Annotated in this window: 45 protein-coding genes (2 of these 45 only partly in view); 24 read left to right on the top strand and 21 right to left on the bottom strand. The window is 67.6% G+C overall.

The genetic code is table 11. The features are described from left to right. From AC07M9_RS17025 to epsC, 12 genes are all read left to right on the top strand, one after another. A protein-coding gene (locus AC07M9_RS17025; protein WP_494885307.1) for an alkaline phosphatase D family protein crosses the window boundary here: on the top strand, positions 1-1249 show its 3' portion. Its footprint begins 482 nt before the window's first position; the window shows 1249 of its 1731 coding nt (coding positions 483-1731); the start codon falls outside the window, past its left edge; the stop codon is at positions 1247-1249. Between the two features lie 226 nt (positions 1250-1475). Then, complete coding sequence (locus AC07M9_RS17030) at positions 1476-2000, top strand: 2Fe-2S iron-sulfur cluster-binding protein (protein ID WP_494885308.1); 525 nt, start codon at positions 1476-1478, stop codon at positions 1998-2000. Next, on the top strand, positions 1997-2983 hold the full coding sequence (locus AC07M9_RS17035; protein WP_494885309.1) for an FAD binding domain-containing protein: 987 nt from the start codon (positions 1997-1999) through the stop codon (positions 2981-2983). Before AC07M9_RS17030 ends, AC07M9_RS17035 begins: the two co-directional genes overlap by 4 nt. Further along, entirely contained in the window at positions 2980-5313 is a 2334-nt protein-coding gene (locus AC07M9_RS17040; RefSeq protein WP_494885311.1) for a xanthine dehydrogenase family protein molybdopterin-binding subunit, read from the top strand. The genes AC07M9_RS17035 and AC07M9_RS17040 overlap by 4 nt, the downstream gene beginning before the upstream one ends. Before the next feature lie 175 nt (positions 5314-5488). Then, positions 5489-6460 carry a DUF6607 family protein gene (locus AC07M9_RS17045; RefSeq protein WP_494885312.1) on the top strand — a complete coding sequence of 324 codons (972 nt, stop codon included), beginning with the start codon at positions 5489-5491 and terminating at the stop codon, positions 6458-6460. A 15-nt stretch (positions 6461-6475) separates the two neighbouring features. Continuing rightward, positions 6476-6919, top strand: coding sequence for a hypothetical protein (locus tag AC07M9_RS17050; RefSeq protein ID WP_494885313.1), 444 nt, complete (start codon positions 6476-6478; stop codon positions 6917-6919). A 6-nt stretch (positions 6920-6925) separates the two neighbouring features. Further along, positions 6926-7741, top strand: a complete 816-nt coding sequence (locus AC07M9_RS17055; RefSeq protein ID WP_494885314.1) for a ferredoxin--NADP reductase — start codon at positions 6926-6928, stop codon at positions 7739-7741. A gap of 174 nt (positions 7742-7915) precedes the next feature. After that, the gene (glgX, locus tag AC07M9_RS17060; RefSeq protein ID WP_494885315.1) at positions 7916-10030 is read left to right on the top strand and encodes a glycogen debranching protein GlgX; all 2115 of its coding nucleotides are present in this window, start codon (positions 7916-7918) and stop codon (positions 10028-10030) included. An 8-nt stretch (positions 10031-10038) separates the two neighbouring features. Beyond that, positions 10039-11754 (top strand): malto-oligosyltrehalose trehalohydrolase, encoded by a 1716-nt coding sequence (gene treZ, locus AC07M9_RS17065; protein ID WP_494885316.1) that lies wholly within the window; start codon positions 10039-10041, stop codon positions 11752-11754. A gap of 5 nt (positions 11755-11759) precedes the next feature. Then, the gene (gene treY, locus AC07M9_RS17070) at positions 11760-13964 is read left to right on the top strand and encodes a malto-oligosyltrehalose synthase (RefSeq protein WP_494885318.1); all 2205 of its coding nucleotides are present in this window, start codon (positions 11760-11762) and stop codon (positions 13962-13964) included. Positions 13965-14162: 198 nt separating this feature from the next. Further along, on the top strand, positions 14163-16460 hold the full coding sequence (locus tag AC07M9_RS17075; protein WP_494885320.1) for an NADP-dependent malic enzyme: 2298 nt from the start codon (positions 14163-14165) through the stop codon (positions 16458-16460). A gap of 455 nt (positions 16461-16915) precedes the next feature. Next, on the top strand, positions 16916-17896 hold the full coding sequence (gene epsC, locus AC07M9_RS17080; protein WP_494885321.1) for a serine O-acetyltransferase EpsC: 981 nt from the start codon (positions 16916-16918) through the stop codon (positions 17894-17896). 65 nt (positions 17897-17961) lie between these two features. Here epsC and AC07M9_RS17085 read toward each other — a convergent pair whose 3' ends face one another. Beyond that, positions 17962-19674 (bottom strand): arylsulfatase, encoded by a 1713-nt coding sequence (locus AC07M9_RS17085; protein ID WP_494885474.1) that lies wholly within the window; start codon positions 19672-19674, stop codon positions 17962-17964. A 224-nt stretch (positions 19675-19898) separates the two neighbouring features. Between AC07M9_RS17085 and AC07M9_RS17090 the strand changes: the two genes are divergently transcribed. Beyond that, positions 19899-22277 carry a TonB-dependent receptor gene (locus AC07M9_RS17090; RefSeq protein ID WP_494885322.1) on the top strand — a complete coding sequence of 793 codons (2379 nt, stop codon included), beginning with the start codon at positions 19899-19901 and terminating at the stop codon, positions 22275-22277. 52 nt (positions 22278-22329) lie between these two features. On the opposite strand, the gene AC07M9_RS17095 is transcribed toward AC07M9_RS17090, so the two are convergent. Next, on the bottom strand, positions 22330-22797 hold the full coding sequence (locus AC07M9_RS17095; RefSeq protein WP_494885324.1) for an Lrp/AsnC family transcriptional regulator: 468 nt from the start codon (positions 22795-22797) through the stop codon (positions 22330-22332). Positions 22798-22950: 153 nt separating this feature from the next. On the opposite strand from AC07M9_RS17095, the gene alr reads away from it, so the two are divergent. From alr to AC07M9_RS17110, 3 genes are read left to right on the top strand one after another with little or no spacing between them, the layout of a single operon-like run. Next, positions 22951-24069: an alanine racemase gene (gene alr, locus AC07M9_RS17100; RefSeq protein WP_494885325.1), complete on the top strand. Its 1119-nt coding sequence runs from the start codon at positions 22951-22953 to the stop codon at positions 24067-24069. After that, positions 24066-25316 carry a D-amino acid dehydrogenase gene (locus tag AC07M9_RS17105; protein ID WP_494885327.1) on the top strand — a complete coding sequence of 417 codons (1251 nt, stop codon included), beginning with the start codon at positions 24066-24068 and terminating at the stop codon, positions 25314-25316. The genes alr and AC07M9_RS17105 overlap by 4 nt, the downstream gene beginning before the upstream one ends. 29 nt (positions 25317-25345) lie before the next feature. Further along, on the top strand, positions 25346-25693 hold the full coding sequence (locus AC07M9_RS17110) for a RidA family protein (protein WP_494885328.1): 348 nt from the start codon (positions 25346-25348) through the stop codon (positions 25691-25693). A gap of 46 nt (positions 25694-25739) precedes the next feature. Here AC07M9_RS17110 and AC07M9_RS17115 read toward each other — a convergent pair whose 3' ends face one another. The 13 genes from AC07M9_RS17115 to AC07M9_RS17175 all read right to left on the bottom strand — a co-directional run bounded on the left by AC07M9_RS17115 (position 25740) and on the right by AC07M9_RS17175 (position 39122). After that, positions 25740-27800 (bottom strand): TonB-dependent receptor domain-containing protein, encoded by a 2061-nt coding sequence (locus AC07M9_RS17115; RefSeq protein WP_494885329.1) that lies wholly within the window; start codon positions 27798-27800, stop codon positions 25740-25742. After that, positions 27797-28141, bottom strand: coding sequence for a hypothetical protein (locus AC07M9_RS17120; RefSeq protein ID WP_494885330.1), 345 nt, complete (start codon positions 28139-28141; stop codon positions 27797-27799). Before AC07M9_RS17120 ends, AC07M9_RS17115 begins: the two co-directional genes overlap by 4 nt. Positions 28142-28152: 11 nt before the next feature. Further along, positions 28153-28440, bottom strand: coding sequence for a DUF3325 family protein (locus AC07M9_RS17125; RefSeq protein ID WP_494885331.1), 288 nt, complete (start codon positions 28438-28440; stop codon positions 28153-28155). After that, positions 28437-30014 carry a PepSY-associated TM helix domain-containing protein gene (locus AC07M9_RS17130; RefSeq protein WP_494885333.1) on the bottom strand — a complete coding sequence of 526 codons (1578 nt, stop codon included), beginning with the start codon at positions 30012-30014 and terminating at the stop codon, positions 28437-28439. Before AC07M9_RS17130 ends, AC07M9_RS17125 begins: the two co-directional genes overlap by 4 nt. A gap of 26 nt (positions 30015-30040) precedes the next feature. Next, positions 30041-32539 (bottom strand): TonB-dependent siderophore receptor, encoded by a 2499-nt coding sequence (locus AC07M9_RS17135; RefSeq protein WP_494885335.1) that lies wholly within the window; start codon positions 32537-32539, stop codon positions 30041-30043. Positions 32540-32648: 109 nt separating this feature from the next. Beyond that, the gene (locus AC07M9_RS17140) at positions 32649-33638 is read right to left on the bottom strand and encodes a FecR family protein (protein WP_494885336.1); all 990 of its coding nucleotides are present in this window, start codon (positions 33636-33638) and stop codon (positions 32649-32651) included. 121 nt (positions 33639-33759) lie between these two features. Further along, positions 33760-34269 (bottom strand): RNA polymerase sigma factor, encoded by a 510-nt coding sequence (locus tag AC07M9_RS17145; RefSeq protein WP_494885337.1) that lies wholly within the window; start codon positions 34267-34269, stop codon positions 33760-33762. Then, complete coding sequence (locus tag AC07M9_RS17150; RefSeq protein WP_494885338.1) at positions 34266-35009, bottom strand: energy transducer TonB family protein; 744 nt, start codon at positions 35007-35009, stop codon at positions 34266-34268. Before AC07M9_RS17150 ends, AC07M9_RS17145 begins: the two co-directional genes overlap by 4 nt. A gap of 123 nt (positions 35010-35132) precedes the next feature. Further along, positions 35133-36017, bottom strand: a complete 885-nt coding sequence (locus AC07M9_RS17155) for a copper resistance protein B (protein WP_494885339.1) — start codon at positions 36015-36017, stop codon at positions 35133-35135. Next, positions 36014-37795: a copper resistance system multicopper oxidase gene (locus tag AC07M9_RS17160; RefSeq protein WP_494885340.1), complete on the bottom strand. Its 1782-nt coding sequence runs from the start codon at positions 37793-37795 to the stop codon at positions 36014-36016. Before AC07M9_RS17160 ends, AC07M9_RS17155 begins: the two co-directional genes overlap by 4 nt. A gap of 36 nt (positions 37796-37831) precedes the next feature. After that, positions 37832-38413 (bottom strand): RNA polymerase sigma factor, encoded by a 582-nt coding sequence (locus AC07M9_RS17165; protein ID WP_494885341.1) that lies wholly within the window; start codon positions 38411-38413, stop codon positions 37832-37834. Then, positions 38410-38859, bottom strand: coding sequence for a periplasmic heavy metal sensor (locus tag AC07M9_RS17170; protein WP_494885342.1), 450 nt, complete (start codon positions 38857-38859; stop codon positions 38410-38412). Before AC07M9_RS17170 ends, AC07M9_RS17165 begins: the two co-directional genes overlap by 4 nt. Then, complete coding sequence (locus AC07M9_RS17175; protein WP_494885343.1) at positions 38859-39122, bottom strand: hypothetical protein; 264 nt, start codon at positions 39120-39122, stop codon at positions 38859-38861. The genes AC07M9_RS17170 and AC07M9_RS17175 overlap by 1 nt, the downstream gene beginning before the upstream one ends. A gap of 149 nt (positions 39123-39271) precedes the next feature. Here AC07M9_RS17175 and copC point away from each other — a divergent pair, with 149 nt between their 5' ends. Then, positions 39272-39649, top strand: coding sequence for a copper homeostasis periplasmic binding protein CopC (copC, locus tag AC07M9_RS17180; protein ID WP_494885345.1), 378 nt, complete (start codon positions 39272-39274; stop codon positions 39647-39649). A gap of 78 nt (positions 39650-39727) precedes the next feature. Here the strand turns inward: copC and AC07M9_RS17185 are convergent, their stop codons facing one another. The 3 genes from AC07M9_RS17185 to AC07M9_RS17195 all read right to left on the bottom strand — a co-directional run bounded on the left by AC07M9_RS17185 (position 39728) and on the right by AC07M9_RS17195 (position 41738). Next, entirely contained in the window at positions 39728-40177 is a 450-nt protein-coding gene (locus AC07M9_RS17185; RefSeq protein WP_494885347.1) for a HAMP domain-containing protein, read from the bottom strand. Positions 40178-40200: 23 nt separating this feature from the next. Continuing rightward, positions 40201-40743, bottom strand: a complete 543-nt coding sequence (locus tag AC07M9_RS17190; RefSeq protein WP_494885349.1) for a hypothetical protein — start codon at positions 40741-40743, stop codon at positions 40201-40203. Between the two features lie 245 nt (positions 40744-40988). Continuing rightward, a complete protein-coding gene (locus AC07M9_RS17195) occupies positions 40989-41738 on the bottom strand; it encodes an alpha/beta fold hydrolase (protein ID WP_494885351.1) in 750 nt (249 codons plus the stop codon). A gap of 163 nt (positions 41739-41901) precedes the next feature. On the opposite strand from AC07M9_RS17195, the gene AC07M9_RS17200 reads away from it, so the two are divergent. From AC07M9_RS17200 to AC07M9_RS17215, 4 genes are all read left to right on the top strand, one after another. Continuing rightward, positions 41902-42504 carry a TetR/AcrR family transcriptional regulator gene (locus AC07M9_RS17200; RefSeq protein ID WP_494885353.1) on the top strand — a complete coding sequence of 201 codons (603 nt, stop codon included), beginning with the start codon at positions 41902-41904 and terminating at the stop codon, positions 42502-42504. A 253-nt stretch (positions 42505-42757) separates the two neighbouring features. Further along, positions 42758-45019 (top strand): TonB-dependent siderophore receptor, encoded by a 2262-nt coding sequence (locus AC07M9_RS17205; RefSeq protein ID WP_494885355.1) that lies wholly within the window; start codon positions 42758-42760, stop codon positions 45017-45019. A gap of 229 nt (positions 45020-45248) precedes the next feature. Continuing rightward, the gene (locus AC07M9_RS17210) at positions 45249-45893 is read left to right on the top strand and encodes an alpha/beta hydrolase (protein WP_494885475.1); all 645 of its coding nucleotides are present in this window, start codon (positions 45249-45251) and stop codon (positions 45891-45893) included. Between the two features lie 192 nt (positions 45894-46085). Next, the gene (locus tag AC07M9_RS17215; protein WP_494885356.1) at positions 46086-48773 is read left to right on the top strand and encodes a TonB-dependent receptor domain-containing protein; all 2688 of its coding nucleotides are present in this window, start codon (positions 46086-46088) and stop codon (positions 48771-48773) included. Positions 48774-48856: 83 nt separating this feature from the next. On the opposite strand, the gene AC07M9_RS17220 is transcribed toward AC07M9_RS17215, so the two are convergent. The 3 genes from AC07M9_RS17220 to AC07M9_RS17230 form a co-directional block, all read right to left on the bottom strand. Further along, the gene (locus tag AC07M9_RS17220) at positions 48857-49453 is read right to left on the bottom strand and encodes an FMN-binding negative transcriptional regulator (protein ID WP_494885357.1); all 597 of its coding nucleotides are present in this window, start codon (positions 49451-49453) and stop codon (positions 48857-48859) included. A gap of 179 nt (positions 49454-49632) precedes the next feature. Next, complete coding sequence (locus tag AC07M9_RS17225) at positions 49633-52926, bottom strand: amidohydrolase family protein (RefSeq protein WP_494885358.1); 3294 nt, start codon at positions 52924-52926, stop codon at positions 49633-49635. Between the two features lie 120 nt (positions 52927-53046). Beyond that, entirely contained in the window at positions 53047-53487 is a 441-nt protein-coding gene (locus tag AC07M9_RS17230; protein ID WP_494885360.1) for an Lrp/AsnC family transcriptional regulator, read from the bottom strand. 148 nt (positions 53488-53635) lie between these two features. Between AC07M9_RS17230 and ocd the strand changes: the two genes are divergently transcribed. The 3 genes from ocd to AC07M9_RS17245 all read left to right on the top strand — a co-directional run. After that, the gene (ocd, locus tag AC07M9_RS17235) at positions 53636-54685 is read left to right on the top strand and encodes an ornithine cyclodeaminase (protein WP_494885361.1); all 1050 of its coding nucleotides are present in this window, start codon (positions 53636-53638) and stop codon (positions 54683-54685) included. Between the two features lie 103 nt (positions 54686-54788). Beyond that, entirely contained in the window at positions 54789-56360 is a 1572-nt protein-coding gene (locus AC07M9_RS17240; RefSeq protein ID WP_494885363.1) for an amidase, read from the top strand. A gap of 240 nt (positions 56361-56600) precedes the next feature. Further along, on the top strand, positions 56601-57671 hold the 5' portion of the coding sequence (locus tag AC07M9_RS17245) for an L-serine ammonia-lyase (RefSeq protein WP_494885364.1). Its footprint extends 306 nt past the window's final position; the window shows 1071 of its 1377 coding nt (coding positions 1-1071); it begins with the start codon at positions 56601-56603; its stop codon lies beyond the right edge, outside the window.

Raw genomic sequence — 57671 nt, forward strand, 5'->3', positions numbered from 1 at the left:
GCAGGACCCCGCGATCGACTTCGTGCTCCACACCGGCGACTACATCTACGAATATGGCGGCAAGGACGGCTGGGGCGAGACCGTCGCGGCCAAGATCGGCCGCGCCCATTCCCCCGCGCACGAGATCGTCACGCTCTCGGACTACAGAATCCGCCATGCCCAGTACAAGACCGACGCCGGCTCGCAGGCGATGCACGCGCATCACACCCTGCTCGCCTGCTGGGACGACCACGAGAGCGCCAACAACCCCTGGACCGGCGGCGCGCAGAACCACCAGCCCGATACCGAGGGCGACTGGCAGGCCCGCCGCGCCGCCTCGATCCGCGCCTACTACGAGTGGATGCCGGTGCGCGAGCCCGAGTGGCTGGCCGTCAAGGGCCGCACCCGCGCGCAGTTCTGGCGCGCCTACAGCTTCGGCGACCTCGCCCTGCTGCATACGCTGGAAACCCGCCACACGGCCCGCGCGCAGCAGATCGAATACATGGATTACGCGGGGCAGATCGTCGACGACGCCTCGGCCGAACACTTCCGCAAGGACGTGCTGGGGGCGCCGAACCGCCCGATCATCTCGCCCGAGCTGGAAGCCGACCTCGAAACCGCGCTGGCCCGGTCGGTCAAGGACGGCCAGCCCTGGCGCGTGATCGGCTGTCCGATGGTGATCGGCCGCCTCGACGTGCCCGACCTCGCCAGGCTCGGCATCCTGCCCGACCCCTTCCCCAAGCTCGCCGCCGCCAAGACCAAGGAGGAGATGTTCAAGCTCGCCATGGACCCCCACGTCTCGCTGGCCTGGCGCGGCCGCTGGGGCCTGCCCGACTACACCGACGCCTGGGGCGGCTACCCCTGGGCGCGCGAGCAATTCTACGACCTCTCGCGCCGCGCCGGGGCCGGCGACCTCGTGTTCCTCTCGGGCGACAGCCACAGCTTCTGGACCAACGACCTCGCTGATGCGAAGGGCCGCCCGGCCGGCATCGAGTTCGGCACCGCGGGCATCTCCTCGCCCGGCGACTTCATCGAAAGCGGCTTCGGCCCCGAGATGTCGGTGACGCTCGACAAGGCCTATGCCGATCACATGCCCGAGGTGGTCTGGACCGACAACATGCACCAGGGCTATGTGCGCGTGCAGTTCGGCCGGGAGCGGGGCACCGCCAGCTTCGTCGCGGTGAGCACGATCCTGTCGCGCAGCTACACCGCTAGGGTGATCCGCGAGGACAGGTTCGAGCGCGCGGGGAAACAGGTCCGCCTCGCCTGAGGTTGCGGGCGGCCCCGGGGCTTGTGCTGCCCCCCGATCGCTTCACCCCCGCCGATCCGTCGTCCCTGCCTTCGCGGGAACGACGAGGTTTGGGCGACAGACACGATCAATCCGCCGCTTGGCGGTACAAGTGAACGGATGTCCCGGCACTAAATCAATGGTATGGCGTTGAACATCTCGAGCGGGCCATGGCGCGTCGGAAGCCCGCCGACTGCAAGGCTGATCCATGACCATCACCGTGAACGGCAATGCCGTGCCACTTCCGCTCGATCCGCGCGTGTCGCTGCTGGACCTTCTGCGCGAGGACCTGCACCTGCCCGGGACCAAGAAGGGCTGTAACCAGGGGGCGTGCGGGGCCTGCACGGTACTGGCGGACGGTGAGCGCATCCTTTCCTGCCTTGCCCTTGCGGTGCAGTTCGAGGGGCGCTCGATCACCACGATCGAGGGGATCGGCACGCCCGGCGCGCTCCATCCGCTGCAGGTCGCCTTCATCGAGCACGACGGATTCCAATGCGGCTACTGCACGCCAGGCCAGATCTGCTCGGCGATCGGCATGGCAGAGGAAATCGCGCGCGGCGTCCCCAGCCACGTCACCGGCGACCTCATGGCCGGAACCATCGCGCTCAGCCACGACGAACTGCGCGAACGCATGAGCGGCAACCTGTGCCGCTGCGGCGCGCACAACGGCATCGTCGATGCCATCGCCGAAACCTTCGCCTCTGCCGAAATGCAGGCGGAGGCCGCCGAATGACCCCATTCACCTATTCCCGCCCCGCCGACCTCGCCGACGCCCTGCGCGAGGGTTCGGTGCCCTGCGCGCGCTATCTTGGTGGCGGCACCAATCTCGTCGACCTGATGCGCGAGACGATCGAGCGGCCCAGCGCGCTCGTCGACGTCACCGGCCTTTCGCGCGCCATCGAGGAACTGCCCGGCGGCGGGCTCCTGATCGGCGCCGGCGTGCGCAATACCGCGCTGGCCGAGCACCGCGCGGTCCGCAGCCGCTACCCCGCGCTGTCCCGCGCCATCGTTGCCGGGGCCAGCGCGCAGATCCGCAACATGGCGACGGTGGGCGGCAACCTGCTCCAGCGCACCCGCTGCGCCTATTTCTACGACAGCGAGGTATCGCGCTGCAACAAGCGCCTGCCCGGTCAGGGATGCGACGCGCTGGAAGGCTTCAACCGCAACCATGCGATCCTCGGCGCATCGCCGTCCTGCGTGGCGGTTCACCCCTCGGACATGGCCGTCGCCCTCGCCGCGCTGGACGCCGTGGTTCATCTGAACGGAAATCATGGCGAGCGCAGTTTCCCGGTGGCGGACCTCCACCGCCTGCCTGGGGACCGCCCCGATGTCGACACCCTGCTTGAACCCGGCGAGCTGATCACCGCAGTCGAACTTCCCCCCCTGCCCTTCGCCGCGCGCTCCACGTACCGCAAGGTCCGCGACCGCTCGAGCTACGCCTTCGCGCTCGTCTCGGTGGCGGCGGCGCTGGATATCGAGGACGGCGTGATCCGCGACGTCCGCATTGCGCTGGGCGGCGTGGCGCACAAGCCGTGGCGCGCGTTCAAGGCGGAGGAAGTCCTGCGCGGCCGGCCGCCCGGCGCGGCGGCCTTCGCCGCGGCCGCCGATGCGGAACTGGCCGATGCCCGGGCGCTTGCCGGCAATGGCTTCAAGATCGAACTCGCACGGCGGACCCTCGCCGCCGTGCTCGGCGAACTGGCGGGAGAGACGGCATGAGCATCCTCAAGGACGCCAAGGACCTCCTGCAGGGCGCGGTCCAGGGCGCGATGGGCAAGGCCGTCGCCCTGGCGCCCGACAGCTGGATTCCGGGGGGAGAGCCCGACCCGCTGATCGCCCTGCGGCATGGACACGTCGGCCGGCCCCATTCGCGCATCGACGGCCCGCTCAAGGTATCGGGCGCGGCGCCGTTCGCCGCGGAGTTCCCGATGGAGGGCATGCTCTATGCCGCACTGGTCTTCAGCCCGATCGCCAAGGGGCGGATACTTGAGGTCGACGCCGCGTCGGCCGAAGCGTCGCCCGGCGTCGTGCTGGTGATGACCTATCTCAACGCCCCGCGCATTTCTCCCCCGCCGGTCTTCCTGTCCGGTTCGAAGGCGGCGGGCGGCGACGACCTGCCGGTGATGCAGGAGGACGTGATCCGGTGGAACGGCGAGCCGGTGGCCGTCGTCCTCGCCGAGACGCAGGAACAGGCCGATCACGCCAGCTCGCTCGTCCATCTCGTCTACCGGGCCGAGCGGGCGCTCATCGATTTCGATGAGGCCAGGGCAGCGGGCAGCCGCACCGCCGTGTTCATGGGAGAGCCGCTGCATCTGGAGGTCGGCGATGCGGACGCGGCGCTGTCCCGGGCGCCGGCAAGCGTGGACTCGCGCTACAGCACGCCGCGCCACAACCACAACGCCATCGAACTCCACGCCGTCACGGCGGCTTGGGACGACGATACCCTGCGCATCCACGATGCCTCGCAGCTGGTGGCGCATACCGCCTGGTCGATCGGCCGGATGTTCGGCATTTCCGAGGACAAGGTGGTCATCACCTCGCCGTTCGTGGGTGGCGGGTTCGGCGGCAAGTGCCTGTGGCAGCACCAGGTCCTCGCGGCGATGGCGGCGAAGCTGGCGGCGCGTCCAGTCCGCCTCGTGCTGTCGCGCGAGGGGGTGTACCGGATCGTCGGCGGCCGCTCGCAGACCGAGCAGCGGGTGGCGCTGGGCGCCGACCGCGACGGCAGGCTGCAAGCGCTGGTCCACTCGGGCACCACTGCCAAGACCGCCAGCAACATGATGGCCGAACCGTTCATCGTCGCGACGAAAAGCCTCTACGCTTCGGAGACGTTCAAGCTGGACGTGCAGGCGGTGGAGCTCGACATGCTCGCCAACACCTTCATGCGCGCGCCGGGCGAGGCGGTCGGCACCTTCGCGCTCGAATCGGCGATGGACGAACTGGCCGAGGTGCTCGGGCTCGATCCCATCGAATTGCGCATCCGCAACGAACCGGAGAAGGACCCGACCACGGGGCTGCCCTTCTCCTCGCGCAACGTGGTCGAGGCTTGGCGCTCCGGTGCCGAGCGGTTCGGGTGGGACAGGCGCAGCCCAGTGCCCGGCGCCACCCGTGACGGGGAGTGGCTGGTCGGCATGGGGTGCGCCACCGGCACTTACCCCTACTACCGCATGCCCGGCGGCGCGGCCCGCATCACCATCACTTCGGGCGGCCATGCCGTGGTCGACATCGCCGCGCACGAGATGGGCATGGGCACCGCGACCGCGCAGACCCAGGTCGCCGCCGACCGGCTCGGCCTGTCGATGGCGGAAGTGACCTTCAACTACGGCGATTCCACGCTTCCCGGCGTGGTGCTGGCGGGCGGTTCGCAGCAGACCGCCTCCATCGGCGCGGCCGTCATCGCCGCGCATGGCGTGCTGGTGAAGGACCTGCTCAAGCTGGCAGGCAACGATTCCCCCCTCGCCGGCCTCAAGCCCGAAGACGTGGTGAGCCGCGACGCGGGCCTGTGCAAACGGGACGAACCCGAGCGACACGAGAGCTACGCCTCGATCCTCGGCCGCGCCGCGCAGGCCTCGGTCAGCGCCGAGGCGGAAGCGCCGATGCCGCTGGAACTCCAGCACTGGTCGATGCACAGCCACGCGGCGATGTTCTGCGAAGTGCGCGTCAACACCGTGACCGGAGAGCCGCGCGTCAGTCGTTTCCTGGGCTCCTTCGACTGCGGGCGCATCCTCAACCCCAAGACCGCGACCAGCCAGTTCCGCGGCGGCATCATCATGGGCCTCGGCCTCGCGCTGATGGAGGAGACGCAGTTCGACGAGCGCAAGGGCCGGGTCATGAACCCCAGCCTTTCGGAATACCACGTGCCGGTCCACATGGACGTGCCCGAGATCGACGTGATCTGGACCGACATCCCCGATCCGCACACCCCCATGGGCGCGCGCGGCATCGGTGAAATCGGCATCACCGGCACGGCGGCCGCCGTCGCCAACGCAATCTACAACGCCACCGGCAAGCGCGTACGTGACCTGCCGATCACGCTGGACAAGCTCTTGTAGGGTGGAACCCGACGAGGGCCGCGCCGGCTACCCCGCGCGGCCCACGTATGGCCGGGCAATTGCGTTCAACCTTCCCCTTCTCGCCTGCCGCGAGAAGGGTTGACGGCCTAGCCCCGGACCGGCAGAAGGCATTTCTGCGATTGCTTCGCAATAGCGTAACTTGGCCATCGATATCATGAACCGCATTACTCAGTTCCTTGTCGCCGGTCTTCTGGCCTTCGCCATGGCGGCGAGCCCGGCGCTGGCCCATCCGCCAATCGTCGCGCCCATCCCCGCAGGGTTCGAGCAGGACCGGGCCGACATTCTTGCCATGGCGGGCACTTACAAGGTGCGCTTCGACATGCAGGAAGCGACGCCCTGGGCCGCCGACTATACCCCGCTGGAACGCAAGATCTCGGGCGGCAACGAAGTCGTCCGGGTGGTCGAGGACACCGGCCGTCATATCGTGCTCCAGCATCTGCTGGTGGTCGAGCACGAAGGCCAGGCCATGGTCATCAAGCACTGGCGCCAGGACTGGGACTACGAGCCCGCCCGCGTGCTCGCCTATGTCGATCGCAATAGCTGGAAGTTCGAGGACGTACCCGAGAAACTGCGCGCCGGCCGCTGGTCGCAGACGGTGTTCCAGGTCGACGATTCCCCGCGCTACGGCGGCTGGGGCCAGTTCGAGACGCAGGGCGGCGTGCGCCGCTGGCGTTCCAGCTGGACCTGGCGTCCGCTTGCCCGCCGCGACGCGGTGAGGAACCCGGTCTACGATCGCTACCTCTCGATCAACCGCCACCAGCCCACGCCGGGTGGCTGGGTCCACTGGCAGGACAACACCAAGCTGGGCCTCAGGGACGGCAAGCTCGTCCCCATCGTCCAGGAATACGTACTCAACACCTATACCCGCTTCGACGGCTACGACGTGAAGGCCGCCGACGACTACTGGGCCGCGACGAAGGACTACTGGGCACAGGTCCGCGACGAGTGGGCGCACGTGGCCGAGGCGAACGGCGGCATCGCGGTGACCGAGCAGGCCGACACCGGCACCGTCATCAGCGGCCGCCTGATGGACCTCGCCGAGGAAATCCGCGCCGGAAAGACCACCACCGCCCGGGCCGCCGCTGCCGCCCGCAGGCTGATCGACGAGAACACCCGCAAGCCGTAACGCAGGAGCGTCGCCGTGTACGACTTTATCGACCGTCCCGTCACCGAGCTCGACAACGACGGGCGCTTCCTCCTGTGGGGCATGCGCGGCTGGGTCCATTCCGCCGCCAAGGGCAGCTGCCCCGCCCAGTCGCTGAGCCGCGCCTTCGCCGGTTTCAACGCGGCCACGGTGCTCCCCGACTTCCACATGGCGATGTCGCTGCTCAGCCGCCGGGCGCTCGAGCGGCTGCTGCTCGCGCCAATGGGATGCAGCCGCATCGCCGAGCACGAAGCCATGCTGCTTGCACTTTGGCGCGACGTCGGTATAGGGCGCCGCGAGAACGTACGTGCGACTCTGGCGCATATCGTGCCGGACGACACCGTAGCGGCGGTCGCCCAGGCCATGTCCCGCGCCAGTGCCGCGATGACCATAGCCGGTTTCGGCATCGCCCTGATCGCCCCGCATAATATCGAGGACTAGAGTTTGATGACCGACGTGAAGGCCGAAGCGGCCGTGCTTGAGCCGACCGGCGCCCTGACCGTGGAAACCGTGCTGTCGGTCCATCACTGGAACGAGCACCTCTTCAGCTTCAAGATCACCCGCCCGGCCTCGTTCCGCTTCCGCTCGGGCGAGTTCATCATGATCGGCCTCCAGGGCGACAACGGCAAGCCGCTGCTGCGCGCCTATTCGATCGCCAGCCCGTCGTGGGCCGAGGAAATCGAATTCCTCTCGATCAAGGTCGAGGACGGCCCGCTGACCTCCAAGCTGCAGCTGATCCAGCCCGGCGACCAGATCTACCTCGGCCGCAAGCCGGTCGGCACGCTGGTGACCGACGCGCTCTCGCCCGGCAAGCGCCTGTTCCTGTTCGGCTCGGGCACCGGCCTCGCCCCGTTCCTCTCGCTGATCCGCGACCCCGACGTCTACGAGATGTTCGAGCAGGTCGTGGTGGTCCACTCGGTCCGCACCGTCGCCGACCTTGCCTTCCGCGAGGAACTGGAAAGCCAGCTCGCCGGCGACCCGCTGGTCGAGGACCAGGCGCTGCTGCAGCTCCACTACGTGCCCACCGTCACGCGCGAGGAGTTCCACACCACCGGCCGCATCAACACCCTGATCGAGAACGGCCGCCTGTTCGAAGGCATCCCCGGCGAGGCCCGCCTCGACCCGGCGATCGACCGCGTCATGCTCTGCGGCTCGATGGCGATGAACAAGGACATCGCCGCGATGCTCGAAGGCATGGGCTTCCATGAAGGCTCGAACAACAAGCCCGCCGACTTCGTGATCGAGCGCGCCTTCGTCGGCTGAGGCGCAGACCCTCCCCGTCGCTTCGTGACGGGGAGGGTCGCGTCACGCCCGTTTCTTCCACATCCAACGCCCCGGTGCACCGCCTCGGGAACGCCCACCCCCGACATGAGTTAGCACCTGCAGCATCACGCAAACGCCGGTCTCCACCGGCGCCGTGCCAGCAGGAGCATCACGATGTCGCAGGGGTCCGCCAGCTTTTCCTTCGCCAAACCCGAGCGGCTGATCCACGAGCTGGGCGCCGAATTCACCGGCCACGGCACCCACTTCGGCGTGTTCTCGGAAAACGCCGAAGCCATCGAGCTGTGCCTGTTCAGCGAGGACGGCGAAACCGAAGTCTCGCGCATGGAACTGCCCTCACGCGAAGGCTCGGTGTTCACGGGCTACGTGCCGGGCGTGAAGCCCAACCAGCTCTACGGTTTTCGCGCCCACGGCCCCTACGAGCCCGAGCGCGGCCACCGCTTCAACCCCAACAAGCTGCTGCTCGACCCCTATGCGCGCGAAGTTTCCGGCGCGATCCGCTGGGACGACGCGCTCTGGGGCTACGACCTGACGACCGAGGACGACACCACCTTCGACGAGCGCGATTCCGCCCCGTTCATGGTCAAGAGCGTGGTCCAGGACCCCGACTTCGACTGGGAGGGCGACAAGACGCTATGCCGCCCCTGGACCGAGACCGTGGTCTACGAGGCCCATGTGCGCGGCCTCACCATGACCCACCCCGACGTGCCCGAGGCGCTGCGCGGCACGTACGAGGGCATGGCCAGCGAGCCGATCCTGCACCACCTCAGGAAGCTCGGCGTCAGCGCGATCGAGCTGCTGCCCTGCCAGTTCTTCCTCGACGACCGCATGCTGCTCGACAAGGGACTGTCGAACTACTGGGGCTACCAGACCCTCGGCTTCTTCGCGCCCGAGCCGCGCTTCCTGCGCAGCGGCGACGTGGCGCCCCGGGCGATCACGCAGTTCAAGGACATGGTCAAGCGGTTCCACAAGGCGGGGATCGAGGTCATCATGGACGTGGTCTACAACCACACCGCCGAAGGCTCTGAACGCGGGCCGACGATGTGCTTCCGCGGCCTCGACAACGCCAGCTACTACCTGCTGAGCCCCGAGAACGCGCGCTACAGCTTCGACACCACCGGCACCGGCAACACTCTGGCTGTGGCGCATCCCATGGTCATGCGCATGGTGCTCGACAGCCTGCGCTACTGGGTCCAGGTCATGCATGTCGACGGCTTCCGTTTCGACCTTGCCTCCACCCTCGGCCGCGAGGCGGCAGGCTTCGACCGCGAGGGCGGCTTCTTCGACGCCATCCGCCAGGACCCCATCCTGGGCGGCGTCAAGCTGATCGCCGAGCCGTGGGACGTGGGCCGCGGCGGCTACCAGGTCGGCGGCTTCCCGCACCCGTTCCGCGAATGGAACGACAAGTTCCGCGACGATGCGCGCGGCTTCTGGCGCGGCGACGAGGGTCTGGTCGGCGACATCGCCCAGCGCCTGATCGGCTCGCCCACCCAGTTCAACCACTCCGACCGCGGCGCCACCAGCTCGATCAACTTCCTCGCCGCGCACGACGGCTTCACCCTGATGGACACCGTCTCGTACAACGACCGGCACAACGAGGCGAACGGCGAAGGCGGGGCCGACGGCCACGACAACAACATCTCCGACGACATGGGCGCCGAAGGGCCGACCGAGGACGCCGGGATCAACGCCGCCCGCGCCCGCCGCCGCCGCGCGATGATGGCCACACTGCTCATCAGCCAGGGCGTGCCGATGCTGCTTTCCGGCGACGAGATCGGCAACAGCCAGCAGGGCAACAACAACGTCTACTGCCAGGACAACGAACTGGGCTGGATCGACTGGCCCGGCCGTGACGACGGCTTTTTCGACTTCTGCACGAAGATGATCGCCCTGCGCCACCAGTTCCCGGTGCTCTGCCAGGAGAACTTCCTGCAGGGCGACGCGAGCGACAACGAGCGCGTGGAAGTCGCCTGGTTCCAGCCCGACGGCCGCGCCATGGATGCGGATCTGTGGGAGCAGCCGGGCCTCAAGGTGCTCGGCATGATGGTCGATTATTCGGCGCGCGAGGTCTTTCTGGACGGCGGGCGGCCGCTGTTCGCGGTGGTCAACGCCGGCGACGGCCTCGACTTCACTCTGCCGAGCGGCAACGGCGCGGACCGCTGGGTGCGCGTGCTCGACACGGCGCGCGACGATCCGTTCACCTCGGAGCCGATCGCCAGCGAGACCGCGGCGATCTCGCCCGGCAGCGTCTGCCTGTTCCGTCCGGTCTGAGCGTGGCGATGGATGGTGCCGAATGGGGCGCGCGGCCGATCGGGGCCGATCGCTGGCGCTTCGGTCTCTGGGCGCCGGATGCGACCAAGGTGGCGGTGGAACTGGGCGGCACGGCGTTGCCCGCGCAGTCGCGGGGAGACGGCTGGTGGCAGCTCGAGGCCGATGCGAAGCCCGGGGATTCGTACCGCTGGGTCATCGACGATACCGCCTACCCCGATCCCGCCGCGCGCGCGCAGGCGGGCGACGTTCACGGCCCCTCCCAACTGGTGGATCCGGCCTTCGCATGGCGGGCGAGGTGGGGCGGCCGGCCCTGGCACGAGGCGGTCGTCTACGAGCTTCACCTCGGCACCTTCACCGAGGAGGGCACGCTCCAGGCCGCCAGCGGCCAGCTTGTGCGCCTGTGCGAACTCGGCATCACGATGATCGAGTTGATGCCCGTCGCCCAGTTCGACGGCCACCACGGCTGGGGCTACGACGGCGTGCTGCCCTATGCCCCGCACCCGGCCTACGGATCGCCCGAAGACCTGCGCAGGTTCGTCGATGCGGCGCACGACCTGGGCATGGGGGTCCTGCTCGACGTAGTCTACAACCACTTCGGACCCGCAGGGAATTACCTCGGCGCATGGTGCCCGGCCTTCTTCCACGCCGAGCGTTCCTCGCCCTGGGGCGATGGCATCGCCTTCGAAACGCCCGCAGTGCGCGAGTTCTTCATCGCCAACGCCCTGTACTGGCTCGAGGAATACCGCTTCGACGGGCTGCGCCTCGATGCCGTCCACGCGATCGAGGACCACTCGGAAACGCACTTCCTCGACGAACTGGGCACGCGCATCCGCGCCCGCGACTGGGACCGCCCGGTCCATCTCGTCACCGAGGACGAGCGCAACCTCGCCCGCTATTTCACGCCCGAGGCGGCCTTCGACGCCACCTGGAACGACGACTGGCACCACGCCGTCCACTGCCTGCTGACCGGCGAGGACGAAAGCTACTACGCCCCCTTCGCCGTCGATCCGATAGCCGACATCGCCACCGCCCTTGCCGATGGCTACGTCGAACAGGGCCAGTCCCGGATCAACGGCGAGCCGCGCGGCGAGCGGTCGGCGGGACTACCGAACACGGCCTTCATCAATTTTCTCGGCAACCACGACCAGGTCGGCAACCGCGCGCAGGGTGAACGCCTCCATCACCTGACCAAAGACCGCCACGCCCTGCGCGTCGCCACCGCGCTGACGCTGCTGTCCCCCTTCGTGCCGATGCTGTTCATGGGCGACGAATTCCTCACCGACGCGCCGTTCCTGTTCTTCGCCGACTTCTCGGGCGACCTTGCCGAAGCTGTGCGCAAGGGCCGCGCGCAGGAGTTCGCGCGATTTAGCAGCTTTGGCAGTGAGGTTCCTGATCCCATTGCAAAAGACACTTTCGTCGCATCCCGGATCGGCGCGCCTGCGCGGGGAGAGCAGAACGAGCACGCGCAATTCGTCCACGGCCTTCTGGCGCAGCGCGCGCGGCACATCGTGCCTTTGCTCGCCCGCAACCCCCACCCGATCTCGAAAGTTTCGAGAAACGGCGCCGGCATCACCGCCCGGTGGTCGTTTGCGCCCGGAACGCTGAGCCTCCACCTCAGGCTGGGAGAGACTTCAGGCGCTTTCGAGCCGCGTCCAGACAGCTTCTTCAAACTGACCGACGCATCGAGCCCCTTCGCCTTTTCGGCCGCCTTTTCCCCGGAGTGACGCCGATGCCTTGTGCCCCCACCCTCATCGCCACATACCGCCTCCAGCTTCGCTGCGGGGTCGACCTCGACCGGGCGCGCGACCTGCTGCCGTGGCTGGGGCAACTGGGCGTCAGCCACCTCTACCTCGCCCCGCCGTTCCATGCGGCGAGCGGATCGACCCACGGCTACGACGTGATCGACCCCAACCGCATCGACCCGGCGATAGGCGGCGACGCGGCGTTCGAGCGGCTGAGCGACGCGGCCCAGGCGGCGGGCATCGGCATCGTCATCGACATCGTGCCCAACCACATGGCCTTCACACCTGAGAACCCATGGCTTGCCGACGTCATGCGCCATGGCCGGGACAGCCGCTATGCCTCGGTGTTCGACATCGACTGGCCCCGCATCGGAGCGGGCGCGCGCATCCATTTCCCGGTGCTCGACGGCACGTTGGGGGAGCTGCTCGCGGATGGCCATATCGCTTTCGCCGGCACTCCGCAAACCCCGGCGTTGAATGTATACGATCGGGAATATCCTTTGCGGGATAGCGACTTATCCCGCGATCTTTCGAATGATTCGAGATCACTCGATGCCGCCACTCTCGATGCCCTCCTGGCCGAGCAGCACTGGTCGCTGGGGGACTGGCGCGGCGATGCCGGCCTCATCGCCCACCGCCGCTTCTTCAACATCACCGACCTCATCGGCGTGCGGCAGGAGGACCCGGAGGTCTTCGCGCTCACGCACCGCTGGATTCTCGACCAGGTCGAGGCCGGGCGCATCCAGGGCCTGCGGGTCGACCATGTCGACGGCCTAGCGCGGCCCGGCGGCTACATGCGCTGGCTGCGCGGTGCGGTGGGCGACCTCCCCGTCTGGATCGAGAAGATCGTTAAGCCGGGCGAGGCGATGCCCTCCTCGTGGCCGGTCCAGGGCATGAGCGGCTACGAGTTCATGGGCCCCGTCACCCGCCTGCTGACCGCACCCGCAGGCCTCGCCGCGATGCGCTCGGCGGCGAAGGGCGCGGTCCCGTCGACCGCGCAGGAAGTCCGCAAGGTCCGGCGCGAACTGCTCGAACAGGTCTTCGTACCCGAACTGGCGCGCGTGACCGATGCGGCGATGGCCGCGCTCGCGGCCACGGACACCGCGCGCCCCGCCCTGTCCGACGCAATCGCCCGACTGGCGACGGCGTGGCCGGTCTACCGCTCCTACGCTGCCGACCTCGCGCCGCTTGCGCCGCTGGTGGCAGACGCCGTGGCGGGTTCGGAAGCCCCGGCGCGCGCCCTGCTCGGCCTGCTGCGTGCCCCCGACGACCCGCTCGCCCGCGCCTTCGCCGCGCGTTTCGAGCAGCTGACCGGCGCGCTCACCGCCAAGTCGGAGGAGGACACCGTGTTCTTCCGCAGCGTCGCCTTCCTGCCGTTCTGCGAAGTCGGCTCCGAGCCCGACCTCGAACCGCTTGACGCCGCCGGGTTCGCGGCGATCCTCTCGGCACGCGCCGCGCAGTCCCCGCTCGCGCTGGACGCGCTTTCGACTCACGATACCAAGCGATCGGCGGACGCCCGCGCGGTGCTGGTGGCGCTCAGCCATTTCCCCGAGGTCGCCGAGGCGCTCTACCGCGATGCCCGCGATCAGGCGCGCGCCGCCGGTCTGCCCGAGCGCTGGGGCCTCTACGCGCTCCAGACCGCGCTGATGCTGCGCGGGCAGGACGAGGCGGAGGAGCGCATCGCCGCCCATATCGCCAAGGCCCTGCGCGAGGCCAAGGACCTCTCCCGTCACGAAGCGCCCGACGAAGCGGCGGAAGGCGCTGTCACCGCCCTCGCCCTGGCGCTTCATCGCCAGGTATCCGGCGAAATCGCTGGCGGGTTCGACGCTGCAGTCGAGACGATCGTGCTCGCACAGGTCGCGCTGCAGCTCACCGCGCCGGGCATCCCGGATATCTACCAGGGCACCGAGGGGCTCGCCGTCGCGCTCACCGACCCGGACAACCGCCGCCCGGTCGCCTGGGACGACCTGCCACGGACCGGCGGCACCAAGCTGGCACTGACCCGCGACCTGCTCGCCCGCCGCCGCGCCGCGCCAGAGCTGTTCGCCCGGGGCAGCTACCGGCTGACGGACCGGGGCGACGCCCTCCTCGTCGAGCGCGAATGGCAGGGCCAGACGTTCGCCTTGGAGATTCCCCTCGTGCCGAGCCGGGACCTGCTCGCTGGCCGCGACGACAGGTTGATGCTTCAGTAGGCTTCTCCAGCACGTCCGCTTCGTTTCTGTTCCCGAGTTGTTCCGTGCATGCGCGTGCCAAGTTGCTCCGGATCGGCGATTTGATCGCCTCGCGTCTCGACAAGCGCGGCGTAACCGTGTTTGGGGGCACGGCGCTGGCCGATCGCCAAGGCGATGCGCGGCCGATCGAGCACTGGCCATTGGAAGACAGGACTGGACATGGACGAGAACCTCCGCCGCGCGGCACTGGACTATCACCTCCTCCCGCGCCCCGGGAAGCTGGCCATCGAGCCGACCAAGCGCATGGTCAACCAGCGCGATCTCGCGCTCGCCTACTCCCCCGGCGTCGCCGCGCCCTGCCTGGAGATCGCGGCCGATCCGTCCAAGGCGCTGGACTACACCGCGCGCGGCAACCTCGTCGCTGTCATCACCAACGGCACCGCCGTGCTCGGCCTCGGCGCGATCGGCGCGCTGGCCTCGAAGCCGGTGATGGAAGGCAAGGCCGTCCTGTTCAAGAAGTTCGCCGACATCGACGTCTTCGACATCGAGGTCGACACCACCGACCCGCAGAAGTTCATCGACGCGGTCGCCCTGCTCGAGCCCACCTTCGGCGGCATCAACCTCGAGGACATCAAGGCCCCCGAGTGCTTCGCCATCGAGGCCGCGCTGAAAGAGCGCATGAACATCCCGGTGTTCCATGACGACCAGCACGGCACCGCCATCGTCGTCGCCGCCGCCGTGCGCAACGCGCTGGTGCTGCGCGGCATCCCGCTGTCCGAGGCGCGCCTGGTGACTTCGGGCGCGGGCGCCGCCGCGCTGGCCTGCGTCGACCTGCTGGTGACGATGGGCCTGCCCGTCGATCACGTCACCATGACCGACAAGGACGGCGTCATCCACGCCGGGCGCGAGGGCATGCTGCCGAACATGGCGCGCTATGCCCGCGTGACCGACGCGCGCACGCTGCCCGAGGTCCTGCCCGGCGCCAACGTGTTCCTCGGCCTCTCCGCCCCCGGCGTGCTCAAGCCCGAGTGGCTGCCGCTGCTGGCGCCCAACCCGCTGATCTTCGCGCTCGCCAACCCCGAGCCGGAAATCCGCCCCGAGATCGCCCGCGAGATCCGTCCCGACGCGATCATCGCCACCGGCCGCTCGGACTACCCGAACCAGGTCAACAACGTCCTGTGCTTCCCCTACATCTTCCGCGGCGCGCTGGATGTGGGCGCGACGCAGATCAACGAGGCGATGAAGGCCGCCGCCGCCGAGGCGATCGCCGCCCTCGCCCGCGTGCCCGCCGATGACAGCGTGGCGCAGGCCTATGGCGGGCGCCGCCTGGTATTCGGCCCCGAGTACATCATCCCCACGCCGTTCGACCCGCGCCTGATCGCCGAGATCGCGCCGGCCGTCGCCCGGGCCGCGATCGAAAGCGGCGTCGCCACCCGGACCATCGACCTCGACGAGTACAGGCGCTCGCTGGCCAGCCTCAACACGCGCTCGGCGCAGGTCATGCTGCCGGTGTTCCAGGCCGCGCGCGGCGCCCACAAGCGCGTCGCCTACGGCGAGGGCGAGGACGACCGCGTGCTGCGCGCCGTGCAGGACGCCCTGCACGAAGGCATGGTCCGCCCGACCCTCGTCGCGCGCCGCCGCATCCTCGAACAGAAGCTTCCCCAGCTCGGCCTGCAGTTCAAGCTCGACGAGGATGTCGACGTCGTCGATCCCGAGACCGATCACGAGCTGATGGGCGAACTGGTCGAGGCCTACCGCGCCATCGCCGCCCGCAAGGGCGTGCCCGCCGCCGAAGTGCTGCGCCACACGCACCGCCGCCCGACCGTCACTGCCGCCATGCTGCTGCGCACCGGCAAGGTCGATGCGGCGCTGGTCGGCGGCAACTCGGAGTACTGGGGCCAGGTCGAACATGTCCTGCGCATCATCGACCGCACGCAGCCGCACGGCCGGGTCTACGCATTGTCGGGCCTGATCCTCGATGCGGGCGCGCTGTTCATCACCGACACCCACATGGTCCCCGATCCCACCCCCGAGCAGGTCGCCGAGATGACCGTGCTGGCCGCCGCCGCCGTGCGCCGCTTCGGGCTGGAGCCGCGCGTGGCGCTGCTCTCGCACTCCAACTTCGGCTCGTCGCACAGCCCCAGCGCGCGCAAGATGCGGGCCGCCGCCGCGATGGTGCGCGCGGTCGCGCCGGACCTGCTGGTGGACGGTGAAATGCACGCCGACGCCGCGCTCAGCCAGGCGCTGCGCGACAAGCTGGTGCCCGACAGCCGCTTCGAAGGCGCGGCCAACCTGCTGGTCATGCCCAACCTGGACGCGGCGAACATCACGCTGACGGCGCTGTCCGCCTCGTCCAGTTCGCCGACCATCGGCCCGATGCTGCTGGGTCTCGCCCAGCCCATCCATGTGCTGACACCGGGCGTCACCGCGCGCGGCATCCTCAACCTGACGAGCATCGCGGTGAGCGGGGTCGAGGAGAGCGCGGCCCGTCTGAACGACGCGCGTTCGGCGGTCTGATCTTCCACGCCTCGCCCTCGCAGGCGAAGCGAAGCCATGCAGGGCGGTGCGTACCGTTCTGCATGGCGGGGCGCCTGTTCCCCGCAAGGACGACGTAAGGGCGAAAGCGCGCGGCCTGCCTTCGCGGCACCATTGCGTGTCCGCACCGACGAAGCCGATCTTCGCCGCCCACCACGTTTTCTTCGCCGGCGGGCTCCAGGCCTCGCTTGACCGTATTTTACTACTAATTTAGTTGAGATATCGTCCCCATCAGGAACCTGGGGGCGTGACCGCACGCCATCGGGCGGTAGCGCTGCCGGGTTCCTCACGATCATGAAGCCCACGATATCCATGCAGACGCCATCTTGCGCCCTTCGTCCCCGCTCATCGCAACCAAGCCGCGAGCGCGGACTTATGCTGGCTGACGGATCCGGGAGCCAGCGCATGAGGATGATCGGTATCGGGGGACCTGCAGCATGACCACGGCGCCCGACCCGTCCACCGACCCCTCCGGGTCCGGCAACGACAACGATGCGGACTTCTGGAACGTCGAGGGGATCGTGCGCGAACTCGCGCAGATCCGCCGCGACTGGCGGCAGACCAACACCCATCACGCCGAGTACGGGGTGGAGAGCTTCCCCTCGCGGGTGCGGCTGGCCAAAGTCATGGACGAACTGTGCGGGGCCCTTTTCCCGCTGCGCCTCGGCCCCGACTTCGTGCGCCTGCACAACGAGGACCTGTTCGTCACCCAGACGCTCCAGATCGCGTTGAGCCGGCTCCATGCGCAGCTGCGGCTCGAACTGACGTACACGCTCGACGAGGCCGAGGGCGAAACCATCGAGCAGGGCGCGACGCGCGTGGTGCTTTGCCTTTCCCGGCAGTTGCCGGAAATCCGCCAGCTGCTGGACATCGACATCGAGGCCGCGTTCCGGGGCGACCCGTCCGCGCGCAGCCTCGACGAGGTGCTGATCTGCTATCCCGGGCTGCTGGCGATCATCCACTACCGGCTGGCCCATGCCCTCCATCTGGAAGGCGCGCCGCTGGTCGCGCGGATCATCTCGGAGATCTCGCACGGGCGCACCGGGATCGACATCCATCCCGGCGCGCAGATCGGCAAGGGCTTCTTCATCGACCACGGCACCGGCGTGGTCATCGGGGAAACCGCGATCATCGGCGACAACGTGCGCATCTACCAGGGGGTGACGCTGGGCGCGAGGAACTTCCCGGCCGAAGCTTCCGGCGCGCTCATCAAGGCGCTGCCGCGCCATCCGGTGATCGAGGACGACGTGGTGATCTACGCCGGGGCGACGATCCTCGGCCGCGTCACCATCGGCGCGGGGTCGGAGATCGGCGGCAATGTCTGGCTGACCCACGACGTTCCGCCGCTCAGCCGCGTGTTCCAGGCGCGCGAGCAGAACCTCGTCATCCGCCCCCAGGGTGAACAGGGATCGCACTGAGCGGCTCGTAGATCACCGCACCATGAACCTCGGCGATGCCCGGTTTCCGACCAGGTCCGCGCCGGTCAGGGCGCGGACGGCTTGCCGGGCTCGGCTTCCGGCAGCGCCACGCCCTTCTGCGCAGCGTACCGGTCCCAGTCGGCCACCAGTTCGGCCAGCTTGGCGGCATGATCGGGTCCGAGATCCGTGCTTTCCGCCGGGTCCGTCGCCAGGTTGAAGAGCTGCCACTTGCCCTCACCCACGCCGTCGCGCGGGTAGGTCGAACCGCTCGTGGGCAGGTAGACGGCCTTCCAGTCCCCCTTGCGCAGCGCCCGGCGATAGAACAGTTCGGTGCCTACCGGTTCGCCCGGAGAGCGCACTTCGCTCGCCTTCTCGGCGAACACCGGGACCAGGCTGTGCCCTTCGAACGGCAGGATCGCGCGGCCCTTGAACGTCGCCGGCTGGGTCAGCCCGGCGAGGTCGAGCAGGGTCGGGGCGATGTCCGTGACGCTGAGATACCCGCGCGCTATCCGGTTGCCGACGACGTCCCGACCCGCGGCGAAAGCCGTCACCCGCGTCCCGCCTTCGGTGGGATAGCCCTTGACCAGCCAGGACGGCGAGCTGTTGGCCTGCGCCCAGCCGGCACCGTAACCGACATAGGACGTGGCATTGCCGATGTTCTCCAGGCTGTTGTCGATGCCCAGCTTCTTCGCGCCGCCGGCGATGGTGCGGACCTGGAACGGCGCGTCGATCTCGCTGCCTTCGGGGCCGTTGTCGGACAGGAAGAGAATGACCGTGTTGTCGTACTGTCCGGTGCGCTTGAGTTCGGCGACGACGCGCCCGACATTCTGGTCCATGCGGTCGACCATCGCGGCGTAGACTTCCATCTTGCGCGCCTCGATGGCCTTCTCCGCCGGCGTCAGGCTGTCCCACGGCTTCACGGCGTCGAACGGGTGCGGCTTCTGGTCGAGCGCGGCGAGGCCCAGCTTCTTCTGCCGTTCCAGCCGCTCTGCGCGCAGGACCTCGTAGCCCGCGTCGTAACGGCCCTTGTATTTGGCGATCGTTTCCGCCGGGGCCTGCATCGGCCAATGCGGCGTGGTGAACGTCAGGTAGGCGAAGAACGGCCGCCCGTCGTTCGCTCCGGCATCGAGGAAGCCGATCAGCTGGTCGGCGAACTGGTCCGCCGAGTAGCGCCCGACGGGGAAACGCACGAACTTGCCGTCCTGGCGATAGAGGGTGTTCGCCTTGAACTTCTTCCAGGCGCTGCCCTGATCCGCGCCGAAGTGGTTGCCCAGCCCCTGCAGCAAGGCATAGGAATGCTCGAACCCGCGCGCCGCGGGCCCGCGATCCTCGGTCAGGCCGAGATGCCACTTGCCGGACATGAGCGTGCGGTAGCCACCCTGCTGGAGCAGTTCCGCGATCGAGGCGACACGGTCGTTGAGATAGCCTTCGTAGCCGGGGCGGGCAGCCAGCGCCGCTGGCCGCGATTCCACCATGGTGCCGATCCCGGCCTCGTGGTTGTCGACCCCGCTCAGCAGCATCGAGCGCGTCGGCGAGCAGGTGGGCGCGGTGTGGAACCCGGTGAAACGCACGCCGCCACTCGCCAGCGCATCGAGGTTCGGCGTCACGATCTCGCCCCCGAAGGCGCCTAGGTCCGACCAGCCGAGATCGTCGGCGACGATCACCAGGAAGTTGGGACGCGCCGCCTCGCGCACGGCTCCGGGCGCGGCGACAGGCGCCGGGGAAGGCGCTGCCGGCGCCGTCTGGGCGACGGCGGGGCGGGTCAGAAGGGTGCTCATGAGAGCGGCGGCGATCAGGGCGGCCTTGCGGGTCACGTCGGGTTCCGTTGATGGCTATGCGGGGACGCACGACCTAGCGGCGGCGCCTGCGCGGGCCTAGAAAGATTTAGTCTATCAAACGAGTAGAGAATCTTTGTTGCGACGAAAAATGAATTATCTACTCAAAAAGTTGAGTTTTCAGCGGCCGTCCGGTCGCCGGTCGCGCCTGCAATAAGGGTTTTTGAATGAACACGATTCTGCGTGCCACCACGCTCGCCCTGCTGGGGTCGAGCGCGCTGGCTGTCGTCCCCGCCAAAGCCGAAGAAGCGCCCGTCGCGTCCGCCGCAGATGCCGGGTCGGACGGAGGCTCGGGCCTCGACATCATCGTCACCGCACGCCGCCGCAACGAACGCATCCAGGACGTGCCGGTGGCGGCCAATGCTTTCAGCGGCGATCAGCTCGCCGCCACGCGCACCTACAACCTGCGCGACCTGCAGCAGCTGACGCCGAGCCTCGTCGTCACCAACACCAACCCGCGCAACACCAGCATCAACATCCGCGGGCTGGGCAACAACGTCTCGGTCTACAACGATGGTCTGGAGCCGGCGGTGGGCGTCTACGTCGATCAGGTCTACCTCGCGCGGCCGGGACAGGCGGTGTTCGACCTGTCCGACGTCGAGCGCATCGAAGTGCTGCGCGGGCCGCAGGGCACGCTGTTCGGCAAGAACACGTCGGCGGGCGCCGTCGTCGTCACCACCAAGTCACCCACGTTCGAACCCGAAGCGGGCGGCGACATCACCGTGGGGAACTACGATTTCCGGCAGGTCCACGCCTATGCCAGCGGCGCGCTGGTGGACGACCTGCTGGCCGCGCGCCTCTACGTGTCCAAGACCGACCGCGACGGCTACATGACCAACCGCTATGATGGCGGCGATACGCAGGACTACCACGACTTCGGCCTGCGCGGGCAGCTGCTGTTCACGCCCGCCAGCAACTTCAAGCTGCGGCTGATCGGCGACTACGGCCGCCAGCATTCGAAGACGGCCGCCTCGGTGCTCACCGGCGTGCTCACGCAGTATGACAACGGCGCCGCCTTCGCGAACAACTACTACGCCCGCGCCGCGCGGACCGGCTACACGCCGCTGCCGATCGACCCGTCGGCCCGCCAGGTCGATGTCGACGCCAATCCGCGCTACAAGATGAACCAGTGGGGCGTGACTTCGATCGCGGACCTGAACATTCCGGGCAACACGATCACCTCGGTCACCGCCTACCGCGCGTGGAACTGGTATCCGCACAACGACGGCGATTCCACCAGGCTCGATGCCGGTTCCGACTTCCACCAGAGCAACGAGCAGCGCCAGTTCAGCCAGGAATTGCGGATCGCCTCGGAAGGCACCCGCAAGGTCGATTACGTCGCCGGCCTCTATTACCTGTGGCAGTCGATCGATGCCGAAGCGCTGAACGCCTATGGCAGCGACGCCGCCGCATGGTTCGTGGCGCCGAGCGTGGACCAGACCGCCGCTGCCGCCGCGCTCAACGGTTATACGATCCTGGGGCATTCGCGCCCGGTGACGAACAGCTATGCCGCCTTCGGGCAGACGATCTGGCACGTCACCCCGACGATCGACCTCACGACGGGGCTTCGCTACACTTACGAGACCAAGACTGGCTGGTTCGAACAGACCGCCTCCGGCGCCAGCCTCGACGGACTGACCGCGGCGCAGCTGGCCGCCGCCAACACGATCCGCGCGCGCTACGGCGTCGCCAATTCCTACTCGGCAAGTACCAGCGAAGGCCGCCTGTCCGGCTCGGCGACGCTGTCGTGGAAGGTGACGCCCGATGCGCTGGTCTATGCGACCTACGGGCGCGGCCACAAGTTCGGCGGCCTCAACCTCGCGAACATCGTGACGACCGGCGCCTATGCCGCCGACCCGGTCATCAAGCCCGAGACCATCGACAGCTACGAACTGGGCGTGAAGACCGCATGGTTCGGCAACAGGCTCACCGCCAACCTCGCCGCGTTCTGGACCGACGACAGCGACTACCAGACCACGGTCGTCGATGTGGACCGCAACAACCAGTCGTACTTCACCAACGTGGGCAAAGTCCGCACGCGCGGCTTCGAGGCCGACCTGCGGGCCAATCCGGCGCCATGGCTCTCGCTCTACGCCTCGGGCGCGTTTACCGATGCCAAGTACGTGGACTACGCCAATGCGCCCTGCCCGATCGAGATCACCGGCCAGACTACCTGCGACCTCGGCGGACGGCGCCTGCCCGGCGTCTCCAGGTGGGCCGCCTCGGCCGGCGGCGAGGGGCGGCAGGATGTCGGCTCGGTGCTGGGCCGCGACAGCGAGGTCTATCTCGGCGCGGACTACAGCTACCGGTCAGACTTCAACACCACCGCCAGCCTTTCGCGCTATTCGCTGATCCCCGGTTATTCGCAGGTCAACGCCCGCATCGGCGTGCGCGCGCTGGACGGGGTGCTCGACATCCAGCTCTGGGCACGCAACCTCACCGACAAGCTCTACTACCTGAGCCTGTCGGCGGGCACCACCGGCGCGGTGACCGGAACGCTGGGCGATCCGCGCACTTACGGCGTCACCCTCAAGACCAGGTTCTGAGGCAAGACAGGGCAGGTATCCGGTCGACGCCGGATGCCTGCCCATGGAAAACCTATCCCCGCTTCATCCGGCGCGGCCGCAGCGCGTCGCGGATCGAGAAGCTGGAGTTGATCCGCGTCACGCCCGGCAGGCGGGACAGGACCTCGCCGTGGATCACCTCGTAGGCGGCGACGCTTTCCGCGCGCAGGCGCAGCCAGTAATCGACATCGCCGGTCATCAGGAAGCATTCGCGGACTTCCGGGCACTGCCGCACGGCGGCTTCGAATCGGGTGAGATAGTCCTCGGTCTGCCGGTCGAGCGTCACCTGCACCACCACGTCGACGCCGCGGTCATCGTCTTCGGGGGCGGTCAGCACGGTGTAACCGCGTATCACGCCGCGATCCTCCATGATGCGGATACGCCTCAGGCACGAGGACGGGGAGAGGCCGACTTCCTGGGCGATTTCGGCATTGGGCCTGCGCCCGTTGGTGTGCAGCAGCCGCAGGATGGCGCGATCGGTATCATCACTCGCCCATGGCATGAATCGGCAAAACCCTCGTGGAACGATGCAACAATTCGCATATGGTAGCTTATCATGGCACAATTCGGCAGATAATTTGAAACGCACTGCGATACGATCGGCGCAGCCGAGAAGGCAGGAACCTTTGGCAGAGCCGGATGATGGGGCCATATCATGACGTCCGCAGCAACCCTGACGATCGACCTTGCCGCGCTCGCCGCCAACTACCGCCTGATCCGCGAGCAGGTTGCGCCCGCGCGCGTCGGGGGAGTGGTGAAGGCCGATGGCTACGGTCTCGGCGCCGTTGAAGTCGCGCAGACCCTGATCGCCGAGGGCTGCCGCCACCTGTTCGTGGCGCTGCAGGGCGAGGCCGAGGCGCTGGTGCCGCAGGTGGGCGAAGTGCCGGTCTACGTGCTCAACGGCCTGCTGCCGGGCGGCGAGGCGGCATGTGCGGCGATCGGGGCGATCCCGGTCATCAATTCGCTCGACCAGGCGCGGCGCTGGGCCGCGCAGGCGGCGATGCTGGGCCGGACGCTGCCGGCTGTCCTGCAGGTTGATACCGGCATGTCGCGCATGGGCCTGCCCGCCGACGAGCTGGACAGCCTGCTGGCCTCGCCCGGGCTGCTCCGCGGCATGGATGTCCGCTTCCTGATGAGCCACCTGGCCTGCGGGGACGAGCCCGCCAATCCCGCCAACGCCGCGCAGGAGAGCGCGTTTCGCCGGATCGCCGCGCGCTTGCCCGGTATTCCCCTGGCGCTCGACAACAGCGGCGGGGCGTTCCAGGCGCGCGGGCATTTCGACCTCGTGCGGGCCGGGATCGCGCTCTACGGCGGTGCCCCGCACGACGGTCCCAACCCGATGCGCCGCGTGGCCTCGCTGGAGGCGCGCATCGCGCAGCTGCGCACGATCCCGGCGGGCACGGGCGTGGGTTATGGGCTGACCTTCCGCACCGCGCGCGAGACGCGCATCGCGACGATCGCGGTGGGCTATGCCGACGGCTGGCCGCGCTGCCTCGGCAACCGGGGCGCGGCCTATATCGGCGACATCCGGGTTCCGGTGGTGGGGCGCGTGTCGATGGACAGCATGACCCTCGACGTCACCGACGTTCCCGAAGCGCTGCTCCGCCCCGGCGCGCCGGTCGAGCTGCTCGGCCCGCACCAGTCGGTCGATCAGGTCGCCGCCGACGCCGGAACCATTTCCTACGAGATCCTGACGCAACTGGGCCGCCGCTACGAACGGACCTATCTTCATCCGGCAGAGCGCCCGCGCAACCTGGGGACCAACGCGGCATGAAAATCGCCATTCTCGGCAGCGGCGTCATCGGCGTCACCTCCGCCTGGTATCTGGCGCAGGCCGGGCACGAAGTCGTCGTGATCGACCGGCAGGACGGCCCGGCGCTGGAGACATCGTTCGCCAATGCGGGGGAAATATCGCCGGGCTATGCCTCGCCCTGGGCGGCGCCGGGGATACCCATGAAGGCCGCGCGCTGGCTGATGATGCGCCATGCCCCGCTGATCCTGCGGCCCCATGCCGACATGGCCATGCTGCGCTGGCTGCTGGCGATGCTGGGCAACTGCAACGCGCGCGACTATGCCGTCAACAAGAGCCGCATGGTCCGCCTCGCCGAATTCAGCCGCGACTGCCTGATCGCCCTGCGGCGCGATACCGGCATCACCTACGACGAGCGCATGCAGGGCACCGTGCAACTGTTCCGCGAGCAGAAGCAGCTCGACGGCATCGGCAAGGACATCGCCGTACTCGCCGCCGACGGAGTTCCCTTCCAGGTGCTCGACCGGCAGGGCTGCATCGCCGCCGAGCCGGGCCTCGCCTTCAGCGAGACGCCCTTCGTCGGCGGCCTGCGCCTGCCGAACGACGAGACGGGGGACTGCTTCAAGTTCACCAATGCGCTGGCCGCGATGGCGGCGGCGAAAGGCGTGCGGTTCCTGAACGGCACCGCGATCACGCGCCTCGTCCACGATGCCGGCCGCATCGTGCGGGTGGAGACGAGCGGCGGGCCGGTCACGGCGGATGCCTACTTGGTCGCCATGGGCAGCTTCTCGCCGCAGCTGGTGGCGCCGCTGGGCATTCGCCTGCCGGTCTATCCGGTCAAGGGCTACTCGCTGACCGTACCCATCGTGGACGAGGGCCGCGCGCCCGTCTCCACGCTGCTCGATGAGAGCTACAAGGTCGCCATCACCCGCCTCGGCGACCGGATACGGGTCGGCGGCATGGCCGAAATTTCCGGTTTCAACCGGGATCTTCCGCCGGCCCGCCGCGCCACGCTGGAGCATTCCGCCGGTTCGCTGTTCCCCGGCGCCGGCGCGATGGAGCAGGCCAGCTTCTGGTGCGGCCTCAGGCCCATGACGCCCGACAGCACCCCGGTGATCGGCGCCACGAAAGTGCCCAACCTGTTCCTCAACACCGGCCACGGCACGCTCGGCTGGACGATGGCCTGCGGCTCCGCGCACGTCATCACCGACATCATCGGCGGCACCGCGCCCGCCATCGAGACTTCCGACCTCGCGATCAGCCGCTACTGAGCGGCGTTTTCCAGCAAAAGGACTTGCCCATGACCATCACCCGCATCGACCAGGGCCCGCGCATGAGCGAGGCCGTCATCCACGGCGACACCATCTATCTCGCCGGCCAGATCGGCGCGCCCGGCGAAAGCGTCACCGCGCAGACCAAGGCCGCGCTGGCCGAGATCGAGGACCTGCTGGCCAGGACCGGGAGCGACAAGGACCACCTGCTGATGGCCACCATCTGGCTGGCCGACATGAACGACTTCGACGAGATGAACGCCGTGTGGGACCCCTGGATCGCGAACCACCCCGCCCCGGCCCGCGCCACCGGCGAAGCGAAGCTGGCGAGCCCGGACTACAAGGTCGAGATCATCGTCATCGCCGCCAAGGCTTAGGGTTCCGCGTCGCCACGCGGGCGCGGGCAGCGCTATCGCAGGGTGCCTAGAACGCGCGCGCCAGCGCCAGCGAGAGGATGGCGCCCAGCGCCTGCCCGCGCTGCTCGCTCCCCGACACGGTTCCGGCGCGGTCGGGGGTGTAGAACCGGCGCCAGCGGGCGTTGTTCTGCCCGTTGATGCCCTTGGCGGTCAGCGTGGTCTTGAACCCGGCAAACGCGGTCGTCTCGACGTAAGCCCCCCATATCTCGGGGTCCCGCCAGCGCAGGACCTCGCCGGTATAGAATACGTCCGCCTGCTCCGCCGCGGTCCAGTTCACCCCCCACGAGGACTTGAGCGCGGGCAGGTCGTGACGGAACTCGGCGGTCACGGTCCGTGCGGAAATGTCGTCCATGGCGCGGTGACGCCCGGTCACCGGATCGCGCATCCGCGAGCCGCGCCAGGTTCCGTCGAAGGTCAGGCGGGCGCCTTTCAGGACGGCGCCGAGCGGCAGCGTTCCCTGCGCCGTGACGCCCCACTGGCGCGCGTCGCCGATGGTGCCGAGCGCCTCTTCGCCGGAAGGTAGGACGAGGTAGCCTAACAGGCCCTTATGTCGCTGCTGATAGGCCTCTATTGCAATAGCCCCGCCCTTGCCCCAGCGGTGATCGAGGCGAACCAGCGCGCGGGTCACGCGGGCCGGCCGCAGACCCGAATTGCCGCCCAGCGGCCGCCCGTCGGCCTGGTTCACCGAGGCGGCAAAGTCGCCGAAGTTCAGCTGATCGACCGTCCGGCGCAGGCCCAGCCGGACCTGGGTACTCCCCGAAGGCGACCAGACCAGCGCGCCGGAAGGCTTGAAATAGGACATGCTCTGCTCCTGCGCCGCCTCGCCCGTCACCCGGATGCGCGAGAATTCGGCCGCCATGCCCGCTTCCAGATTCACCCGCCCCGCCAGCTTGACGGTGACGTTGGCAAAGGCCTCCCCGCGCATTTCCGATACCCGCGTGTCGGCATTGGCGAGTGCGACAGGGACGAGGCCGCCGCCATTGTCCTCGGCATAGTCGAGCTGGCTGGACAGGCGGTTGTAGGCCATCTCGCCGCCGAATTCAGGCCGCACCAGGTGGTCGCCCTCGCGGGTGAGCGTGGCCCGCGCGACCAGTTCGGTCGGCTTCTCAAGCTGGGACGAAAGGCCGCGATAGTCTGCTTCGACGTAGTCCTCGTCCGTCACGTAGCGCTCGATCCGGCGCAGGCCGACGAACTTGGCGGTCCAGCCCGAACCGAGCCGCCGCGTCCAGTCCAGACCGAGTTCGCCGCTGCGCCCCGTCTCGTCGTAGGCGATGTCACGCCGGGCATCGTGAGAGCCGTCCGCCGCACCGTCGAAGATGTCGATGCCGCGCCTGGAGGAATAGCCGTCCTTGTTGAGCCGCAGGTTCACCGTCAGCGTGCCGCCTCCGACCGGGCCGGACGTGCTCAGTGCCAGCCCGTATTCGGGCGCCCTGGCCACGGTATGCTCCAGCCGCGTTGACGCCAGGTTCCCGGCGCCGTCGCGGTCGAGATAGACGCCGTCGTTGGGATAGCGGGTGACTTCGCCGGACAATTCGATGCTGGTCTGCCAGCCGGCGATCCGGCGCGCGTGGCTGATGCGCGCGGCGGGCGAGAGGAAACCATCCGCGGTATGCGTCATTGTCAGCGAGGCGTTGCCCGAGCCGCCGCCGCCGGCACCCAGAACGACGTTGGCGACGAGGGTCTGGCCCTGCGCCTCGGCGGCGTCGGAGCCGCGCAGCAGGACCACGCGCTCGACCCGCGAGGCGGCGATGCGGCGCAGGACTTCGGTGATGCCCCCGCCCTTTACGGTCGGCCGCTGCCCGTCGATGAGGACGTTGCCGGCCGCGTTGCCGAAGCCGCGCACGGAAGTCCCTTCGCTCAGGATGAAGCCGGGGGTGCGCTCCAGCATGTCGAGGGCGGTCTGCGGCTGGAACGGCGTGTAGAAATCGGCCGGATAGACCGGATCGGGTCCGCCCGGGACGATAGCCGGCGCCTTCTCCTGCCCGGCGCGTGAGGCCGGACCGGGCTCTTCGGCCGGGGAGCCGGCCGCAGCCACTCCGGCAAGCATCAGCGAAAGGGCGTTCATCATGCCGGTCCCGCAGCCCAGGCCAGCAGCGCTAGGGGGCCCGCCGTGCCCGCCAGCCAAAGCCAGGCCCGGGTCACGCTGGGCGCGTGGAACACCGCCATCGACACTGCGGCGAACACCGCGAAACTGCCGAGCGTCGCGGCTGTCACGGCCTCGACCCGCTCCATGCCGATGCGGGCGAGCGCGAGGGACAGGACCACCGTTATCTGAACGGTCAGGCCATAGGCGCCCAGCGTTCCGGCCAGCGTGCGCGCCGCCACCGAGAGGAGATGACGGCGCGCACCGACCGCCGCGACCGGGGACGGGGGGATGGACTGGCCCGTCGCGGTGTTATTCTTCGGCATGGCGCTCTTTCTCACGGGAACAGATGCAGGATGCGTTCGCGGTTGGTCTGGGCGGTGAGAACGATGGCGGCGGAGGCGCTCAGCCAGCCGAACCAGGCGACAGTGCCATAGGCCCACCCGAGCCCGCAACCACCGGAAATGAAAGCCAGGCCGAGGGCGCCGAAGCCGCCCCTGCGCAGCCCGCGCGAGGTGCGCGGCGCCAGCTTGCGCCGCAGCCAGCCCTGCTGATGGCGCGCCATCGCAAGAAGCAGCAGCGCGAAGCCCAGCAGAGCGGGTATGGCGATCGCCACATGGATCATGCCGGTACCCCTCGAGCACGTTGACGACGCGCGGGCGCAGCCTTCGGTTGATGGCGCAGGACTTTGCGCGCCGTGTATCCGAAACCGGCGGCGAGCACCGCCAGCGTCAGGTCCACGCCGACGAAGACCCAGTCGCCCCGCCAGAGACTGGCCCCCAGCCCGCGCGACGTGGTCAGCGCGTTGACCACCGGAACCATCGCGAACAGCACGGCTCCTGCTCCCAGCGCCTCTACCCAGGCTCGCTTGGACGGCCGTGCCAGGGTCCAAACGAAGATTGCGCCCCAGGCGATGAACAGGCTGTCCACTTCCCACTCTGCCCGCTCGGGGAGGGCAGCGGGCAACAGGCGATTGGCCAGGAAATAGACGGCGATCCCCCCGGGTGCTCCGGCGATGAAGCCGATGTTGAGCCGCTCCACCAGCCGGAAGCCGAAATGGGGGCGCGCAGGGTCGGGAAGCTTGGTGCGCCGCTTCACGCACCACAGCGCAAGGCCCGTGGCACACATGGCCGTGCCGCCCAGACCCGACAGGAAGTAGAGCCAGCGCAGGCCGTATCCGCTGAACCAGGCCGTGTGCAGGTCGATCATGACCTCCTGCGTCAGACGCGCACCGCCCTTGGTCCGCACGGCGGTAGGCAGGACCTTCCCTGAAACCGCATCGAAGTGCAGCGGGTCCATGCGTCCTTCGCTCCAGTCGCCGCGCCGCGGGTACAGCTGCGCGGTCGCGGCCGCGTCGCCCGGATGGTCGATACCGATGTAGCAGGGGGCGACGTAGCCGTATCCTCCGGCCTGCCACTCGCGCTCCGCGCTGACCGCCAACTGGCGCAACGGGACCACCGGCGCGGGGGAACCGCTCGCCTCGCGCTCTTCTGCTCGGGGGAACGCCGCTTCGTAAAAGGCCTCGCGCGTCGGGAAGTTGGCGGTGATGGCCCAAGGCATCAGCGTGAACAGGAGCGTGACGAGACCGGTATACGTAATCATCACATGGAACGGCAGCGCCAATACACCGGTGGCGTTGTGCGCATCGAGCCAGCTGCGCTGGCCCTTGCCGAAGCGCATCTGGAAGAAGTCGGTGAAGATCTTCTTGTGCGTCACGACGCCCGACAGGATCGCCACCAGCATGGCGAGCGCGGCGATGCTGACGAGGTAGCGCGCCCACATCACCGGCATGTAATGCAGGTCGAAATGCATCCGGTAGAGGAAGAACCCGCCCCGCGTCTCGCGCACGGCGATCTCGCGGCCGGTCTGCGGATCTAGCGTGATCTCCTTGCGGTCGTGCCGATCCTGCCCGGGCGTGCGCCACGAGACCTTCAGCCCGCTCCCGCCCCGCGCGTCGGGGAGCGAGACGGTCCAGCTCTCCGCGCCGGCACCGCGCTGGCGCAGGAGCGTGTCGGCGGCATCGAGCGCGCGCGCACTCACCTGCGTTCCTGCCGGAAGTTCCGGGCGCATCCAGGCATCGATCTCGTACTGGAAGAACGCTGCCGTCCCGAAGACGAAGACGATGTAGAGGACCCAGCCCGGGACCAGCCCGGCCCAGGTATGCAGCCATGCCATCGACTGGCGGAAACCCTGCTTCATGATGCGATAACCCGGGCCGTCATCTGTCAGAAGCCGTACTTGACCGAGAAGGCGACATTGCGCGGAATGCCGAGAGAATAGGACGTCGCCCAGTAGTTCTCGGCGGTGATGTTCGCCACGTTGAGGTCGAAGCGCACCGGGCTGCCGTCGATCTCGGTCTTGTAGTGCAGGCCCAGATCCATGATGGTGTAGCCGTCCATCTGCTGCAGGTTGGCGCTGTCCTTGTACATCTTGCCCGCGTGGTAGATGCCGCCGCTCACGGAGAATCCGGGGAGCGGGGGCAGGCTATATTCGAGGTACATCTTCGCCAGCGTGCCGCTGACGCCGGTGGGCTTCTTGCCAAGCAGCGCGGCGGTGCTGGTCCTGGTCACCTTGAGGTCCATCACAGTGCCGCCGACCATCACCGTCAGTTCAGGCGTCACGTTGCCGGTGGCGGTCAGTTCGAAACCCTGGTGCACTTCCACGCCGTCCTGGGTGCGGGTGATCTTGCCGCCCACCTGCTGGTCGAAGGAGTTCGCCTTCTCGATCCGGTAGGCCGCGCCTGTTATCAGCAGGGCGTCGATGGGGGCGTACTTGGCGCCGACCTCGTACTGCTTGGAGACGTAGGGCTTCATGATCTCGCCGGGGTTATTGTAGAGCACCGCGTCGTCGGGAACGGTGGAGCCCTGCTCGAGGCCCTCCATATACGTGGCGTAGGTCGTCACGCGCGGGGCCGGCTTGAACACCAGCGACACCGTAGGGGTCCATGCGCTCTCGTCGTAATTCGAAGTGGCCGCGCCGGCCGCGTTGAAGTTGCGGGCCTCGACCGTGCTGCGGTTGACGCCGACCATGGCGCCCCACTGCTCGGTGAACTGGATGTCATCGCCCACGACGATGTTGGTGTTCTTCGACCGGCTCGACTTGTAGAGCGCGCCCCACGAATAAGTGTTCAGCGCGGCGGGCATGGCCCAGCTGTCGAGGTCGTGAGGGTCGGTGAAGACCGGCGAATCCCCGCCGCTTACCGAATTGGTGACGTGCCGCCTGACGCGCAGGATGTCACCCGACGCGCCCATCGTCAGGCGATGTTCGATCCCCAGGGTCGAGAACTGGCTGTCGAGATAGGCATAGGCGCCCTGCGCGTAGTTGTACGAGGGCGCGCTGCGCGAGGTGAAGCCGTCCTGCCAGCCCGAGGTGCCGCCTCCCGCATTCTCGATGTAGAGCGGGTAGATGTTGATCGATTCCTGCGCATCGCGCTTGTAGAGATAGGCCGCGCGCAGGCTGAAGGTCTCGTTGATCTTCCACCTGGCGTTGGCGCCCGCGCGGTCCGTCTTGGTCTGGAGATAAGTCCAGGACGGCGTCCAGGTCCTGTCGTTCGCCAGCGGCTCGATCCAGTGGTCGAGGGCGCCACGACTGGTGTTGGCGTAGGCGTAGAAGCGGGAATCGATACCGTCGATCCGGTAGTAGGTATGCGCCGCCTCCGCTTGCACGAGCAGGTCGGGAGCCACGTTCCAGTCCAGCGCTCCGCTGACGAGGGTGCGCGCGACGTTCTGGTCCTTCTTCGCCGTCTCGCCGTCCTGGAACGACATGTTCAGGCGATAGGCGAAAGTGCCGTTCGCATCGATCTTACCGCCCAGGTCGACGTGGGCAAACCACTGCTGGTTGCCATAATTGCCCACCCTCACGTCCAGCTTGGGCGTGTAGGTCGGCCGCTTGAGCACGTAATTGGTGACACCGCCGGGATTGCCGACGCCGTACATGAAGCCGGACAGGCCGTTCATGATCTCGACGTTGGCGAGTTCCTCCGTCGAGATGCCGGTGAGAGTGGAGGAGAGGCGCACGCCGTCGAGCACGCCCTTCTGCGAATCGAAGCCGCGGATCGTCACGTAGGGCGTGCCGTAGACCGTGGAGGGCGCCGAGTTCTGGACCACTGGGTTCATCTTGAAGATCTGGTCCATGTCGCCGGCGACGACGCTCTCGATCAGGTCCTGCGGCACGACGCTGACCGAATAGGGGGTATCGATGAGCAGCTTGCTGCCCCACGGACCCGAAGTGGACGTCGCGTCGATCTGTGTGTTGTGCCCCGTCACGAGGATGGGGTCGTTGCGCCGCCATCCTTCCTCTTCGTCGTCCTCCCCGGGGGCGGCATCGCCGTAAGCCGCCGCGGTCAGCTCCATGCGCAGCGGATCGAGCGTCATGGCGCCGGTCGTCGCGCGGGCGATGGTCACCGCGCCCTCGCCCGCCGGACGCGCCGCAAGACCAGTGCCAAGGAGCAGGCGCGACAGTGCATCGTGCGGCGCAAAGCTGCCGCGCAGGCCGGTGCTACGGCGCCCCTGCGTCAGTGCCGCCTCGTAGGTCAACTGCATGCCGCTCTGTTCGGCGAAGCGATTCAGCGCGTCGGACAACGATCCTGCAGGAATGTCGTAGGTACGCGCCGCAAGCTGATCCTGCGCCGCCGCTGCGGCAGGCACCAGGGCACTGCCGCTCAGGACCGTACCCGCCAGCAACGCGAATGCCAGCGTCCGTCCACGCTCATACTTAACCGTCATCGAAACATTCCCCACAGGATTACCCAGCCGCCCCCACATTGCTGCTGCGACGCACTTGCAAGACCAAGACGGAGTACGATCGGGAAACACGACCAACGCGCCGGAATTTTTATCGGCGCAGGATAATGAAGCGATTGGACAGGCGCAGCGAGGCAAGGCGGTGGCTGGCCGCGATGCTGTCGATGGCGGCCAGGGGGTGATCGAGATCGTAAACCCCGCTTACCCGGATCGCGGCGGCCGAACCGGTGACGGTGACGTACCCATGGCGATAGCGCCCAATCTGCGCCACGACTTCACCAAGCGGGCGATCGACCACCACCAGCCGTCCGCGCGTCCACGCCGCCGCGTCGCCCCGCGCCGGCAGCGGCCCATGCAGGGTCTGCGCCGCGAAGTCCGCACGCTGGCCTTCGCCGACCACGACCGACCTGCCGCCTCCCTCCACGCGGACGCTGTGCCGGGTGACGGTTACCGTCGCGTGCCCGTCCTCGTCACGGATCGCGAACGCAGTGCCGAGCGCCGTGACGCTGCCGCCGCCGGCCTCGACGGTGAAAGGTCGCGCACGGTCGGGCGCGACCTCGAACAGCGCCGCTCCCGTCAACAGCCTTACCCCCCGGCGTAAGCCCGTGTAGTCGATCGCGATCGCCGAACCGCTATCCAGGGTGACGACCGATCCGTCCGACAGCGCGACCTCGCGCCGCTCGCCGACTGCGGTCATCTGATCCGCGCGCAGGCGTGTCGGCCAATCCTGGACGCCGCCGAGCACGAGCAGCGCCATTCCCACCGCCACGGCGCCGGCCGTCCAGGCCCGCCGCGGCGGCCTGACGGCTGCGGGTGCTGCTCGCCGAATGCGCGCCGGAACACGCGCGGTGCGCGGACGAGGAAGTTCAGGGACAGGATCGACGACAACCGCTTCCTGCTGCTCGTCGAGGAGTCCCCAGACTTTCTCCAGCCGAGCCAATGCCTCGCGATGTTCGGGTTGGGCATGCCACTGCGCGAAGGCCTGCTCGTCCTCGGCGCTCAGGTCGCCGCCGTCCCGCCGCACGATCCAGTCGGCCGCGGCTGCAGCAATCGCGGGCTCGATAGGTTGTCTCTTCGTCATGGCCTTCGCTCCGTCCCCCCCGGGATGGATGACGGCCGGCCCGACTCCGCCGCCCTTGCATCCCAAGACGGACAACTCCGCCCAAACACGACCATCATCGCCGGAATTTGTGCAAGGATTGTCATGCGGTCCCGTCGATCTCGCCAAGGCGCGTGGCAAGGACCAGCAACGCATGGCGCAAGTGCTTCTCGACCGCGCCGCGTGTGATGCCCAGCCTTTCGGCGATCTCGGCCTGATGCAGCCCCTCGATCTTGCGCAGGGCGAAGACCTCGCGGCAACGCGCCGGCAGGCCTTCCACCAGTTCCAGCAGCAGCCGCAATCGCTCGCGGGCAAGCACTTCCCGTTCGGCCGAGGGCGCGTCGTCCGCGATCAGGCCGCCAAGGTCGTCGTCCAGCACCCAGGGCGACCACTTACCCCGCTCCCGGGCCCCGTCGACCACGAGATTGCGGGCGATACGGTAGAGGAAGGCGCGGACGTTCTCGACTTTCCCTTCCCGCAGCGGCGGGATCGCGCGCGCCCATGTCTCCTGGACGATATCGGCGGCGAGCGGGGACGAATCCACCAGCGACCGCACGTAGGCACTGAGAGAAGCGTGATGATGCGCCACCAGCGCCGCATCGCGTCCGCTCATCGCACGCCGGTCCGTGCCCCGCCCTGCGCCGTCAGGAATTCCACGGGCAGAGTGATCTCCAGTTCGTCCGGCAAGGCATCCGGGATGGCGGGAAAAGGCGCGGCACGGCGCACGATGGACAGCGCGGCGCGGTCCAGCGCGTGCCGGCCAGTCGACAGCGACACAGACGCTGCCTGCAGACGCCCGGTGCGATCGATGCGAAAGACTACGGTTCCGGCGTGAAACCCGTCGTCCGTCGTGCCCGGCCGGGGGGAGCGGCGCTGGGCTTCCAGCCGTGCCATGACCGCACGCCGGTAGGCCTGCGTCGCCATGGCAAGCGCGTCCTCGCGGCCTCCGTCCGACGGAACCGGAACCTCGGCCACGGCCTCACTCGCGGCCGGAGTGGGCGGCGCCAGGAGGATCGTCGGCGGGGGCCTGCTGATCGCGGGCAGCGGCTCTGGTCGGCGCGTCGGCACCGTCGTTCCCGAAAACGGGCGGCGGCGCGGTTCGTCAGTGGAGCGAGGCAGGATGATGACGCTCGCCAGATGCGGTGCCTCGCCTTCGTTCCGGACGCGCGGCCACCCGAGCGCCACAACCGCACCTACCGCGATGTGGACCGCAACGGTGGCCAGCAAGGCGACCATGCGCATCGGCCGGCCACCGACACGATAGTCGCCTCGGGGCCGTTCAGGCGCAGGCACGCCGTCCGGTTCCACCGCGAAACCGGGTGTGCTCACCATCGTGACGATCGATGCGGACATGTCGCCGCCTCTAGCCTATTGCGATCTATTTGCAACAAGCTCCACGCCGTTATGCCGTGTGCCGCCTCCAAAATTTGGCGCGGCCGAGATTGCGCGTCAACGATCGTCCGAGGCCCGCGCCGGTCAGAACCAGAAACGGATGCCTGCGACCAGGCTCGCAAGCGACGCCTTGTTGCCCTGGCTGCGGGTGAACTTCGCCGAATCGCCGAACTTGCGTTCCCAGTTGACGCCGACGTAGGGCGCGAACTCGCGCGCGAATTCGTAGCGCAGCCGCAGGCCGGCCTCGATGTCGTCAAGACCCGCGCCGATGCCGAGTTCGGGCACGTCCTGCGCCGCCAGATTCACTTCGATCGCGGGCTGCAGGATCAGCCGCTGCGTGATGCGCTGGTCGTAGCTCCCCTCCAGCCGGAGGTGCGCATCGCTCTTTTCGGACACGAAGACCTGAACCCCCACTTCGAACCAGTAAGGCGCGAGGCCTTCAATTCCGAGAGTGGCATAAGTGCGTTGCGGGCCCGGGCGGATGTCATGGCGAACACCTGCCTCAAGGTTGAACCACGGCCCGACGGCGCGGCGATACAGTCCTTGGACTTCCGCTCTTTCCAGCTTGCCGCCGCGATCGCCCTCGCCTTCGGTCTTGAAAGCGAGGCGGTCGATGTCGCCTCCGACCCAGCCCTGCCCTTCCCAGTGGTAGCCGTCCGATCCTCTCGCCCCGCGATATTCCAGGCGGTCGATCATGAATTGGGAGAAGGCCATGCCGCCGCTCTCCCGGACCATCGCATCGCGGGCCCTGGCCATCTCGGTCGGCGCATAGAATGCCTCGGCCGCGTGATCGCCGGGCGCGGGCGGCGCTTCACCCGGGGAGATCGCGGCGTCCGCCGCATCGGCAGGCGAGTCTGCCGATGCGGCCCGCTCAATCGCAGCATGGCCCGAATGGACATGCTCCTGCGCCGCTACCGGGAGCGCAGCGGCGCTCAGGATCGCGCCGGCAACACAGCACAGCCGCCTCATGCCGCGGCCTCGTCGCGGCGCACCGTGACGACGCGCATCATGCCGCTGTGCATGTGCATCAGCATGTGACAGTGGAACGCCCAGTCGCCCAGCGCGTCGGCGGTCAGGTCGAAACTGACCTTGCCACCCGGCAGCACATTCACCGTGTGCTTGAGCGGGTCATGCGCACCGGCACCGGTCACCAGCTGGAAGAAATGGCCGTGCAGGTGGATCGGATGCGGCATCATCGTGTCGTTGATGAGGTTCACGCGCACCCGTTCACCGTGCCGGAAAGGGATCGGCGCGGCGCCATCGGACAGCTTCACGCCGTCGAACGACCACATGTAGCGCTCCATATTCGCGGTGAGGTGAATGTCGAGCGTCCGGGTGGGCGTGCGCGTGTCCGGATGGGGAGCAAGTAATCGAAGATCCGCATATGTCAGCACCCGGTGATCGACATCCTCCAGTCCCGTCGGCCGGTCGGCGGTCCTGTCGACCGGCATGGGTGAAAGCGTGGCGACCCCCGGCCCCATCGCGACCTGCGGCGCGGCGGACTTGTCGCGCATCTTCATCGAGTGCCCAGCCATGCTTTCGTTCGCAGGCTGGCTCAGGTCGATCACGCCGCCGTGGCCCATGTCCATGGCCGTCATGTCCATCCCCATGTCTTTCATGCCCAGCAGCGGCCGCGCGCGTAGCGGCGGGACCTCGGCGACCATGCCCATGCGCGGCGCAAGCGTCGCGCGGACAAGGCCCGAGCGGTCGGTGGCTTCGGCTACCAGCGCATAGGCCATCGCCTGGTATGGGCGGACGACCACGTCGTACGTCTCGGCGATGCCGATCTGGAACTCGTCGGTATCCACCGGCCGCACATTCTGGCCGTCGCACTGCACCACTGTCATCGCCAGGCCGGGAATGCGGACGTTGAAGTTGGTCATCGCGGAGGCATTGATGATCCTCAGCCGGACCCGCTCCCCGGGTTCGAACAGGCCCGTCCAGTTTTCGGCGGTCCCGTGGCCATTGAGCAGATAGCTGTACGTCGAGCCGGTTACGTCGGCAATATCGGTCGGGTCCATCCGCATGGCACCCCAGGCGAGGCGATCCCGTATATTCTGGCCTCGGCCAGCGATCAGCTCGCCAAGCGTTTGGCGCTGCATGTTGTAGTAGCCGCCCATCTGCTTGAGGCGCTTGAGCAGAACATGCGGATGGACCGGGCTCCAGTCCGCGAGCACGATCACATGCTCGCGCTCGCTCTGCACCGGGTCCTCGCCCGCCGGGTCGATGACGAGAGGGCCGTAGAGCCCTTCGGCTTCCTGCATGCCGGAGTGGCTGTGATACCAGTAGGTGCCCGCCTGCCGGACCTTGAAATCGTATGTGAACGTCTCCCCCGGGCGGATGCCGGGGAAGCTGACGCCCGGCACACCGTCCATCTGGAACGGCAGGATCAGGCCGTGCCAGTGGATCGAGGTGTCTTCGCCCAGCCGGTTGGTGACGGCGATCCGGACGCGCTGGCTTTCGCGCAGGCGGATCAGCGGCGCGGGCAGGCTGCCATTGACAGTCACCGCATGCCCGGGCCGGTTCCCGGTCGCGAAATGGCTGGTGCCGATGTCGAGGTGGATTTCGTCGCCTGCAAGAACGGCGGCGCTGCCGCGTATGGCGGAAGCCATCGCTCCCCCGACACCGGAAGCGCCGCTGCGCGCCCATGCCGGCACGGCCCGCGCGGCTGCAAGCAGCCCTGCGAACCCTCCCAGCGAGCGGATCAGGGCACGGCGATCGATTTCGGCAGGCGAGACTGGAGACATGGAGTTGACGACTTCCGCAGCGACAGGCGATGCTTCCTATACGCCAGCCCCGCCACCATCCCTCAGAAGTCTGCTCAATTTATTTCGCGCGCGGTAGAGCCGCGTCTCCACGGCCTTCTCGCTGACGCCGAGGATCCGCGCGGTGTCCGCCTGGCTCAGGTCTTCGATGGCGCGCAGGACCAGCACGTCCTTCAGGTTGGTCGGCAGGGCGGCGATCGCGGCCCTGACCCGAACGAGTTCGCGGCGGGCCCCGGTGACGTCCTCCGGCGACGGATCGGTATCGGCTATCGCGATCGCGGCGTCGATCGGCGAGGCGAACGCGAAGAAGCGGCGGACTGCCCGTCGCCGGCCCCAGTCATGGCACTTGTTGATGGCGATGCCGGCGATCCAGGGCCGGAACGGCCGGCCGCGGTCGTAGCGCGCCAGGGCGGCGAAGGCCGAGACGAAGGTTTCCTGCGTGATGTCCAGAGCTTCGGTCGCGTCGCCCACATGGCTGCAGACGAGCCGGTACACGGTGTCGCGATGGCGCCGCATGAGCCGCGCGAACGCCGCCTCTTCCCCGGCGAGAGCGCGCGCCGCCAGATCGGCATCGGCCTGATCGACGGCAGGCGCGGTCACTTCGCGGTGTCAGTCAGGACCTCGGTGACCACGGCGTCGAACTTGGCTGCCTGGTCTGGCCGCAACTGCGCGCGAACCGCGAAGATATGCTTCAGCGTTTCCTTCTGCAGGGCCCCCATGACCACGTGAATATGGTCTACGGTGGTGCTGACACTCGGCCCGTAGCCATGTTCGGTTGCGATCGCGCGCGCCAGCAAGGCATTGTCGCGGCGCATCTGCATCTCCAGGTGGGAACGGCGGGAGACGAATTGCGCCTCCAGGCTGTCGATCCGACGTTCCTGCTGCGGATCGAGGCCGAGCTTCTCATGGATCAGGGCATGTATCTCGCTTTCGGCGCGCGGCTCTGGCGGCAGCCACGTCCGTACGACCACGACTGCGGCGAGCGCCGCCAGGAACGCGACCACCGCGACCAGCACATAGCCGCTGACAGGCTTGACCACCGCCATCAGCCCAGCAGGCTGGAAATGGTGTATGGCGGCATGCCCAGCATCTCGGGCCTGTCGCCATGATGCGGGGTGATGCCGGAAAGCACACCGCCGAGCGTACCGACCCCTATCGCCACGACGCCGGCCACCGCCAGCCGGCGCCGCGCCGCTGCGTTTGCCTTGCGCGATGCGACGGCGGCAAATACCGCTCCTTCCATGGCCCCAAGGCGCGGATCTACGGGCATCGCCCGCACCTTCCCCAGCAGTTCGTCGAGATCGCTCATGATTTCACTCCATCTCCCAAGCACCAAGGATACGCACCGCGCGTGCGAACCCCTCAAAAAAATCGGCACCACCATGAGGGGAAGCCTATCAACCGGACGTATGCCTTTCCAGTAGCACCCTGCGCTTGCAACTTCGAAGGAGAACTCCCGTGAACCGTACCGTGCTTGCCGCTGCCCTGGCGCTCTGCATCGTTCCGTCCGCCGCTTTCGCCCATCCCGGCCTGGTCGCGGCGAGCCCGGCGGCAGGTGCCATCGCCGCCAGGCCCACCCGGCTCATCCTCACCTTTTCCGAGCGGGTGGTCGCCGCATCGAGCGGCGCCGAACTGACGATGACGGGCATGCCCGGCATGGCGAACCACGCGCCCATGCCGATCAAGGGCTTCAGGACCGCCGTCGAGGGCGATGGCAAGGTCCTCGTCCTGACCTTCCCGCGCGCCCTGCCTGCCGGCAGCTACGACCTGAACTGGCATGTCGCCAGTGCGGATCAGCACAAGGCCGCGGGCAAGTACAGCTTCTCGGTCAGGTAGGCACGCGTTCCGCGTCTTGGATGTGGCTCTGACCATCGGCCGCAGTCCATCATTGGCATATGGCAGGCGACTTCATGCCTATCCTTGAACGGCCGGCGGCTTCCTGGCGTCCCGGTGCCGCTGCGTGGCGACGACAACACGGTCGCGCCCCGCTTCCTTCGCGCGAAGGAGCGCAGCCCTCGGGCCTTGCCATTCAGCGGCGCATACCATCAGTTCCATGCGGTTATCGAGGGTATAAAGTCGGCCCGCGAGCGTCGGCGCGATCTCGGGCGCGAACAGACGCACGACGGCGAAGAGGTCGCCCACGCTTTCGCAGCCCTGCAGCCGCTGGGTCATGCGCGACAGGAGGTCGCGCACCGCCCGGTCAGTGTCCCGCTCGTGCTCCAGCCGCTGCCGCTCCAGTCCGTTTTCGCGGAAGATGCGGATCGCCTGCGCCATGTCGCCGATCTCGTCGACTTGCGAGAAGGTCGGGGCCTCGACCGTGTAATCCTGCTCGGCGAGGCGGTTGACCACGTCGCTCAGGGTCATGACCGGACGCAGGATGCGGCGCTTCAGGATGAAGCCGAGGACCGCAGGAACAGCGCCGCGGTAAGGCCGGCCATGATCTCGGACACCGAGCGCAGGCGCTGCGAGGCCTGGCTCGCGCGATCGATGGCGGCGTCCGATCTTTGGTCGAGCATGTAGCGGAAGCGGCCGATCAGGAAGCGCACCCGTTCGAGTTCCCGCTCGTACTCCGGCCCGAAGACGATGGCCCGCGTGGCGGTGTCGTCTCCGCGCGCGGCGGCGGCGATGGCGGCCTGCTGCTCGTCCTCGAGTGTCCTGGCCCAGCGCAGACCCTCTTCCAGAGAACGCAGCTCCTGCCGGGTGGCGCCGCCATCCTTCAGCTTGGCGACGCGCTGCTCGACGGTACCGAGCGCCGAAAGCGTCCGACCGTAGGCGACAGCGTGGCTCGGATCATCCGTCACCGCCGCCAGCCGCGCCTGATCGGTAAGCTCCGACAGGTCGTTCTCGATCTCGAAAGTGAGCTGGTCGAACAGGTCGCGCTGGCGCACCGCCGCACGCTCCACCCCATCGGCATTCGAGGCCAGAACCATGGCAACGCCAGCTGCGATGCTAAGGCATACGGTGGCGCCGTAAGCCCAGTTGGTAATCGTCGCGATACGCATGAACGAAAGCTAGATCCGCATGGTTACTTTTTCGTGCATTCCGGGGCGAACTCACGCTTTAACAGCAAGGCGATGCGGTGACCGGGAGGCCTTCTTCCAAACAACCGACGCTGTCGCGAAGAATGCAACGCGCAAGTGGGTTCCTGTCATCAGACCACCCCGGCCAAAATCGACTAGTTCTTGAGACCGCCTGCCTCAGCGGCCGGCGACGACGCCACTTCAAGAAGGATGTCGGCCACCCGCCGCGGCTCGGTGATCATCAGGTCATGGCCTGTATCGATCTCGAAGTTACGGAATCCCGCCAGCTGCTTCGGGCGATCCTCATCCGAGCTACTGCGCAGTGAAGCAGTGCAATTGATGTTTGTCCGGGGAATCCGAAGTGCGGCATCGCCGTTACGGAAACGCAATTTTTCCTCGAAGGCCTTCCAGGGATGAGGCAGCATCCTTTGGCGAAGGATCATGACATCCTCAGGTTCGGTGACCCCCATCGCGGCGACCATGTCCTCGTTCGGCCACATCACCAGTTCGACGCCATCGACAGTCCGTGACGAACTGCGGGCGAATGCCATTGCCAGCGGCGCCGTGTCTACCAGCGACTGGCCGTCCTCGGGATGCGCGGCGTCGAGGTAGACCAGTTCCTGAATGCGTTCGCCAGCCTGGTCGGCCACGCCCGTAATCACCATTCCGCCATAGCTGTGACCCACCAGAATCACCTTGTGGAGGTCTTCGTAGATCAGATTGTTGACTATGTCGGTGATGTGGGTCGACAAGTCGGTCGTGTCGCTCAGCAAATGGCGACGCTCTCCCAGGCCGGTGAGCGTCGGGGTGGACACGTCGTGCCCTGCAGACCGCAGCATCCTCGCCACCTTGTCATAGCACCACCCTCCATGGCCGCCGCCATGCACCAGAACGAACGTCGCCATAACCAACTCTCCCATATGTTATCAATCGATAATATTAGTGGATATTGACGCTATGTTGTCAACTGATAACCCCTTGCCGCATGTAAACGCTGCCGCTCGACCTTCGGGAATGATCGAGTGATCGACAGTCGCTATTTGCAGGCATCAAGAGTGAGGATAAGCATTGGAAGCCCAGGGAAACCGCCCCAAACGTGACGCCGCCGCCACGCAAGAGAGGATTCTGGCCGCTGCCACCGGCCTTTTCTCCCAGCACGGATACGCAGCGACCGGCATTCGCGATATCGCCGAAGCAGCGGCCGTCAGCCTGCCGCTGCTGTCGCGCTATTTTGGTTCCAAGGCCGGGCTGTTCGAAGCGGCGCTACGAAAATCTCTTAACAATGCGCCTTTTCTCCACCTGCCCAGAGCTGAATTTGGGATGCGTCTCGCAGGCCTTATCACCGGCGCGGCCCCCTCGGACCTGCCTATCGCCATTGCAGTGCTTGCCGCCGCCGATCCGGAAGCAAGGCTGATCGCGACACGAGTGGTCGAAGAGCAGGTCGTCGCTCCACTCGCCGAATGGTTCGGCGGCCCACATGCTCGACCCAAGGCGGTGGCGATAACGATGTTGGGAGCAGGGTTTGTCACCCATCTCCACCTTCTCCCGATTATGAATGTCAATTCGGGAATGTGTACAAACGATCCAATCGTTCGGTGGTTCGCCTCCTCCTGCCAACACATAGTGGACAGTGATTCCGACCCGAAAATATTCCTTGGAAAACTGCCCTAAGTCCTGATCGACCACTTGGACATCGGCGACGGTAATCGCCGGCGTGATGGCTGCGGGGCACGGTCCTCCCCATTGCATTCCCTGTAGCGGCGCGCTCCGCCCACCCCTGTGCTTTGATCTGCATCGCCAGGGAATGGACCAATATAGCTATTGCGACTCGTTTTCATTTGCATTACCCGCCGCGACGGCAACGAAGCCGGCTTGGCGGACGGTAGTCTCGCTGCCGAATTTGGAAACAATTTCAGGGGATGAAATGAGGGACAGTTACTCCACCCGGAGCAAGGCATTCCTGCGTAATCTGCAGGTATTGACCGCGGCCGCCATATCCATCGCTGCACCCGAATTCGCCCTCGCCCAGCAATATTCGCCCACCAGCGTCGTTGATGACAGTGTCGAGAGCGAGCGCGACATCACCGTGACGGGCGAACGTCCCGACACCGACCCTACCATCACCGAAGGCAGCGACAGCTACGCTCCCCGCGCCATCAACGTCGGCAAGTCGTTGCAGACGCTGCGTGAGACGCCGCAGTCGGTCACGGTGATGACCCGTGCGCGGATCGAGGACCAGAACCTGCTCACCGTCGAGGACGTGATGCAGCAGATGACCGGCGTGACCGTGGATCGCGCATGGCTGTCGTCGGCCTATACCTCGCGTGGCCTGACTATCTCGAACTACCGCGTCGACGGCGGCGCGAGTTCACAGTCCTCCACCACCACGGGAGACCTCGACACCGCGATCTTCGATTCCATCGCCCTGATCCGCGGCGCCGACGGCCTGTTCGGTGCCGGCGAAGCAGGCGGCGTCATCAACTTCATGCGCAAGCGCGCGCTGGCGGACGCGCAGGCGCAGGCGACGATGACCTTCGGCAGCTGGGACCATGCCCGCGTCGAGGGCGACATCACCGGGGCGCTCACCAAGAACGGCAACCTGCGCGCACGGGCCATCGGTGTCTATGACATCAGCAACGGGTTCCAGGACTTCAAGACGGACGACCGCTGGCTCGCCCACGGATCGATAGAGTACAATCCCGCGCCCGGCACGCTGCTCGTCGCAGGCTACACGCGCCAGACCGACAGGCACGAAGGGTTCAACGTCAGCCTGCCGCGCTATCGCAGCGGGGTGGACATCGACTTTCCGCGCAGCACCAGCATGGGCGCTCCGTGGAGTACGATCGACCGCGACATCGACGTTGCCTATGGCCGGGTCGAGCAGGCGATCGGTGATGCGTGGACAGTAAGGCTGAACGCCAACTATACGCGCTCGAACGATCGCACCAACGCCGCCGAAATGGAAAACGCGGTGGACCCCGTCGACCAGTCGGGCACCGACTGGTGGTACTATCAGGCCGGCTCCAAGTTGCGGGAACTGACCCTTGACTTCAACACGACCGGCAGCTTCGAGGCGTTCGGGCAGAAGCATGACCTGGTCCTCGGCGTGGACTATACCCGCAACAGAACCGACAATCGCAGCATGTGGACCTACTATGGCCCCGGCAACGTGTTCGACCCCGAGTATCCGCCTGAGATCGCCTACCCGCCCGTCTGGACCGATGGCGGGTACCAGGGCCGCACGGAGATCGAGCGTATCGGCTTCTACGGATCGCTGCGCGTTCGCCCGGTCGCGCCGCTTTCCCTGATCGGCGGCGGGCGCCTCGTGGTCAAGGACCGCACCGAGAACAGCAACATCGCGACAGGCGCGGTGACTTCACTGATCGACCAGAAGACCAAGTTCGTGCCTTACGCTGCTGCCGTGCTCGACGTCACGAGGGCATTCAGCTTCTACGCCAGCTATTCCGAGATCTACCAGTCGCAGGCCAACCGCATGTCCGCGCCGCGGCCGGGCACCCCCCTCGGACCGGTTACGGGCACCAACTATGAGGCCGGCATCAAGGGCGAATTCGCGAACGGAAAGCTGACCGGCTCGCTTGCGGTCTATCGCGTGCGCAAGCAGGGCGCAGCCGCCACCGACCCTAGCAACCCGCCCGCCGGCTTCACGGACAACTGCTGCTACATCCGCGACGGATCACTGCGCAGCCAGGGCTTCGAGGCTGAAATCAACGGTGAGCTGTTACCCGGTTGGCAAGTCTCGGTAGGCTACACCTACAACGACAACGAGAACAAGCGCGACAACGATGCGTCCTTCGCCGAAATCACGCCCCGCCACCTGCTCAAGGTGTTCACGGACTATGCCTTCCGCGAGGGCGCGCTCAAGGGCGTGAGTGTCGGCGGCGGCGTCACCGCGCAGAGCAGCAACTTCCGTTCTGGCTACGTGCAGGAACTCAATCCTGCGACGGGCCTGTATGACGGCCCTTCCTACCTGTACCAGTTCAAGGTGCCGGGCTACGCGATCTGGTCGCTCCGCGCGGAATACGAAGTGAGCAAGCAGTTCTCGGTCAGCGCCAACCTCAACAACCTGTTCGACAAGACATACTACGTGACCATCGGAAGCCCCGGCTACGGCAACTTCTACGGCGATCCGCGCAACTTCCTCGTCTCGCTCCGAGGCAAGTTCTGAGGGCCTTGGCCAGATTCGATGACCGACTTGGCAGAACAGGCGTGGCCCACTCACCCCGCTCATACCGAGCGGGGTGACGATCTCCGTTGAGAACGCTTCCCCGCACGATTCAAGGCATAGGCTGCGCGCATTGATCTTTCCCGTGAAACAGCAACTGCAAGCGGGGCGACGAAGCCGCAGCGAGAGGGTATGCAATCGGTCCCGCTCCCGACGCAGAAAGACCATCGTGATGCTCGACGGCCCCCGCCTCGCCCCGCTCTCGGGCACCGCTCCCGACGCGCTTGTCGTCCTCATCCACGGCTATGGCTCCAACGGCGACGATCTAATCTCTCTCGCACGCATGATCCAACCGGCACTGCCGAATGCCGCGTTCGTGGCGCCAAACGCCCCTTCGCAGCTCCCGGATATGGCAGCCGCGCATCAGTGGTGGCCGATCGAGACGTTCTCCATGGCTGAGCGTGCGGCCGGCGCCGCGAGCGCGGCGCCGGCGCTCGACGCTTGGCTGAGCAGCGAACTCGAAGCAGCCGGGTTGCCCGGCGACCGGCTGCTGCTCGTGGGCTTCAGCCAGGGCACGATGATGGCCCTCCATGTCGGACTGCGCCGCATGGAACCCGTCGCCGGGATCGTCGGCATCTCGGGCATGCTCGTCGCGGCCGACCAGCTGGAGAAAGATATCCGCGGCCGCCCGCCAGTCCTGCTGATCCACGGCACCGACGACGATGTGGTGCCGTTCCGCTCGATGGACCTGGCAAAGGCCGCGCTGACGGCGGCCGGCGTGCCGGTCGAGACTCACGCATCACCAGGCGTAGGGCATAGCATCGGGCAGGACGGGCTCGCCGCAGCGACGACATTCGCGAGGATCGTCATCGGCTGAACTTCGGAGCGTAACCGGGCAATAAGGCCGCCGGTTGACGCTTCGAACGACAGGCTTCGACGTTGGTCCCTTCAACTTCCCGAAAGTGGATGTTCCGCCGGACCGGCCTTCTGTTTCATCGGTCCCCCGGCCGCAAGGCCGTGTCAGATCGCTCTCCACGACGAGGGCGGCCGTGAATCAGGGATTTAATTGATGGAACAGCTTCTTCGCGCGCGACGCCAGTCTATTCTGGCAGGCACGGCGCTTCTCGCACTGAGCGTCTCGGCCGCTCCGGCTATGGCCCAGTCTGCCGCCCAGACCGACGCAGACGCTGCGACCTCCGCGCCGGGCGACATTGTCGTCACCGGCTCGCGTATCGACCGCCCCGGCTACGAATCGCCCACCCCGCTGCTCCACATGACTCAGGCTGATCTCGACGTCGTGAGCCGCACCAACATCGGTGCCGCGCTGGCCGACCTGCCGCAGTTCAAGGCCTCGCAGTCGCCGCAGACCTCGGGCACCAATGCCCAGGCGGGCCGCTTCCCGATCAACATCCGCGGCCTGGGTGAAACCCGCTCGCTCGTCCTCGTCGACGGCCGCCGCCTCGTCAGCGACAACGACCTCAACACCGTCCCCTCGATCATGGTCAGGAGCGTGGACATCGTCACCGGCGGCGCTTCGGCGGCCTGGGGATCCGACGCGGTCGCGGGCGTGGTCAACATGATCATCGACGGTGAATACGAAGGTGTGCGCCTCGGCGCCGAGGGCGGCGTCTCCTCGCGCGGCGACGCGCAGCAGATCAAGTTCGAGGGCAAGTACGGCACAAGCTTCGCCGGTGGCCGCGGTCACTTCGTGATCGGCGGCGAATACCTCGACAACAAGGGCATCCTCGCGAAGACCGACCGCAAGAACACCGGCCGTTTCGCGACCATCAGCAACACGCTGACTCCCGACGTCGGCCTCGCCACCCAGCTGATCGGTGGCTACATCACCTCCGGCGCGCTCAAGGGCTACGGTTTCAATCCCGACGGCAGCCTGCGCACGCCCGACATCGGCACGATCGTCGGCACCAACATGGTGGGCGGCGAAGGCCCCTCGGACGACGAGCGCAGCCCGCTGATCACCCCGCAGCAACGCTACGCCGTGATGGCCAAGGCCTCGTTCGAGCTGACCGATACGCTCAAGCTCAGCGCCGACGTGCGCTATTCGCGCTATTACAACAGCTACACCTGGTTCGGCGACCACACGAGCAGCGTCACCATCAAGTCCGACAACGCCTTCCTGAACGACAGCATCAAGCAGGCACTGGCCGCCGCCGGGCAGACCAGCTTCACCATGGCGCGCTACAATGCTGACCTGTCGTACAGCACCATCAACCTCGACCGCCGCAGCATCCAGGGCACCCTCGCCCTCGACGGCAGCTTCGGTGACGGGCGCTGGCGTTACGGGGCCTATTACAGCCACGGCCAGTACCGCAACAAGATCAACACCCCCGGCTTCCTGCTCACCCAGAACTTCGCCAATGCGGTGGACTCGGTGATCGACCCGACCACCGGCCAGGCGGTGTGCCGCTCGGGCGCGGCGGGCTGCGTGCCGATCGACCTGTTCGGCGAAGGCGCTCCCTCGCAGGCTGCGATCGACTACGTCACGGGCACCCCGCGCCTGAACAGCCTGAACAAGATCGACACGTACGGCGTCTCGCTGCGCGGCGAGCCGTTCGACCTGCCTGCCGGGCCGGTCTCGATCGCGATCGGCGCGGAAGGGCGCAACCTCTCGACCGTGTCGAAGGTCGGCGAACTCGATGCCGCCAGGGCTTTCACGTCTTTCCGGTTCAGCTCGCTGAGCGGCAAGTACGACGTCAAGGAGGCTTTCGCCGAAGTCGTCGTGCCGGTGATCAAGGACGTGCCCGTACTGCGCAAGCTGGAGCTTAACGGCGCCGTGCGCGCATCGGACTACAGCACCAGCGGCACGGTATGGTCGTGGAAGCTGGGCGCCACCAACGAGTTCCTGCCCGGCGTGATCGGCCGCGTCACCCGCTCGCGCGACATCCGCGCGCCCAACGTGAGCGAGCTCTACACCAACCAGACGGTCAGCAACGTCAACATCGTGGACCCCCAGCACACCACCGACGGCAGCCGCAGCGTGGTCGTCTACGGCGGCGGCAACACCGCGCTCAAGCCCGAGAAGTCGGACACCTGGACCGCCGGCATCACCACCGCCCCGCTGCGCGGGCTGACCGCCTCGATCGACTACTTCAACATCGCGATCCAGGACGTCATCACCAGCATCAGCGCGCAGGTGCTGATCGACCGCTGCAACGGCGGTAACACCAGCCTGTGCGACTACATCACCCGCAACAGCGACGATCGCATCACCAGCGTCGCCTCGTCCTCGGTCAACCTGTCCGAGTTCAAGACCGACGGCGTCGACGCCGAAGTCGCCTACACGCTGCCGGTCAACAACGAGGCGAACGGCCGGTTCACCTTCCGCCTCGTCGGCACCTGGGTGAACCACTTCACCACCGACGACGGCACTACCAAGGTCGAATACGTGAAGTCGCAAGGCTACGCCTTCGTCAACGGCGTGCCGCGGATCCGCGCCAACGCCTCGGTCGGCTATGCCAGCGACGGCTTCAGCGGCCTGGTCCGGGCGCGCTACATCTCGTCGGGCTACTGGAATCGCACCGCCACGGCGCTGACCAACAACCGCATCCCGGCCTATACCTACTTCGACCTCCAGCTGAGCCAGAAGGTTCCGTTCGGCGACGGCGACAAGCACTTCGAGCTCTACGGCAACGTGTCGAACCTGTTCGACAAGAACCCGCCCCTCTACTCGACCTTCTCGCCCTACTACGACGTCATCGGCCGCTACATGACCGCGGGTGTGCGCCTCGAGTTCTGAGGCCTCGTCCCACGACACACAAAAGGCGGCGGGTTCACACCCGCCGCCTTTTTCATGGCCGTTCAGTCATGGTGCCGGCGACATCAGGGATTGAAGCGGCGCATCCATTCCACCATCACCGGGTCGGGATGCGAGGCGAGGATATGGGCGAGCACCTCGGGGCGCTCGTCCTGGCCCAGCTTGAATATCCCCGCGCTCGAGCGGATCTCGGCACGGAAGCCGATGATCGCTCCGGCCAGACGGGAATAGCGCTCGCCGAGTTCTTTCTTGGACCACGGAACGACGCGGGCGCGCTCCATCTCGTCGATCAGAATCTCGAGGGCGGGCTCGGTCAGCGCATCGTCGAAATGCAGGTCGGCAGCGATACGCAGCTGCACGTAGTTCCAGGTCGGCGCCCAGTCGCGGAGACCCGCGTGTTCGGGCGAGACGTAGCCCTGCGGTCCGGTGAACAGGATGCTCGTGCGGCCATCTTCCCGAAGCGCATTGCACAGCGGATTGTGCCGCGCCATGTGCCCGATGAGCGCGACGAGGTGCCCTTGCTCGTCGTATTCGCCGACGAGCGGCAGCAGCGATGACTGAACCTGGTTCGCATCGACGCAGGACTGCACCCAGGCGAGCGGATACCGCTCGATCAGGAAACGGATGTCCTGCGGCCCATGGGCTGCGAATGTAGCGTTCAAAGCACTGCTCCCTATCCACGCAGCAATACTTACCACGTGGACTGTCCGTGGGTCAGGAACTGGACCATCTCAAGGTCCAGTCTTGTTAAAATGGCCGGTCCAGCGGCATCACCCGGCGGGTGCTGGAAAACGAGACGAAGACACGGAGCTTCGCTTCGTTTTCGCCGTTCCGCCCCGACTCAATACTCGAACGAGGCGGCGTTGCCCTGCGCCTCCTCGAAAGCGCTAGCCGTCGCGATCGCTGCCGCGACCTGATGCTGGGACATGCCTTCGAACCACTGCGCATCGCGCACCTTTCGACGCGGCCACTGTTCGCCAAGCGTGGCCGCATCGTACAGCCGCCCGTTCTGCATCACCAGGTCCAGTGAGCGGGTGTTGCGAATGTCGGCCAGCGGGTCCTTGTCGAGCACCAGCAGGTCGGCCAGCTTGCCCGGCTCGATCGAGCCGAGGTCCAGCGCTCGCCCGATGACCTCGGCCGACCCGATCGTCGCCGCGCGCAGGATCTGCGCCGGGCTCGCTCCGCCGGACGCCATCGCCTCCAGTTCCCAGTGATACGACAGCCCCTGCACGATGCCATGCGCCCCGACGCCGAGCAGTCCGCCGGCGCTGCCGATATCGCTTGCCTGCTGTGCGAAACGGGCGAAGCCCTGGCCGTCGGCCCGGTTCCACTGCGCGGAATCGCGCTTGGCTGCGAACGCGAACTCGGGCACGAAGCGGCCCAGCTTGGCGTCGAAGTCCTGCTGGTGCCCCGCCGTCATCGCCCCCAGCGGACCCGGCGCGCCGTAGAGCACCAGCATCGTCGGCACCGTGGAAATCCGCGAGCGCACGAGCATCTGGATGAGGTCGTCATGGATCGGCGCAATCGGCAGGCTATGCTCGTTACCGGCGTAGCCGTCGAGCATCTGGGTCAGGTCGAGGCGGTAATCGCTCGCCCCCTCGGTCGTCGGCATGAGGCCGAGGGCCTGCGCGCCTTCGATCAGGCGCCGCCGCTCGGCCCGGTCACCGACCATGTACTGCTTGATGTTCGGCGTGCGATAGTAGTCCGAATAGCGCCGCAGCGTGGCAATGGCGTCCTCTCGGCCGGCCATCGGGCTGGTGCGGAACACCCCCTCCCCGGTCGAGAAAGCGCGCTGGCCGGTCATCAGGCCGGCGTCGATCATGTCGGCATAGCCGAACACGTCGGGATCGAACGCCTGCACGTCGAGCCCGGCGGTCACCCCGTAGGCCAGGTTCGCGGCGAAATCCCAATGCCCGATGTCGAAGATGCGGCGGCGCGTCTCGAACCAGTGGGCATGGGAGTCGATGAAGCCCGGGACGATGAACTTGCCCGTCACGTCGCGCACTTCGGTGCCGTGGGGGATCTTGACGGTCCCGCGCGGACCGATCCCGGCGATGCGGTTGTCGACGACGAGAAGGTCGGCGTCGTCGATGACTTCGTCGCCCTTCATCGTGGCGACCCGCGCCCCGCGCAGAAGCAGGCTGCCACGCGGCACGTCGCGCGGCAGGACCACGTCCATCGGTACGCTGCGCGCCCGCTTCTCGATGGCGGCTGGGGCGCCGTCGGTCGTGGCGCTCATCGCCAGTTGCCGCACCGTCGAACCCACCGACCAGACGAGCGAGCGCATGCCGGGCGCCCAGTCCATGTAGTCCGCGCCGATCGCCGTGATCCGCCGCGCGCCCGATGCCGGATCGCTGACCGTGACGGTCGGCGCCTCGCCCTGCTTCGCCTCCGGCACCGGGACGAGGTAGAGCTGCGAAGCATAGCGCACCAGCGCCGTCCTGCCGTCCTCGCTCAGCTGCGCGTTCTTGAGCGGCGCGGGCGCATCGAAGTACTGGCTGTCCGGCCGGGCGAGCAGCTTGACCAGATGCCGCGCCGCCTCCTTGCCGGGCGCAGCGGCATCCACGGTGTGCGAGGAAATCCAGCCATCCGCGTAATAGCGCACCCGGGCCGGATCGGAATCGCGGCGCAGGTCTATCGCGGCGCCGACATCGCCGAGCGAGGTCATCGCGCCTCCGTCCACCGGCAGGCGCACCAGCGTGGACGGCATCGGCCCGAGGCTCTCCGCCGAACGGTAGAGCCGGTCGTGCTGGCTGGCGGAAAAGGCCACGACGTCCTTGCCGCCCGCGAGGAACAGCGGCTCCGAATAATAGGCGTCCTGCGCCGTGATCCGGCGCGGCGCGGTCCTGCCGTCGACCGCCGCGATCCAGACGTGGCCGCCCTCCTTGGCGGTCCAGGTGACGTAAGTGACGAAGCGCCCGTCGTCCGACCAGCTCGGCTGCCAAGCGGCGCCGGGCACGTCGAGGCGGCGGGGCTTCGCGCCCTTGCGGTTCGCGGCCAGGTAGATGCGGCCGACGGCGCCGAACACCACCTGCCGGCCATCGGGCGAAAGGCGCGGGGTCTGGATCACCCGAACGTGGACCGGGCCGGTGTCGATCCGGTGCTGGCGGCGCAGGTCCGGCGCCATCTCGTGCCGCACATGCGCCTCGAAGGGAATATCCGCCAACGCCCCGGTGGCGACGTCGAGCCGCTTCAGGCCGCCGCCGAGCCCCAGGTAGATGCTCCTGTCGTCGGCCGAAAAGACCATGCGCGGCAGCAGGTCGACATAGTATCCGCCCGACTGTCCATCCGGATCGAGCGGCCGATGCAACAACCGGTCCGCACCATTGGCAAGGTCGTGCAGGCGCAGCACGGTCTCGTCGCCCTCGCGCGTGGCGTAGGCCAGCCAGCGTCCGTCGTGCGACAGCACCGGCCTCATCCCGCCGCCCGGCGTCGTCACCACCGCGTGCTGCTGGCGCGTGGCGAGGTCGAGACGCGCGATCGTCCAGTGCGGCAGCGGGCCGCTGGTCCAGGTCGTCCCCGCCTTGGTGGCGTAATACAGGCTCTTGCCGTCCGGAGAGGCTACCACGCCCATCGCGTTGCGCCGCTGCGGGTGCAGATCGGCGCCGCCGGGCTGCGCCCTGACCAGCACCTCACTGGCGCCGCTCGCCGCGTCGAACGACCATAGCTCGAACGCCAGCACGCCCCAGATCATGCGCGAGGCGTAGAGCGTCCTGCCGTCGGGAGACCACGCCGGCGAACTGTAGTGGGGCACGCCGCTGTCATCGCGCGAGACGCGGCGGGGATTGCTGCCATCGGCATCGGCGATCCACAGGTTCTCGCGCCCGTCGCGGTCGCTGACGAAGGCGATGTGGCGGCCATCGGGCGAGAATACCGGCTGGGTGTCGAACGCGGCCCCGGTCATCACCGGCCGGGCCTTCCCGCCTTCCGGCGGCAGCGCGTAGATGTCGCCGAGCAGGTCGAACAGGATGGTCCTGCCATCGGGCGCGAGGTCGAGCGCGGGCCAGGTGACTTCCCGGGTATCGTATTCGATCACCCGCCCCGCCAGCGGCGGCAGCGTGTCCGCGAACACCGGGGCGGCGGGAAGCGGCGCCATGCATGCCAGGATCGCCGAACGCGCCAACCATTTGCTCACTGCATCAACCCTTTGCATCGTTCTCGTCAGGACCTTGTCATCGCCCTGCCCCGTCCATCGCGAAACATCCAGTTTGCGTCCGGCGATGGGACCACCGCCAGTCCGGCCGCCGGGCGCCGGTCAGACCGTGCTCAGGAGCAGGCTGGTCTCGCTGTTGAGCACCCCGTCGATCATGCGCACCTGCCGCAGCACCCGGTCGAACTCGGACAGCGTGGCGGCGCGGATATCCGCGACGAGGTCCCAGTTGCCGTTGGTCGTATGCAGCGTGCGAATCTCGACGATTCCCCGCAGCTTCTGGATCACCTGCGTCGTCGATTTGCCGGTGATCTCGATCATCATCACCGCCCGCACCGACAGGTCGTCGTAATCGTCGCGGACCCGGATCGTGAAGCCGAGGAGCGTCCCGGTGTCGACCAGCCGGTCCAGCCGGCTCTGCACGGTGCCGCGTGCCACGCCCAGCGCATCAGCCAGCTTCGACAGCGAAGCACGCCCGTCCGCGCGCAAGTGACCGATGATCCGCCGATCGAGGTCGTCGGGGATGAATTTCGCGGAGGATGCCATGCCCGGATCGCTTTCCCTTTGAGCAAATTGCACAATCAAGCCGTAAAATTTGCGCAATGTTGGCCAGTTTGCAAGGCGGTCTTGCGATTTATACCAACCGCTTGCCAGCCTAGGATCGTCAGGCCACTCACTACAGGACAAGACATCGATGCCTCCCGCTCCGTCCCCGCTCGCCTTCATTCCCTTCGTCAGTGTCGAGAACATGATGCGCCTGGTCCATCATTTCGGGATCGAGACGATGCTGCGCGAACTGACCGATGCGATCGAGGCGGACTACCTGCGCTGGCCGAAGTTCGAGAAGACCGCGCGGCTGGCCTCGCATTCGGAGGAAGGCGTGATCGAACTGATGCCGACTTCGGACGGCGAAGCCTTCGCCTTCAAGTACGTCAACGGCCACCCCAGCAACATCGCCAAGGGGCTGCAGACGGTCGCCGCGTTCGGCCTGCTCGCGCGTGTCGATACCGGCTACCCGCTGCTGCTGGCCGAGATGACGCTGCTGACGGCGCTACGCACCGCGGCGACCTCGGCGATGGTGGCGCGCAAGTTGGCGCCGGCGAACTCGCGCGTCATGGCGATGATCGGCAACGGCGCGCAGGCCGAATTCCAGGCGCTCGCCATGAAGGCCATCGTCGGCATCGAGGAAGTGCGCCTGTACGACATCGACCCCGCCGCCACCCGCAAGGTGGCGCGCAATCTCGAAGGCTCGGGGCTCACGGTGGTCGCATGCGAGACCTCGCAGGACGCCATCGAGGGCGCCCACATCATCACCACCTGCACCGCCGACAAGGCCTATGCCACGATCCTGTCCGACAACATGGTCGGCGCCGGCATCCACATCAACGCGATCGGCGGCGATTGCCCGGGCAAGACCGAGCTGCACAAGGACATCCTCGCGCGGGCCGCCACCTTCGTCGAGTTCGAGCCGCAGACCCGCATCGAGGGCGAAATCCAGCAGATGGAAGCCTCCTACCCGGTGACCGAGTTCTGGCAGGTCCTCAGCGGCGAGGCGCCAGGCCGCGCCGACGCCCGGCAGATCACCCTGTTCGACAGCGTCGGCTTCGCGGTGGAGGATTTCTCCGCGCTGCGCTATGTGCTGGGCAAGCTGGAAGGCACCGCCTTCTTCCAGCAGCTCGACATTCTCGCCGATCCCGACGATCCGCGCGACCTGTTCGGGATGCTGCAGCGGGCCGCCGCCTGAGGTGCGAGGCGCGGGGCTTGGTCCCGCGCCTCGCAACAACCTTGGACCTTTACGGTCCAAGCGGCGAGGCGAAGAAGCGCCCCGACCAGACTGGAGAATGAGAATGGGCGATACGATCTTCGAACGCATGACCATGGACCGCCGGACGGTTCTGGCGGCCGCCCCGGTCGTGCTGGCCGCTGGCGCGGCGCCCGCTCTCGCCAAGTCGGAGCGGGGCGCTTCCGCTCCGAACGACATCGTCATGATGAACGCGACCGATCTCTCCGCCGCGATCCACCGGCGGGACCTGTCGAGCCGCGAAGTGATGACCGCGCACCTGGCGCATATCGACAGGCTGAACCCGCGCTTCAACGCCATCGTGTCGCGCGTCGACAGCGAGGTGCTGCTGCGCCAGGCGGCGGCGATGGACGAGGACGCCGCCGCCGGCCGCTTCCACGGCCCGCTCCACGGCTTCCCCCATGCCGTGAAGGACACTGCCCCGGTCAAGGGCATCCGCACCACGCAGGGCTCGCCGATCCTGCGCGACAACATCCCGGCCGCCGACAGCCTCGTCGTCGCCCGCATGCGCGCGGCCGGCGCCGTCTTCGTCGGCAAGACCAACGTCCCCGAATTCGCGCTGGGCTCGCACAGCTTCAACCCTGTGTTCGGCACGACCCACAATGCCTACGCCCACGGCCGCGCGGCCGGCGGCAGCACCGGCGGCGGCGCGGTCGCCCTGGCGCTGCGGATGGTGCCGGTGGCCGACGGCAGCGACTTCGGCGGATCGCTGCGCAATCCCCCGGGCTGGAACAACGTGTTCGGCCTGCGCCCGTCATTCGGCCGCGTGCCCTCGGTGCCCAACAGCGACATGTTCTGGCAGAACTTCGCCACCTCGGGGCCGCTGGGCCGCACCGTGGCGGATCTTGCCATGCTGCTTTCGGTCCAGGCTGGCGGCGACAAGCGATCGCCGTTCTCGCTCGGCGACGATCCCGCCACGTTCGCCCGGCCGCTCGACCGCGACTGGAAGGGCGGCAGGATCGGCTGGCTGGGCGACCTGGGCGGGGCGCTGCCCATGGAAGCAGGCATCATGGAGACCTGCGCCAAGGCGCTCAAGGCGTTCGAGGCGATCGGCATGCGGGTCGACGAGGCCACGCTCACCGAACCGGCGGCCGAGATGTGGCGCACCGCGACGAAGCTGCGGCAGTGGTCGGTCGGCGCCGATCTCCAGGCCTTCTACGACGACCCCGCCAAGCGCGCGCTGATGAAGCCCGAGGCGATCTGGGAGGTCGAAGGCGGCATGAAGCTGACCGGGCCGCTGCTCGCCGAGGCCTCGGCCGGCCGCAGCCGCATCTACCAGGCCTTCGACGCCGCGTTCGAGCATTTCGATTTTCTCGTCCTGCCCACCGCCCAGGTCTTTCCCTTCGACGTCAAGGAACGCTGGCCGACGCAGATCGCCGGCAAGGCGATGGACAGCTATCATCGTTGGATGGAAGTCACTCTCCCCGCAACGATGGCGGGATTGCCCGCCATGGCCGTCCCCGCCGGCTTCGGCGGCGCGGAGCGGCTGCCCATCGGGCTGCAGATCATCGGCCGCCGTCACGACGACCTAGGCGTCCTGCAGGTCGGTCACGCTTACGAGAAGGCCTCGCCGTGGATCGCCTCGAGCCTGCCGCCAGCGTTGCGCGGCAAGGGCTGATTTCGCCTGAGGCGATGAGTGGCGGCGGCTGCGCCAGATCGTGATCGCGTGGCATCCTTGGTCATCCCCGCGCAGGCGGGAACCCATTCGATGCCTGTGCAACCCGACGCCACAGGAGATGGGTTCTGCACCTGCGCGGCATGACGTTTCAGGATAAGATGATCCTATTCTAGCCGCGGCTTCGGCGCGCCGACCAATCCAGCGGCCAGCGCCTTGGCACCCCCGCGAAAGGACTTTTACGTGCCCTTCAGCATATTCGAACTCTTCAAGATCGGCGTCGGACCCTCCAGTTCGCACACGATGGGCCCGATGACCGCCGCCTGCCGCTTCGTCTGGGCGCTCGAGGCCGACGGGCTGCTGGCGGCGACGACCCGCGTGACGACTGCGCTCTATGCCTCGCTCGCGCTTACCGGGCGGGGCCATGCGACGGACACCGCCGTCATCATCGGCCTGCACGGCATAGACCCGGAGAGCGTCGATCCCGACAGCGCCGCGCAGCTGCTGCACCGGGTCCGGGATACGCAAACGCTGGCGCTGGCGGGCCACCATCGGATCCGCTTCAGCCAGGCGCAGGACCTGCTGTGGCATGGCGGCGACCAGCTCGCGTTCCACCCCAACGGGCTGTGCTTCACCGCTTACGGCGACAACGGTGACGCCTTGTGCTCGCGAACATACTTCTCGATCGGCGGCGGGTTCGTGCTGGACGAAGACGATGTCGCGGCCGGTCCCGCCAGGGCCGGCGCGATCCTCGAGCCCTACCCGTACCGCGACGCGTCCGAACTGCTGGCCACGGCGGCACAGCACGACATGACCATCGCGCAGGTGGCGCTGGCGAACGAGGACGCCCGGCGCCCCCGCGCCGAGACGATGGCAGGGCTCGCCCAGATCCTCGGCGCCATGGACCAGTGCATCGAACGCGGGCTCGCCGGGACCGGCGAACTGCCTGGGGGCCTCCGGGTGCAGCGCCGCGCGAACCGGCTGCACGCGGAGATCCGCGCCCGGCAGGAGCGCGCGCTCAGCGACCCCCTGGCCATGCTGGACTGGATCAACCTCTGGGCGATCGCCGTCAACGAGGAGAACGCCGCCGGCGGCAAGGTCGTGACCGCGCCCACCAACGGCGCCGCCGGCGTCATTCCGGCCGTGCTGCGCTACCACGAGCGCTTCCAGGTCGGCACGCTCGAAAGCCGCACCACCTTCCTGCTCACCGCTGCGGCCATCGGCGCGCTCTACAAACGCAACGCCAGCATTTCCGCGGCGGAAGTGGGGTGCCAGGGCGAAGTGGGGGTCGCCTGCTCGATGGCGGCGGCGGGC

The sequence above is a fragment of the Novosphingobium sp. GW821-FHT09E05 genome, from assembly GCF_059416165.1.

Excerpts from the sequence above, each read along its gene's own strand:
- AC07M9_RS17030 (WP_494885308.1), top strand. The coding sequence starts at position 1,476 with ATGACCATCACCGTGAACGGCAATGCCGTGCCACTTCCGCTCGATCCG.
- AC07M9_RS17035 (WP_494885309.1), top strand. The coding sequence starts at position 1,997 with ATGACCCCATTCACCTATTCCCGCCCCGCCGACCTCGCCGACGCCCTG.
- AC07M9_RS17040 (WP_494885311.1), top strand. The coding sequence starts at position 2,980 with ATGAGCATCCTCAAGGACGCCAAGGACCTCCTGCAGGGCGCGGTCCAG.
- AC07M9_RS17045 (WP_494885312.1), top strand. The coding sequence starts at position 5,489 with ATGAACCGCATTACTCAGTTCCTTGTCGCCGGTCTTCTGGCCTTCGCC.
- AC07M9_RS17055 (WP_494885314.1), top strand. The coding sequence starts at position 6,926 with ATGACCGACGTGAAGGCCGAAGCGGCCGTGCTTGAGCCGACCGGCGCC.
- glgX (WP_494885315.1), top strand. The coding sequence starts at position 7,916 with ATGTCGCAGGGGTCCGCCAGCTTTTCCTTCGCCAAACCCGAGCGGCTG.
- treZ (WP_494885316.1), top strand. The coding sequence starts at position 10,039 with ATGGATGGTGCCGAATGGGGCGCGCGGCCGATCGGGGCCGATCGCTGG.
- treY (WP_494885318.1), top strand. The coding sequence starts at position 11,760 with ATGCCTTGTGCCCCCACCCTCATCGCCACATACCGCCTCCAGCTTCGC.
- AC07M9_RS17075 (WP_494885320.1), top strand. The coding sequence starts at position 14,163 with ATGGACGAGAACCTCCGCCGCGCGGCACTGGACTATCACCTCCTCCCG.
- epsC (WP_494885321.1), top strand. The coding sequence starts at position 16,916 with ATGACCACGGCGCCCGACCCGTCCACCGACCCCTCCGGGTCCGGCAAC.
- AC07M9_RS17085 (WP_494885474.1), bottom strand. The coding sequence starts at position 19,674 with ATGAGCACCCTTCTGACCCGCCCCGCCGTCGCCCAGACGGCGCCGGCA.
- AC07M9_RS17090 (WP_494885322.1), top strand. The coding sequence starts at position 19,899 with ATGAACACGATTCTGCGTGCCACCACGCTCGCCCTGCTGGGGTCGAGC.
- AC07M9_RS17095 (WP_494885324.1), bottom strand. The coding sequence starts at position 22,797 with ATGCCATGGGCGAGTGATGATACCGATCGCGCCATCCTGCGGCTGCTG.
- alr (WP_494885325.1), top strand. The coding sequence starts at position 22,951 with ATGACGTCCGCAGCAACCCTGACGATCGACCTTGCCGCGCTCGCCGCC.
- AC07M9_RS17105 (WP_494885327.1), top strand. The coding sequence starts at position 24,066 with ATGAAAATCGCCATTCTCGGCAGCGGCGTCATCGGCGTCACCTCCGCC.
- AC07M9_RS17110 (WP_494885328.1), top strand. The coding sequence starts at position 25,346 with ATGACCATCACCCGCATCGACCAGGGCCCGCGCATGAGCGAGGCCGTC.
- AC07M9_RS17115 (WP_494885329.1), bottom strand. The coding sequence starts at position 27,800 with ATGATGAACGCCCTTTCGCTGATGCTTGCCGGAGTGGCTGCGGCCGGC.
- AC07M9_RS17120 (WP_494885330.1), bottom strand. The coding sequence starts at position 28,141 with ATGCCGAAGAATAACACCGCGACGGGCCAGTCCATCCCCCCGTCCCCG.
- AC07M9_RS17125 (WP_494885331.1), bottom strand. The coding sequence starts at position 28,440 with ATGATCCATGTGGCGATCGCCATACCCGCTCTGCTGGGCTTCGCGCTG.
- AC07M9_RS17130 (WP_494885333.1), bottom strand. The coding sequence starts at position 30,014 with ATGAAGCAGGGTTTCCGCCAGTCGATGGCATGGCTGCATACCTGGGCC.
- AC07M9_RS17135 (WP_494885335.1), bottom strand. The coding sequence starts at position 32,539 with ATGACGGTTAAGTATGAGCGTGGACGGACGCTGGCATTCGCGTTGCTG.
- AC07M9_RS17140 (WP_494885336.1), bottom strand. The coding sequence starts at position 33,638 with ATGACGAAGAGACAACCTATCGAGCCCGCGATTGCTGCAGCCGCGGCC.
- AC07M9_RS17145 (WP_494885337.1), bottom strand. The coding sequence starts at position 34,269 with ATGAGCGGACGCGATGCGGCGCTGGTGGCGCATCATCACGCTTCTCTC.
- AC07M9_RS17150 (WP_494885338.1), bottom strand. The coding sequence starts at position 35,009 with ATGTCCGCATCGATCGTCACGATGGTGAGCACACCCGGTTTCGCGGTG.
- AC07M9_RS17155 (WP_494885339.1), bottom strand. The coding sequence starts at position 36,017 with ATGAGGCGGCTGTGCTGTGTTGCCGGCGCGATCCTGAGCGCCGCTGCG.
- AC07M9_RS17160 (WP_494885340.1), bottom strand. The coding sequence starts at position 37,795 with ATGTCTCCAGTCTCGCCTGCCGAAATCGATCGCCGTGCCCTGATCCGC.
- AC07M9_RS17170 (WP_494885342.1), bottom strand. The coding sequence starts at position 38,859 with ATGGCGGTGGTCAAGCCTGTCAGCGGCTATGTGCTGGTCGCGGTGGTC.
- AC07M9_RS17175 (WP_494885343.1), bottom strand. The coding sequence starts at position 39,122 with ATGAGCGATCTCGACGAACTGCTGGGGAAGGTGCGGGCGATGCCCGTA.
- AC07M9_RS17185 (WP_494885347.1), bottom strand. The coding sequence starts at position 40,177 with ATGACCCTGAGCGACGTGGTCAACCGCCTCGCCGAGCAGGATTACACG.
- AC07M9_RS17190 (WP_494885349.1), bottom strand. The coding sequence starts at position 40,743 with ATGGTTCTGGCCTCGAATGCCGATGGGGTGGAGCGTGCGGCGGTGCGC.
- AC07M9_RS17195 (WP_494885351.1), bottom strand. The coding sequence starts at position 41,738 with ATGGCGACGTTCGTTCTGGTGCATGGCGGCGGCCATGGAGGGTGGTGC.
- AC07M9_RS17205 (WP_494885355.1), top strand. The coding sequence starts at position 42,758 with ATGAGGGACAGTTACTCCACCCGGAGCAAGGCATTCCTGCGTAATCTG.
- AC07M9_RS17210 (WP_494885475.1), top strand. The coding sequence starts at position 45,249 with ATGCTCGACGGCCCCCGCCTCGCCCCGCTCTCGGGCACCGCTCCCGAC.
- AC07M9_RS17215 (WP_494885356.1), top strand. The coding sequence starts at position 46,086 with ATGGAACAGCTTCTTCGCGCGCGACGCCAGTCTATTCTGGCAGGCACG.
- AC07M9_RS17230 (WP_494885360.1), bottom strand. The coding sequence starts at position 53,487 with ATGGCATCCTCCGCGAAATTCATCCCCGACGACCTCGATCGGCGGATC.
- ocd (WP_494885361.1), top strand. The coding sequence starts at position 53,636 with ATGCCTCCCGCTCCGTCCCCGCTCGCCTTCATTCCCTTCGTCAGTGTC.
- AC07M9_RS17240 (WP_494885363.1), top strand. The coding sequence starts at position 54,789 with ATGGGCGATACGATCTTCGAACGCATGACCATGGACCGCCGGACGGTT.